The organism is Desulfofundulus thermobenzoicus, assembly GCF_009428905.1.
GTDB classification, from domain to species: Bacteria; Bacillota; Desulfotomaculia; order Desulfotomaculales; family Desulfovirgulaceae; genus Desulfofundulus_A; species Desulfofundulus_A thermobenzoicus.
Map to the genome: position 1 here is coordinate 57,672 of NZ_WHYR01000005.1, position 50,531 is coordinate 108,202.

The 50,531-nt window shown below is 56.2% G+C and carries 49 protein-coding genes (1 of these 49 only partly in view); 19 read left to right on the forward strand and 30 right to left on the reverse strand.

The features are described from left to right. Positions 1–292, reverse strand: partial view of a sporulation protein YqfD gene (gene yqfD / locus GFC01_RS03020; RefSeq protein ID WP_152945161.1) — the 5' end (the start) only. It extends 1,037 nt beyond the left edge of the window; 292 of the gene's 1,329 nt are visible here — the first part of the coding sequence; it begins with the start codon at positions 290–292; its stop codon lies beyond the left edge, outside the window. Positions 293–360: 68 nt separating this feature from the next. Next, complete coding sequence (gene yqfC / locus GFC01_RS03025) at positions 361–645, reverse strand: sporulation protein YqfC (protein WP_341473721.1); 285 nt, start codon at positions 643–645, stop codon at positions 361–363. A 299-nt stretch (positions 646–944) separates the two neighbouring features. Between yqfC and selD the strand changes: the two genes are divergently transcribed. The 7 genes from selD (at position 945) to fbp (ending at position 8,262) form a co-directional block, all read left to right on the forward strand. Continuing rightward, complete coding sequence (gene selD / locus GFC01_RS03030) at positions 945–1,985, forward strand: selenide, water dikinase SelD (RefSeq protein ID WP_152945163.1); 1,041 nt, start codon at positions 945–947, stop codon at positions 1,983–1,985. A 35-nt stretch (positions 1,986–2,020) separates the two neighbouring features. Continuing rightward, positions 2,021–2,644, forward strand: a complete 624-nt coding sequence (yedF, locus tag GFC01_RS03035; RefSeq protein WP_194174776.1) for a sulfurtransferase-like selenium metabolism protein YedF — start codon at positions 2,021–2,023, stop codon at positions 2,642–2,644. Between the two features lie 95 nt (positions 2,645–2,739). After that, positions 2,740–3,003, forward strand: a complete 264-nt coding sequence (locus GFC01_RS03040) for a metal-sensitive transcriptional regulator (protein WP_341473727.1) — start codon at positions 2,740–2,742, stop codon at positions 3,001–3,003. Between the two features lie 364 nt (positions 3,004–3,367). Continuing rightward, on the forward strand, positions 3,368–5,920 hold the full coding sequence (locus GFC01_RS03045; RefSeq protein ID WP_152945165.1) for a heavy metal translocating P-type ATPase: 2,553 nt from the start codon (positions 3,368–3,370) through the stop codon (positions 5,918–5,920). A 67-nt stretch (positions 5,921–5,987) separates the two neighbouring features. Beyond that, entirely contained in the window at positions 5,988–6,188 is a 201-nt protein-coding gene (locus GFC01_RS03050; RefSeq protein WP_152945166.1) for a hypothetical protein, read from the forward strand. 237 nt (positions 6,189–6,425) lie between these two features. Continuing rightward, positions 6,426–6,971, forward strand: a complete 546-nt coding sequence (locus GFC01_RS03055) for a pyruvate kinase alpha/beta domain-containing protein (protein WP_152945167.1) — start codon at positions 6,426–6,428, stop codon at positions 6,969–6,971. 196 nt (positions 6,972–7,167) lie between these two features. Then, positions 7,168–8,262 (forward strand): fructose-1,6-bisphosphate aldolase/phosphatase, encoded by a 1,095-nt coding sequence (fbp, locus tag GFC01_RS03060; RefSeq protein WP_152945168.1) that lies wholly within the window; start codon positions 7,168–7,170, stop codon positions 8,260–8,262. A gap of 211 nt (positions 8,263–8,473) precedes the next feature. On the opposite strand, the gene cobT is transcribed toward fbp, so the two are convergent. The 3 genes from cobT to GFC01_RS03075 form a co-directional block, all read right to left on the reverse strand. Further along, a complete protein-coding gene (gene cobT / locus GFC01_RS03065; RefSeq protein ID WP_152945169.1) occupies positions 8,474–9,541 on the reverse strand; it encodes a nicotinate-nucleotide--dimethylbenzimidazole phosphoribosyltransferase in 1,068 nt (355 codons plus the stop codon). A gap of 168 nt (positions 9,542–9,709) precedes the next feature. Then, on the reverse strand, positions 9,710–10,246 hold the full coding sequence (locus GFC01_RS03070) for a ferredoxin domain-containing protein (RefSeq protein WP_341473722.1): 537 nt from the start codon (positions 10,244–10,246) through the stop codon (positions 9,710–9,712). A 146-nt stretch (positions 10,247–10,392) separates the two neighbouring features. Beyond that, positions 10,393–11,889, reverse strand: coding sequence for a DUF342 domain-containing protein (locus GFC01_RS03075; RefSeq protein WP_152945171.1), 1,497 nt, complete (start codon positions 11,887–11,889; stop codon positions 10,393–10,395). A 296-nt stretch (positions 11,890–12,185) separates the two neighbouring features. Between GFC01_RS03075 and GFC01_RS03080 the strand changes: the two genes are divergently transcribed. Continuing rightward, complete coding sequence (locus tag GFC01_RS03080; protein WP_341473723.1) at positions 12,186–12,491, forward strand: hypothetical protein; 306 nt, start codon at positions 12,186–12,188, stop codon at positions 12,489–12,491. Positions 12,492–12,588: 97 nt separating this feature from the next. Here the strand turns inward: GFC01_RS03080 and GFC01_RS03085 are convergent, their stop codons facing one another. Then, the gene (locus GFC01_RS03085) at positions 12,589–12,879 is read right to left on the reverse strand and encodes a YgaP family membrane protein (RefSeq protein ID WP_152945173.1); all 291 of its coding nucleotides are present in this window, start codon (positions 12,877–12,879) and stop codon (positions 12,589–12,591) included. Between the two features lie 371 nt (positions 12,880–13,250). On the opposite strand from GFC01_RS03085, the gene GFC01_RS03090 reads away from it, so the two are divergent. Further along, on the forward strand, positions 13,251–15,074 hold the full coding sequence (locus tag GFC01_RS03090; RefSeq protein ID WP_152945209.1) for an NADH-dependent [FeFe] hydrogenase, group A6: 1,824 nt from the start codon (positions 13,251–13,253) through the stop codon (positions 15,072–15,074). A gap of 310 nt (positions 15,075–15,384) precedes the next feature. On the opposite strand, the gene GFC01_RS03095 is transcribed toward GFC01_RS03090, so the two are convergent. From GFC01_RS03095 to GFC01_RS03105, 3 genes are read right to left on the reverse strand one after another with little or no spacing between them, the layout of a single operon-like run. Then, positions 15,385–15,930, reverse strand: a complete 546-nt coding sequence (locus tag GFC01_RS03095; RefSeq protein WP_152945174.1) for a pyridoxamine 5'-phosphate oxidase family protein — start codon at positions 15,928–15,930, stop codon at positions 15,385–15,387. Positions 15,931–15,966: 36 nt separating this feature from the next. After that, positions 15,967–16,242, reverse strand: coding sequence for a hypothetical protein (locus GFC01_RS03100; protein ID WP_152945175.1), 276 nt, complete (start codon positions 16,240–16,242; stop codon positions 15,967–15,969). A 15-nt stretch (positions 16,243–16,257) separates the two neighbouring features. Further along, positions 16,258–16,416, reverse strand: coding sequence for a hypothetical protein (locus tag GFC01_RS03105; protein ID WP_152945176.1), 159 nt, complete (start codon positions 16,414–16,416; stop codon positions 16,258–16,260). Positions 16,417–16,656: 240 nt separating this feature from the next. On the opposite strand from GFC01_RS03105, the gene GFC01_RS03110 reads away from it, so the two are divergent. Together GFC01_RS03110 and GFC01_RS03115 are read left to right on the forward strand one after the other, a co-directional pair. Beyond that, positions 16,657–18,771 (forward strand): glycoside hydrolase family 15 protein, encoded by a 2,115-nt coding sequence (locus GFC01_RS03110; protein WP_152945177.1) that lies wholly within the window; start codon positions 16,657–16,659, stop codon positions 18,769–18,771. Positions 18,772–18,865: 94 nt separating this feature from the next. Further along, on the forward strand, positions 18,866–19,543 hold the full coding sequence (locus GFC01_RS03115; RefSeq protein ID WP_152945178.1) for a Crp/Fnr family transcriptional regulator: 678 nt from the start codon (positions 18,866–18,868) through the stop codon (positions 19,541–19,543). A gap of 57 nt (positions 19,544–19,600) precedes the next feature. On the opposite strand, the gene codY is transcribed toward GFC01_RS03115, so the two are convergent. From codY to GFC01_RS03165, 10 genes are all read right to left on the reverse strand, one after another. Further along, a complete protein-coding gene (codY, locus tag GFC01_RS03120; RefSeq protein WP_152945179.1) occupies positions 19,601–20,386 on the reverse strand; it encodes a GTP-sensing pleiotropic transcriptional regulator CodY in 786 nt (261 codons plus the stop codon). A 15-nt stretch (positions 20,387–20,401) separates the two neighbouring features. Continuing rightward, positions 20,402–21,799, reverse strand: coding sequence for an ATP-dependent protease ATPase subunit HslU (gene hslU / locus GFC01_RS03125; RefSeq protein WP_152945180.1), 1,398 nt, complete (start codon positions 21,797–21,799; stop codon positions 20,402–20,404). A 17-nt stretch (positions 21,800–21,816) separates the two neighbouring features. Next, on the reverse strand, positions 21,817–22,347 hold the full coding sequence (gene hslV / locus GFC01_RS03130; RefSeq protein ID WP_152945181.1) for an ATP-dependent protease subunit HslV: 531 nt from the start codon (positions 22,345–22,347) through the stop codon (positions 21,817–21,819). A 79-nt stretch (positions 22,348–22,426) separates the two neighbouring features. Next, entirely contained in the window at positions 22,427–23,329 is a 903-nt protein-coding gene (gene xerC / locus GFC01_RS03135) for a tyrosine recombinase XerC (RefSeq protein ID WP_152945182.1), read from the reverse strand. 191 nt (positions 23,330–23,520) lie between these two features. Then, the gene (gene trmFO, locus GFC01_RS03140; RefSeq protein ID WP_152945183.1) at positions 23,521–24,834 is read right to left on the reverse strand and encodes a methylenetetrahydrofolate--tRNA-(uracil(54)-C(5))-methyltransferase (FADH(2)-oxidizing) TrmFO; all 1,314 of its coding nucleotides are present in this window, start codon (positions 24,832–24,834) and stop codon (positions 23,521–23,523) included. A gap of 87 nt (positions 24,835–24,921) precedes the next feature. Continuing rightward, positions 24,922–27,144: a type I DNA topoisomerase gene (topA, locus tag GFC01_RS03145; RefSeq protein WP_152945184.1), complete on the reverse strand. Its 2,223-nt coding sequence runs from the start codon at positions 27,142–27,144 to the stop codon at positions 24,922–24,924. Positions 27,145–27,253: 109 nt separating this feature from the next. Then, entirely contained in the window at positions 27,254–28,408 is a 1,155-nt protein-coding gene (gene dprA, locus GFC01_RS03150; protein ID WP_341473724.1) for a DNA-processing protein DprA, read from the reverse strand. Positions 28,409–28,570: 162 nt separating this feature from the next. Beyond that, positions 28,571–29,542, reverse strand: coding sequence for a non-homologous end-joining DNA ligase (gene ligD / locus GFC01_RS03155; protein ID WP_423244360.1), 972 nt, complete (start codon positions 29,540–29,542; stop codon positions 28,571–28,573). A gap of 93 nt (positions 29,543–29,635) precedes the next feature. Beyond that, on the reverse strand, positions 29,636–30,610 hold the full coding sequence (locus GFC01_RS03160; protein ID WP_243137179.1) for a S1 family peptidase: 975 nt from the start codon (positions 30,608–30,610) through the stop codon (positions 29,636–29,638). A 657-nt stretch (positions 30,611–31,267) separates the two neighbouring features. Beyond that, complete coding sequence (locus tag GFC01_RS03165) at positions 31,268–31,777, reverse strand: hypothetical protein (protein WP_152945187.1); 510 nt, start codon at positions 31,775–31,777, stop codon at positions 31,268–31,270. Positions 31,778–31,900: 123 nt separating this feature from the next. Between GFC01_RS03165 and GFC01_RS03170 the strand changes: the two genes are divergently transcribed. Both GFC01_RS03170 and GFC01_RS03175 read left to right on the forward strand, forming a co-directional pair. Further along, positions 31,901–32,356, forward strand: coding sequence for an Hsp20/alpha crystallin family protein (locus GFC01_RS03170; protein WP_194174777.1), 456 nt, complete (start codon positions 31,901–31,903; stop codon positions 32,354–32,356). Between the two features lie 15 nt (positions 32,357–32,371). Further along, positions 32,372–32,863, forward strand: coding sequence for a hypothetical protein (locus GFC01_RS03175; RefSeq protein WP_152945189.1), 492 nt, complete (start codon positions 32,372–32,374; stop codon positions 32,861–32,863). Between the two features lie 212 nt (positions 32,864–33,075). Here the strand turns inward: GFC01_RS03175 and ligD (GFC01_RS03180) are convergent, their stop codons facing one another. The 5 genes from ligD (GFC01_RS03180) to GFC01_RS03200 form a co-directional block, all read right to left on the reverse strand. Next, a complete protein-coding gene (gene ligD / locus GFC01_RS03180) occupies positions 33,076–34,053 on the reverse strand; it encodes a non-homologous end-joining DNA ligase (RefSeq protein ID WP_243137181.1) in 978 nt (325 codons plus the stop codon). Between the two features lie 23 nt (positions 34,054–34,076). After that, entirely contained in the window at positions 34,077–34,940 is an 864-nt protein-coding gene (gene ku / locus GFC01_RS03185) for a non-homologous end joining protein Ku (protein WP_152945191.1), read from the reverse strand. Positions 34,941–35,079: 139 nt separating this feature from the next. Beyond that, positions 35,080–35,229: a hypothetical protein gene (locus GFC01_RS03190; RefSeq protein ID WP_152945192.1), complete on the reverse strand. Its 150-nt coding sequence runs from the start codon at positions 35,227–35,229 to the stop codon at positions 35,080–35,082. Positions 35,230–35,323: 94 nt separating this feature from the next. After that, complete coding sequence (cax, locus tag GFC01_RS03195; protein WP_152945193.1) at positions 35,324–36,364, reverse strand: calcium/proton exchanger; 1,041 nt, start codon at positions 36,362–36,364, stop codon at positions 35,324–35,326. Between the two features lie 124 nt (positions 36,365–36,488). Continuing rightward, positions 36,489–37,934, reverse strand: coding sequence for a SpoVR family protein (locus GFC01_RS03200; protein WP_194174778.1), 1,446 nt, complete (start codon positions 37,932–37,934; stop codon positions 36,489–36,491). Between the two features lie 257 nt (positions 37,935–38,191). Here GFC01_RS03200 and GFC01_RS19675 point away from each other — a divergent pair, with 257 nt between their 5' ends. The 4 genes from GFC01_RS19675 (at position 38,192) to GFC01_RS03215 (ending at position 41,475) form a co-directional block, all read left to right on the forward strand. Next, positions 38,192–38,320, forward strand: coding sequence for a hypothetical protein (locus tag GFC01_RS19675; protein WP_279233424.1), 129 nt, complete (start codon positions 38,192–38,194; stop codon positions 38,318–38,320). Between the two features lie 331 nt (positions 38,321–38,651). After that, the gene (locus tag GFC01_RS03205; protein WP_152945194.1) at positions 38,652–38,891 is read left to right on the forward strand and encodes a FeoA family protein; all 240 of its coding nucleotides are present in this window, start codon (positions 38,652–38,654) and stop codon (positions 38,889–38,891) included. Positions 38,892–39,340: 449 nt separating this feature from the next. Next, positions 39,341–40,087, forward strand: a complete 747-nt coding sequence (locus GFC01_RS03210) for a FeoB small GTPase domain-containing protein (protein WP_152945195.1) — start codon at positions 39,341–39,343, stop codon at positions 40,085–40,087. Beyond that, complete coding sequence (locus tag GFC01_RS03215) at positions 40,084–41,475, forward strand: nucleoside recognition domain-containing protein (protein ID WP_341473725.1); 1,392 nt, start codon at positions 40,084–40,086, stop codon at positions 41,473–41,475. The genes GFC01_RS03210 and GFC01_RS03215 overlap by 4 nt, the downstream gene beginning before the upstream one ends. 236 nt (positions 41,476–41,711) lie before the next feature. Here GFC01_RS03215 and GFC01_RS03220 read toward each other — a convergent pair whose 3' ends face one another. Next, positions 41,712–42,161, reverse strand: coding sequence for a metal-dependent transcriptional regulator (locus tag GFC01_RS03220; protein ID WP_152945197.1), 450 nt, complete (start codon positions 42,159–42,161; stop codon positions 41,712–41,714). Between the two features lie 131 nt (positions 42,162–42,292). Next, complete coding sequence (locus tag GFC01_RS03225) at positions 42,293–42,478, reverse strand: cation:proton antiporter regulatory subunit (RefSeq protein ID WP_152945198.1); 186 nt, start codon at positions 42,476–42,478, stop codon at positions 42,293–42,295. A gap of 142 nt (positions 42,479–42,620) precedes the next feature. Between GFC01_RS03225 and GFC01_RS03230 the strand changes: the two genes are divergently transcribed. Then, positions 42,621–44,516 (forward strand): PrkA family serine protein kinase, encoded by a 1,896-nt coding sequence (locus tag GFC01_RS03230; RefSeq protein ID WP_152945199.1) that lies wholly within the window; start codon positions 42,621–42,623, stop codon positions 44,514–44,516. Between the two features lie 12 nt (positions 44,517–44,528). Continuing rightward, a complete protein-coding gene (gene yhbH, locus GFC01_RS03235; protein ID WP_152945200.1) occupies positions 44,529–45,683 on the forward strand; it encodes a sporulation protein YhbH in 1,155 nt (384 codons plus the stop codon). 252 nt (positions 45,684–45,935) lie between these two features. Here yhbH and GFC01_RS03240 read toward each other — a convergent pair whose 3' ends face one another. From GFC01_RS03240 to GFC01_RS03250, 4 genes are all read right to left on the reverse strand, one after another. Further along, positions 45,936–46,673 carry a type 1 glutamine amidotransferase gene (locus GFC01_RS03240; protein WP_152945201.1) on the reverse strand — a complete coding sequence of 246 codons (738 nt, stop codon included), beginning with the start codon at positions 46,671–46,673 and terminating at the stop codon, positions 45,936–45,938. After that, complete coding sequence (locus tag GFC01_RS18700) at positions 46,630–46,920, reverse strand: hypothetical protein (protein ID WP_194174779.1); 291 nt, start codon at positions 46,918–46,920, stop codon at positions 46,630–46,632. The genes GFC01_RS03240 and GFC01_RS18700 overlap by 44 nt, the downstream gene beginning before the upstream one ends. 56 nt (positions 46,921–46,976) lie before the next feature. Next, positions 46,977–47,930: an MBL fold metallo-hydrolase gene (locus GFC01_RS03245; RefSeq protein WP_152945202.1), complete on the reverse strand. Its 954-nt coding sequence runs from the start codon at positions 47,928–47,930 to the stop codon at positions 46,977–46,979. A 189-nt stretch (positions 47,931–48,119) separates the two neighbouring features. Next, positions 48,120–50,165: a bifunctional diguanylate cyclase/phosphohydrolase gene (locus GFC01_RS03250; protein WP_194174780.1), complete on the reverse strand. Its 2,046-nt coding sequence runs from the start codon at positions 50,163–50,165 to the stop codon at positions 48,120–48,122. Positions 50,166–50,531: the final 366 nt, after the last annotated feature.

Below are 50,531 nucleotides of genomic sequence, written 5' to 3' on the forward strand. Positions count from 1 at the left end.
ACAGGGCTCCGGCGGCCAGCACCCGGCGTCTTGTAAGACGCATCCAGAGAAAAGGCAACCCGCTTCGTTGCTGAATACGAAACCGGCAGCCGGTACGTCTGGCCATATGCCTTAACGGCCACACCGCCCCGGGACGCACCCTGGCCCTTAAGGCCCTTTCCCCCAAACGGGTAATATCCCAGAGAAAAATGCCCCGGGTGGCGGCCATATTGATTAATTTCTCCGGAGATTCCCCCATTACGATTATGGTTACATAGCCGGTAAGAAAGTTCATCAATTTAAAGAGAAACATTCCCCTGGCCTCCTTGCCTGGAAAAACCGGAAAATGGAGTGGCGGCGGGACTCCTCGCCTTACCCCTTTCATGGCCTGAAGGTTACGGTCCTGATTATTCCTTCCACACAAATTTCATCGGGAAGTATGTTGCGCAGGATCAGGTGATCACCGGCAATTTCCAGCTCACCGTCCGCGATACCGATGCGCACCATCTCCGGAGTATATTCCAAAATGCCGCGATGGTTTTCGATAAAGGCCTGCAGGTTGCCCATAAGGACGATGCGGGGCAAATCCAATACCACATCACTGGGAATTTCCAGTAGATCCGACATTTGTTGTTTAACCCTTTTTTTGAATTCCCGCCAGGCCACCGACCAATCCCCCCAAACCATGAGATGCTCCTGTCAAAATATATGCAAGGGGGGAGGACAAGATTACCTGGACCGGCCGGAAACGGGAGGGAAGGATGGGCATAAAAAGATCTTCTGTCCCGCACTGGAATTATCAAATCTTCTTATAAGCAAAATAAAGGAGACCATATTTGAAAAATCGAAAAGGATGATATGCTAGAGGGAGGGCCCCGGCTGCTCAAAGGTGGCACCCTCCGCTTACAATACGCACCGGAAGCAATCCTTTGCAGCACGGGATTAAGCGAGGAGGTTTTAACCCCATGGACGAAAGAATACGGCTGACCGCCATGGCCCGGGCGGCGGGATGAGCGGCCAAGGTGGGACCGGCCACCCTGTCGCAGGTACTGCGGCAGTTACCACGTAAAGAAGACCCTCATTTGCTGGTGGGGCTGGAAACGGCCGATGATGCGGCGGTTTACCGTTTGACGGAAGACATGGCTGTAATAGAAACGGTGGATTTTTTCACTCCCGTGGTGGATGATCCCTATCTGTTCGGGCAGGTGGCCGCCGCCAACGCCCTGAGCGATATCTACGCCATGGGCGGCAGGCCCCTTTTGGCCCTGAACATTGCCTGCTTCCCCAACTGCCTGTCCCCGGGTATTCTCGCCCTGATCTTAAAAGGCGGGGCGGACAAGGTAATGGAAGCCGGGGCCGTCATAGCCGGAGGACACACGGTGGAGGACGAAGAGCCCAAATACGGCCTGGCGGTAACCGGACTGGTTCATCCCCAGAGAATTATCACCAATGCCGGAGCCAGGCCGGGGGACGCCCTGGTGCTGACCAAACCCCTGGGCACGGGCATCATTGCTACGGCCGTCAAGGCGGAACTGGCCCCGCCCGGCAGTGCGAAAGCGGCCATAGACTCCATGGTCGCCTTGAACAGGACGGCGGCCGAAGAAATGCTCACCCTGGACGTACATGCCTGTACCGACATCACCGGTTTCGGCCTTCTGGGCCATGCCGCGGAAATGGCCGAAGCCAGCGGGGTAAGCATTATTTTTCACCACGAAACCATGCCCCTGTTGCCCCGGGCGGAAGAACTGGCCGCCATGGGGTTGATTCCCGGCGGGGCATATAACAACCGGGACCACCTGGGAGAGAGGGTGGAATTTGCCTCTTCCATCTCCCCGGCCCGCCGGGCCATACTATTTGACCCCCAAACCTCCGGGGGCCTTTTGATGGCCGTTCCGGCGGAAAAGGCCGCCGCCCTCGTGGAAAAACTCCACTCCCGGGGTGTTAATGCAGCCAGGCTGGTGGGCCAGGTGGTATCCGGGGAAAAATGGCTCATCCGGGTGGAATAAAATTCTGTGAAATATTGTCGAAAGGATGAAGCCGTATGATGCGCAAGGAAGTGGACTGCCGGGGCATGGCCTGCCCCCGGCCGGTACTGGAAACCAAAAAGGCCCTGGAACAAATGACCGGAGGGCAGTTGGTGGTCACAGTGGACAACCCGGTGGCCCGGGAAAATGTGACCATGTTTGCCCGGAACGCCGGGTTCCCGGTGATCGCTGAGGAAAGGGACGGCCTTTTCGTTCTTACCATCACCAAAAGTGAAACGGGGGACCAAACAGCAGCAAAACCGGAATCCTCAAAAGAGGCCTCAGCGGACCGGGAGCAAACCCGTACCCTCACCTACTTTTTTACTTCCAACATCCTGGGACAGGGGTCCCCCGATCTGGGCCTGACCCTGATCAAAAGCCTGTTTAACACGCTGGCTGAGACCAATCCTGCACCGGATAATTTGATTTTTTTAAATTCCGGCGTATTCTTAACCTGTGACAGCTCCCCTGTATTGGAGCAGCTAAAAAAAATGGAAGCCGCGGGCACCCGAATCATTTCCTGCGGCACCTGTCTGGAATATTACAAATTAAAAGAAAAACTCCAGGTGGGCCGGGTAAGCAACATGTATGAAATCAACCAGATCCTGTCCGGCCCAGGAAAGGTGATCACCGTTCCTTAAAGGCTTATCGTCTTGACAATTTTCCCCCGGGCCTGCTATACTTTCTTCATACAATACCCTTGTAGGGTATGGGAGTGTTGAAGCCCTTGACCTATGTGGAACGAAACAAAGAAGATCTCCTGACGCGCCTGAAAAAAATCGAAGGGCAAATCCGCGGCATACAGAAAATGATCGAAGAAGATCGTTACTGCGTGGATATACTGCTGCAAATTAGCGCCACCCGCGGCGCCCTGCAAAAGGTAGCCCTTTCCCTTTTGCGCAGCCACACCCGGGGCTGCGTAGCCCAGGCCATACGCCAGGACCGGGGGGACGAGGCCATTGAAGAGCTAATGCAGGTACTGGACAAATTTACCTCATAAAATAGAATATGCGGCTCTGTACGCCCGCGGGAAAGGAGGGATTTTCATGCTCAGAAAGCATTACATGCTCCGTCCGGTAGCCCATTGTAAAGAAGGTTGCTGAATAAAGTCCCGGGCAAGACGCTAAACTGCCCGCAACAACCTGCAGGTTTTTCGGCCTGCAGGTTTGTTGCACCATAGCTCAACTTATTCAATCGTATCCATGGCCCCGGTGTCAGTATAAACCCTTCTTCTTATTAAAAAACCGCCTCCGGGGAAAGCTAAAAAGGGATTGACTTATCCCCGGCAGGGGGTTATGATCATTACAATCTACCCTACTGGGGTATGGTAGAAAGGGCTGCCACCTACAAGGAGGGGTTTGTCAATGCAACAGGTCAGTATTCCCGTGGAAGGCATGAGCTGCGCCGCCTGTGTGGCCCGGGTGGAACGGGCTTTAAAAAACACCCCCGGCGTTAACGGTGCACTGGTCAACCTGGTTACCGGAAAGGCCAGTGTGGCATATGACCCGGCAAAGGTATCCGTGGAACAGCTGGTGCAAACCATCCGGGAACTGGGCTACCAGGTGCCCACCGGGGAAATACATCTGACGGTGCGGGGCATGAGCTGCGCCGCCTGTGTGGCCCGGGTGGAGCGGGCGGTATCGTCCCTGCCCGGAGTGTTGAAGGTGGCCGTCAGCCTGCCGGCGGAGGCGGCCCGGGTCACCTTTTATCCCGGGGCCGTTACGGCGGCCGAAATTAAAGAAGAGATCCGCAGCCTGGGCTATGAGGTGAGCGAAAAGGTCACCGGCCAGGAAGCCCTGGACCGGGAAAAACAGGCCCGCCAGGCGGAAATCCGCCGCCAGGCCCGGAACATGTGGATTGCCTGGCCCCTGGCCCTGCTGGTAATGCTGGGCATGTTCCGGGATATGTGGATCTTCCCCCACTTTGTGCCGGAATTTATGGGCAACACCCTTTTCCTGTGGGCATTGACCACCCCGGTGGTATTCATTGCCGGCTGGCAGTTTTTTGTGCACAGCTTCAACGGCTTGCGCAAGGGTTCCACCGATATGAACCTGCTCTACGCCACGGGTATCGGCGCCGCCTACATTATCGCCACCATCAATACCCTCTGGCCGGAGGCGGGCTTTGGCGGCAAGGGGGCCACTTTCTTCGAATCGGCGGCCCTGCTCACCGCCTTCATCGTCCTGGGCCGCTACCTGGAGGCCCTGACCCGGGGACGCACCTCCGAGGCCATTCGTAAACTGATCAACCTGCAGCCCCAAAAAGCACGGGTGATCCGGGAAGGCCGGGAGATGGAAATAGCCGCCGATGAAGTGGTGCCCGGGGATGTGGTTCTGGTCCGTCCCGGAGAGAGCATTCCGGTGGACGGGCGGATTATCGAAGGGCACTCGGCGGTGGACGAGTCCATGATCACCGGGGAAAGCATACCGGTGGAGAAAAAACCCGGCAATGAAGTGATCGGGGCCACCATCAATAAAACCGGATCCTTTAAGTTTGAAGCCACCCGGGTGGGCCGGGATACCGCCCTGGCCCAGATCATCCGCCTGGTGGAGGACGCCCAGGCCACCAAAGCCCCGGTGCAAAAGCTGGCCGATTTTGTGGCCGGGCACTTCATCGCCGGGGTACACGTGCTGGCCCTGCTGGTCTTTCTTTTCTGGTTTTTTTATGGCTATAACGCCTTTTTCCGGCCGGACAGCCACTTTATCCTTTCGCCCTACAGCCTGGCCCAGGTGGGGGTGTTCGGCTTCGCCCTGCTTTTAAGCGTAACCACCCTGGTCATTTCCTGCCCCTGCGCCCTGGGCCTGGCCACCCCCAGCGCCATGATGGCCGGCACGGGCAAGGGGGCCGAAAACGGCATTTTATTCAAAGGGGCTGATGCCGTGGAAGCCACCGCGGCCCTGCAGGTAATCCTTTTCGATAAAACCGGCACCATTACCAGGGGTGAACCATCCCTCACCGATGTCCTCCCCGCCCCCGGGTTTGGCCGGGAAGAACTGCTCCGCCTGGCCGCCACGGCCGAAAAAAACTCCGAACACCCCCTGGGTGAAGCCATTATCCGCGGGGCGGCGGCAACAGGCCTCACCCCGGAGGAAATCGAAGAATTCGCAGCCATTCCCGGCCACGGTATCAAGACCCGCATCCGGGGAAGCACGGTGCTGCTGGGCAACCGCCGGCTGATGGAAAGGGAAGGGATCTCCTTTGAAAACCTACGGCAGCAGATCGAGTCCCTGGAAAACGACGGCAAGACGGCTGTGCTGATGGCAGTGAATGGATGTCCGGCGGGAGTGCTGGCTGTGGCGGACACAATAAAGGAAAACGTTACCCAGGCCGTCCACCGGTTGAAAAAAATGGGATTGGAAGTAATCATGATCACCGGGGACAACCGCCGCACCGCCGGTTTTATAGCCCGCCAGGCCGGTATTGACCGGGTGCTGGCGGAGGTGCTGCCCGCGGACAAGGCCGCCGAAGTACGGAAACTGCAGTCCCGGGGCCTGAAGGTGGCCATGGTGGGGGACGGCATAAACGACGCCCCGGCCCTGGCGGCCGCCGACGTGGGCATGGCCATAGGCACGGGCACCGATATCGCCAAGGAAACGGGGGAGGTAATCCTGATCCGGGCCGATTTGCGGGACGTGGTCTCCGCCGTGGAGATAGCCCGGGCCACCATGGGCAAGGTGCGGCAAAACCTGGTCTGGGCCTTTATTTACAACAGCCTGGGCATTCCCATTGCTGCCGGGATATTCTATCCCTTTACGGGCCTGATTGTTAGCCCGGAACTGGCCGCCTTCTTTATGGCCATGAGTTCGGTTTCGGTCACCCTGAACACCCTGCTGTTAAAACGTTTCGTCCCCTCCATGAAGAGGGGACGGAAGGAACCGGAGGGCGACGCGGCACAGCCCGTCCCCAGACCGGTCTAATGTTGGAATGAATGCTATTTGTCTGGAGCCGTATTGCCTATCAACCCGTGAAAGGAGTTCAGAACCCATGATCAATCCAGCCCGCCTGAGCGCCCTGATGTACACCGGCATTTCTCTGGCCGCCGCGCTGTTGTTTCTGCTGGCCACCTACGCCACCGGCAGGACCTACCCCCCGGTGGCCCGTACCGGTGGTGCCCTATGGGTGTTCATTTTGAGCATGATCATTACCATGCCCCTGGTCATCCCCTATGTAAACCGCAGGCGTTGAAAAAACGCCCCGGGTGGCCCCAATGACGTACTTTAAAGTAACCTGTTTTCAGCCCCCGGAAAGTAAAGGGACTGATTGTTCCCCCTGTAGGGCCTTGCCAGATGCAGGTCCTTTGAGCTAAAATAGGTAAAGTAGCCGGGAAAAAATCCAAACCGGCAGGAAACGTCTTTTCCGGATAAAAAGACCATCCATGCAGGGAATATTATAGCCAATTTAACAGGTGAGGGGGATGAAAGCATGTACTGGCCGCAGAAAGGTCCGTCAAACACCGACAAAACCATTGCCCTGGCGGTAAAAAGGGCCGGGGAACTGGGCATCGACCATGTGGTGGTGGCTTCCTGCAGCGGGGAGACGGCTAAGAAGTTGGCCGGCAAAGTCAAAAATCTGGTTTGTGTTACCCACCACGTGGGCTTCACCGCCCCGGGGGAAGACGAGATGCCCGCCACGGTACGGGAGGAACTGGCATCCCGGGGGGTGCGCCTTTTGACCACCACCCATCTCATGGGCGGGTTGGACCGGGCCGTGCGCAACAAGTTCGGGGGCGTTTACCCCGCTGAAATAATCGCCCAGACATTGCGCATTCTGGGCCAGGGGGTAAAAGTATGCGTGGAGATCAGTGTTATGGCCCTGGATGCCGGCCTGATCCCTGCTGGCAAAGAGGTGGTGGCCGTGGCCGGTTCAGGCACCGGGGCCGACACCGCAGCGGTAATCTTACCCGCCCACGCCAACCACTTCTTTGATACGAAGGTTAAGGAGATTATCTGCAAGCCCAGGGAATTTTAAAGGGAACGGCCCGGAAGCCGCTCCCCTTTTTTGGGTAAAGACCGGAAGACAAAGAGAAAACATATTCGTCATTATAAGGTCAAATATGTCATTCTATTTCAAAAAATGGGTTTAAAAATTTCACCGTTAAGAAGGAATTAGAAAGTTCATTATCGAATACGTTACTATGATTATTTTTATTATGGGGAGGATTTGCATGGGTAAGAAGATCACCTTATCAGTCATCAAAGCGGATGTGGGTGGTTTCGTGGGCCACTCCAGCGTTCACCCCGCTTTGTTGGAAAAGGCCCAGGGAATGCTCCAGGGCAGCCCCCTTCTGATAGACTCCTATGTGGCCCATGTGGGTGACGATATCAACCTGATCATGACCCACGAACTGGGCCGGAACAACGGCGAAATCCACCAGCTGGCCTGGGACACCTTTTGTGCCTGCACGGAAGTGGCCAAAAAACTGAAATTATACGGCGCCGGACAGGACTTGCTGGCTGACGCCTTCTCCGGAAACATCAAGGGCATGGGCCCTGGAGTGGCGGAGATGGAGTTTGAAGAGCGCAAGAGCGAGCCGGTGGTGGTTTTCATGGCCGATAAGACCGAGCCGGGAGCCTGGAACCTGCCCCTGTACAAAATATTCGCCGATCCCTTTAACACCGCCGGACTGGTCATCGACCCCAGCATGCACGACGGGTTTTTATTCGAAGTGCGGGACCTGATTGAAAACACCCGGGTCACCTTTTCCGCCCCCGAGGAACTGTACGACATGCTGGTATTCATTGGTGCCCCCGGCCGTTATTGCATCAAACGGGTTTTCCACAAGCAATCGGGAGAAATTGCCGCTGTTTCCAGCACCCAGCGGTTGAACCTGATGGCCGGCCGTTATGTGGGCAAGGACGACCCCGTGTGTATTGTCCGCTGCCAGAGTGGGATGCCGGCCGTGGGAGAAGTGCTGGAACCCTTCGCCCGGCCCCACCTGGTCAGCGGCTGGATGCGGGGTTCCCATAGCGGTCCCCTCATGCCCGTGGGCGTGAACCAGGCCACCCCCACTCGTTTCGACGGTCCGCCCCGGGTGGTAGCCCTGGGCTTCCAATTGTCCGAAGGCAAACTGGTGGGACCGCAGGACTTCTTTGCCGATCCGGCCTTCGACCAGGCCAGGCAGATGGCCAACGAAATTGCCGGCTACATGCGCAGCCTGGGACCCTTTGAGCCGCACCGCCTGCACCTGGATGAAATGGAATATACCACCATGCCCCTGGTGCTGAAAAAATTGAAAGACCGCTTTGAAAAGCTTCGTTAGTTAACCGGCCAAGGAAATGCGCAAACCATCAGAGGCGAAGGGTTCTCGTAACCAGACGGCAACCGGCAGAGAAAAGAGGGGGTAATTCGGCCCCCTCTTAATTTTTTACCCCGTCCCCGTCATGCCCTGAAGCCGGGTATCGCAAGCGCGTGGTTTGCTCTGGATAATCACCATATCCGGGGGTATTTCTAAAAGTGCGGTTTAATGTACTTTAACGCAACAGTTTATCCGTCTCCAGATCCGCTATGCCCGCTTCGCTGAAACTGGCCATCTCGTTGATCACCCGGCAGGCGGCCTCCACCAGGGGCATGGCCAGGGCGGCGCCTGTACCTTCCCCCAGACGCATATTTAAATGCAACATGGGCACCAGCCCCAGGTGCTCCAGCATCAGGCGGTGTCCCTGTTCACCGGACAGGTGGGAAGCAATCATAAAGTTCCTGGAGCGTGGCTGCAGCGCCGCCGCCACCATGGCCGCGGCCGTGGTGATAAAGCCGTCAATCACCACCGGTACCCGCCGGGCGGCCGCTCCCAGGATAACTCCGGTCAATCCGGCAATTTCCAACCCCCCCACCTTTGCCAGGACATCCAGCCCATCGGCCGGGTCGGGCCGGTTGACCTCCAGCGCCCGGGTCACCACCGCCACCTTACGGCGCAGCACCTCATCATTGACCAGCGTCCCCCGCCCCGTCACCTCTTCCGGAGCAAAACCACCCAGGGCGGCGGCAATGGCGCTGCTGGGCGTGGTATTCCCGATGCCCATGTCGCCCAGGCCGACCAGGGTGGCCCCCCGATCGATCTCCCCCCGGACCACCTGGATGCCCACCTCCACCGCCTGCAACGCTTCCTCCCGGGTCATGGCCGGACCCCGGGCGATGTTCCCCGTCCCGGCCCGCACCTTCCGCTGCAGTACACCGGGATAATCCACCGGCACCGCCACACCCACGTCCACCACCACCAGGCGGGTGCCGGCCAGCTTGCCCAGCACGCCGATGCCGGCCACCCCCTGCAGAAAGGCCGGGATCTGCTGGTGGGTTATTTCCTGGGGCGCGGCGCTGACCCCTTCGGCTACCACCCCGTGATCCCCGGCCATGATGATGATCACCCGGTCATTGATCACCGGCCGGGGATTGCCCGTCATACCGGCCAGGCGCACCGCCAATTCCTCCAGGCGGCCCAAACTGCCGGGAGGCTTGATCAGACTATCCAGACGGCTCTGAGCCGCAGCCATGGGTTCGGGAAAGAGCTCCCCAATGGCACCAATTGTGTTTTCCAGCAACATAAAAAACTTTAGCCTCCTCATTTGGCACAATACGTACCCGTCTGTCATTTTCCCTGCCCGCTGGTATCTGCGTACGTTTCCACTAATACCACCCCGGGTTTACCCCCGCCAACAGGCCGGGCACCAGGCGCACCGGCACAGGAAAACCGTAAAATTGGTTCAATGGAATTATTCTTTGGCTGGTTTCACCGGACGGTCAAAATAGATATTCTTACCCGTGGCGGAAATGGGCACGCCTATCACTATGGCTCCCTGGATTAAACCCATCTGACGGGCTACCGTACCCACCCGGTACATAATCCGGTTGTCGGCGTTAAAAAGGCTGGCCGTCTTGACGGCGGACCCCAGGGCAATACCCACGTCCAGCAGGCGCCAGGCACACAGGGGACCGGGGAACTCCGGGCCCTCGTGGCTTTTTAAATCCTCGCAGCGGCTGCAGCCGCAGGCGCCGCAATTTAAACCCAGCGGTTTGTTTTCCGTCAGGGAAATGAGCAATACCGCATCGGAACGGCGAACATTGTCGGCATCCCGGTCAAAATTCCCCTTACCCCGCTCCCGGCCAAACCGTTCCATTTCATCGGCCAGCCTGGTCAGTTCTTCCCCGGCCAGTACCCGGGTGCCCACGTAATCCTGCCCCAGCCCCTTGGGTGCCGTGCGGGCCGACAAAGCCATCAACTGGGCCACCATCAACATGACTTCCTGCAAAACCAATCACCTTCCCACTGGATTTCAACATATATTCTACCCGCCATTAACAAATTTGTCCCCCATGCCCCTTGCCCCCACCTCATTCACTCAGGCCAATGCCATGCCTTTGTCATTAAAGGACGGCTCTAATGAACATCTACTTTTTAACCCCCCGGTATGATGTCCAGCTCCCCCTCTTTGTTTAAACGGGCCCTAAATGAACCCATCTCCTGGGAGAGGACCTGCCGGCGTTGTCCCACCTGCACCACGGCACCGGGAAAGGCCCGCTGCACCCGGATAACACCCGTGGCCCCCACCCGCACCACCGGCGGCACGCCCAGGGTGCTGCCCAGTTCCTGAATATCGGCATTTCCTTCACAGAAAATCTCGCCCCCTTTGAAGGAGCCTTTGATAATCACATCCCGTCCGGCATTAATGGTGGTATTTACACACCCCTGCCTGGTAACATGCACACTGCCGGAGCTTTGAATGGAAGAAGTCATGGCCGAATGAATAAGCACATCGGCCGGGTTGTCCACATTTTGCTGAAGCAGAACGGCAGCCGCCTCCACATCCCTGATCACCTCGCCGAAGCTTTTAACCGTCAGCGGGTTTAACCCCACCAGGCGGTTTAACGAGCGGCCGCAACGGGCAATCTCTTCGGGAACTTCCCCCCTGGCGGTGGCAATCTGCCGCAGGGTATTTTTGACCAGAGGGCGCAGGTTTTTAAACTTGGTATCCATCAGGGTCAATAACACCCGCCCGAAATCCACCCGGGAAAGGTTGTTGCCCTGATACTGTTTCAACTGTTCCAGGGCCTGTTTTAACAGTTCCAGGTTGGACTGGATATCCCGCAGCTGAAAGGAGAGCTTTTTGGCCCCGGGGAAACTGGTACCGGCCCGTAACTTGCTGCCGATCACCCCCCGGTGCACCTGCAGCCGGCCACCGCTGATCACAGTGGCCCGGGTAACCAGCCCGGTAATTTCGATGGAGCCGGTGGCCTGGACCTCCATGGCTTCACAGACATTGCCCGCAATTTTCACGTCCCCTTTAAATCGGATATTACCGCTTTTAATACAAACATCACCGTGATGAACGAGCAGGGGATCCACATGAAAGGTAAAGGTATTGCCCGTTCGCTTGTACCAGGGACGACCGTTGACCAGGGACACCACCCGGGTATTATTTTCCTGCAACTCCACCCCTTTCCCAGCCCTTAACTCGTAAACCCGGGGTGCAGGAGGTGGAATTTCTTCACCGGTTACCGTCCTTCCCGGCAAACCGGGCTGGGGAGGATGTTTAACCGCCAGCAGTGTCCCCTTCTCCACCGAAACAATACTGCTGGTTTCCCGGAAATCAATGCGTTTCCCTTCATCCACCTCCCCCGTCCTGCCCTGTCCGTTGTCAAACATTACCTCCACCCGCTCGTCCTCACCCGGTTGTGGAGGATCACCTTCGGCCACCAGCACCGGTTGCACCTGCGGGGATGCGGCAAAGGAAACCACCACCTCTTCTTTAATGCCATGAATTACTCCTGCCGCCTGCAGCGCATCCTGGATTGAATCCGGATCCAGAACGGTAACCTCCTCATGCGCAGAGAGGTACGCTTTTAGTTTATTGTCGCTGATCGTTACTTTGAGGACCTCTTGATTTTGATCCATTGTTCCCACCCCCCACCGCGCTGCAGGCAATCTCTATTATTAATTTCGGAATTTTTTTGCTCAAAATAAGTAAAAGAGCTGGTTTTTATTCTCATATTTCTTCGTTTTCGGCAGCCTGATTTCCTGCCGGAAACATAACCGAAATTACCTGTTCAGGTAAATCTGCCGTACCCCGGCGCTCCACCGTTCACGACCATTCGGCAGCCATGGGACGAATTTTTCCCTACGGGGAGGAATTTTCCCTTTCCGCTCGAAATAAAACATTAACCAGTAGTCTGGCTTTTCAAGAGGGGGGGGTGACCTTGTACCACCCGGGAGAGATTAAAACACCCGGACTGGAACTGCTTTTGGTTCTGCTGCGTCTTTTCATTTTTGCCGGCACATTGTTCCTGGTGGCCGGTATTGGCATTATAGTCCATTCTCCGGCCGTTGTCACCGGAGTGGTGGCCGGCATCACCGCCTTTACCCTGCTGGTTAGCGGCATCTTTGAAGTGGTGAATTACCGCTGCCCCCATTGCGGATACACCACCCGGACCATCAAAGGTTTCGGTTCCTACCGCTGCCCCCGCTGCCAGCAATGCAGCTACATCACCGGTATGTAAACCAGATGAAAAAACCGAACCGGTCCCCGGTATGGGGACCGGTTCGGTTTTCAGGCCGGGAGATTGGTTGTCCGGATTGGCCGGCAACCTGACAATATCAGGCCGTTTGCCCCAGTGTCCGCGAAAAAGGGGCAGCTTCCCCACCTTCATCCATGGCTTCCCCCGGTATGGGGAAATTTTCCTCCCGCTGTCTTTCCCTCTCCCCGGGCAGCGAACTTATATTCATGAGATCATACCACAAACAGTAACCCAGCATCCCTTCCAGCGCCCAGTAAGCACCCATGGCCTTGACCAGGGGCGGCCGGGCCAGGGCGACCAGGGTCACCCCCCCGATAATACGGGCCAGCCTGTCCACCGGACCGACATTTTGCTTCAAACGCATGTCCATTCACCTCATCCTTAGGGTGTGCCTGCGGAAAACAAACTATGCGGCACGCATTAAAAAACAGCCCCGGATATACACTAAAGGAGAAAACCCGGGAATACTACCGCAAACCGGCCAGGTAAGCGGTCCCGTCACAGCCCGCCGGGTCATTTGAAACGGGCATTTTACCGGCGCAACCCGGGAATCAACCCGGAATGATCCAAATTCCTGCTCCCGGGTATTTGCAACGGCCTCCTGCCGGAAAAACACGGAGGTTTATAAACAGGTTTTTTCATCGTAATTTGGCTGCCGTCCGTACGCCACATATTCTCTTCTTAATCAAGGCTTTTAATTGTTTACAGCGGGTTTTGAGAAGGGGGAATTTAAAAGTGGAAATGGCCACCCCGCTGCCTGCCGGTGAATGCCGGCCGGTCCCCCGGCCGGAGGAAGAAAAGGTCAGCTTCTGGATCAACGACCGGCCGGTAGAAGCGAAGAAAGGGACAAATTTGCTGGAAATATGCCGTGCCCGTGGAATTGACATTCCCAGCCTGTGTTACCTGCCGGGCATACATGAGGCCGGCATCTGCCGGGTCTGCCTGGTGGAAGTGGAAGCGGGGGGCAGGAGGACACTGCAGGCCTCCTGCGTGTACCCGGCTGCGGAGGGCATCAAGGTATATACCCACAGCCCCCGGGCCAGGCGGGCACGGAAAAGGGTGGTGGAACTGCTCCTTTCCGAGCACGAAATGGAATGCCCCACCTGCGTACGCAATTTAAACTGCGAACTGCAGCGGCTGGCCGACGAAATGGGCATCCGCCGGATCAGGGTCACCGGGGAACGGCCCAGATACACCGTGGCCAACAAAAACCCCTTTATTATCCGGAACTATAACAAATGCGTCAAATGCCGCCGCTGCGAGGCCGTCTGCCGGGAAGTGCAGGGAGTGAACGTTCTGGGCCCGCGCAACCGGGGATTTGAAACGGTCATTGCCCCCCCTTTCATGAAGGATCCGGGGGAAGTGGACTGCATAGCCTGCGGCCAGTGTATTCTGGCCTGTCCCACGGGCGCCCTGACGGAAAGGGAATACATTGATGAAGTCTGGCGGGCCATCGAAGATCCCGACCGGTTTGTGGTGGTGCAGACCGCCCCGGCCATCCAGGCCACCCTGGGCGAGGCCTTCGGCCTGGGTACGGGAACGATTGTGCGGGGTAAGCTGGCCGCCGCCCTGCGGCGCCTGGGCTTCGACCGGGTCTTCACCACGGAACTGGCCGCCGACCTGACCGTGGTGGAAGAGGCCCACGAACTGCTGGAACGGCTCAAGGGTCACGGGAAGCTGCCCCTGATCTCTTCCTGCAGCCCGGGGTGGGTTAAATTCTGCGAGCATTTCTACCCCGAATTTCTGGACAACCTGAGCACCTGCAAATCGCCCATGGAAATGTTCGGCGCCCTGGCCAAGACCTATTACGCGGAAAAAGAGGGGCTGGACCCCGCTAAAATGGTGGTGGTGGGCATAATGCCCTGCACGGCCAAAAAATTTGAAGCGGCCCGCCCCGAACTGGTTACCCGGGGCTTCAGGGACGTGGATTACGTCTTAACCACCAGGGAACTGGCCCGGATGATCCGCCAGGCCGGCATCCGCTTTGATCAGCTGCCCGACGAGGAATTCGACCAGCCCCTGGGCCTGTCCACGGGAGCCGGAACCATCTTTGCCGCCACCGGGGGGGTTATGGAGGCGGCCATCCGCACGGCCTACGCCCTGGTGGAGGGTGAGGAACTGCCCACCAGGCTGGAATTCCGGGAGTTCCGGGGTTTAAAAGGCATCAAGGAAGCCCGCCTGAAACTAAAGGACCGTACTTTGCGCCTGGCCGTGGCCAGCGGCACCAGGAACGCCCGCCGCCTGCTGGAACGGATCAAGCGGGGAGAGAAATTTCATTTCATTGAAATCATGGCCTGCCCCGGGGGATGCGTGGGCGGCGGGGGACAACCCATCCTGGGACGCCTCAACCGCCGGGAAGCGGAGGAAGTGGAAAGGCGCCTGGAAAGGGCCCGGGCGCTGTACAAAATCGACCTGAACAAAAACCTGCGCCGGGCCCACGAAAACCCGGCCGTAAAGCAAATCTACCGGGAATTCCTGGGCCATCCCTTAAGTGAAAAGGCAAAGGAGATCCTGCACACCCACTATACACCCCGGGGACGCACTGCGAACCGGTGGTTACACTGATTACAGGTAAACTTAAGGATACTTCATACTTCATAAGGAGCGTTTGCCTAACGCACGAGATAGACGAAGACCTGGTGTTAAGCTCTACAAACTTCATGATGGCATAATGCGGAACCCTTGGTGATCTACCCAACCAGATGGCAGGTATCTTTTTTTCGCGAACCAGCTGGTAGGCTTTATTACGCCATATTCTTAGCACAGGTATTGTTTATTCTCGCGTAAAGTTGTATCTTATATCTAACTGACACCAGTCAACTACTATCAAGCTCCACAACTCCGAAAACGCTGGCTCCGCTTTTTGCCGCTGTAATCACTGTCTGTCAATGGTGATTGGCAGCGCAGCCTGAGAGGCAAGGGCTTGCAACGCAGCCTCCCTGATCTGACCGTCCCCCAGATCCTCCTTGCCGGTCATTTCTTCAATATCGATCCGCACGACCCCGGTTTTGGCCAGGTTGGCTGCGGGAAAATCTCCATATCCGCCATCCGGCTGGTACTTTTCCAGGAGACGCTTCAGGGCGAAAAGCTTTTCGTTCTGCTCCTCTATAATTCTGGCCCTGCCCCTGATGATGACGCTCCGGTAGAGATATTCAGCCTGGCACGGATGCTCCCTGGCCCGCAAGAAGGCGATGGGCAGGTCCACTTCGAAGCATACCCGGTCATCCCTTTGAATATCCTCGATCTTTTCCCCTTCCTTGGCCGTATGGAAATATATTTTTCCATCATAATAGACAAAATTTAAAGGCTTGATCCGCGGGTAACCGTCTCTACCGGTAGTGCCCAATCTGCCCACCGGGCAGGTATTGAGCAATTCAATGATGATGGCTTTGTCTTTGATTTCTTTTTTAATCCGGCGCATGGTCTTTTTTCCTTTCTATAAGTTAGCTTCACCGGATCAACCGATAATGGTCCGGTATATTTTTGCCTGCCGGGCGGCCAGCCGGTTCAGCAAATCCGGCAACGTCAATAATCCGGCAGGATTCTGCAAACCTTCCACGGCCACATAGGCGTCCCAATCCCGCTGATAGGCAAAGGGCCTGTCCCCGCCCACCATTACCCCGGCCCAGGGGTGACTGAAGTGCCTCTTAAACCGGCCTTCCAGGACAGCCATATCCCCTATTTCCTCCGGCTCCATCAGCCAAACTTCTTTCAGGTTGCCCACGGCAACCACTTTGCGACCCACCTCTCAGTCGCACTCATAAAAATAAACTTTTGCTCCGGCCTGCAGGGCAGCCAGCGTTTGGCCGTCCATGGTCCCGAAAACCACAAAGGGATGCTCCGCCGCCCGGCGCAGGGCTTCCAGCAGTAAATTACGATCAATAGCCGCCAGCAATACATCTCCCATGGCACTCACCTTCTCTGATATAACAAATTATATCATGAAAAGCACCGGAAAGTTTCAAAAAAACACAGAAAAAATAATTCGGGGGACACCATACCAAATTATGCTTCCGAAAAATTCGGTGTGGTGTCCCCCTAATTTTAGAATTTTTCTTGCCCCCGGACCGTTTTTGCACTAAACTTATAAGGTAACATATTATAATGACAGTTTATAGAGAAATGCATTTTCCCCCGGAGGTTTTCCATGCGCCGCAAATTATTACCCCTCATGCCCGGAGCAGTAATCGGCAACGGTCGTATGCTGGCCACCATCAAGGGTAACGGAGAACTTTACCGCCTGTTCTGGCCCCACATCGACCAGGTCCAGCATCTGGGCCAGCTAATAGCCGGCATCAGGGAAACCGGGCCTTCTCCCGGTATGGTGCAGTGGCTGCATGACGCCGCCTGGAATGGTGAGCAGCGTTATCTGGACGAAAATGCCCTGGTGTTTACCACCAGGCGGCGGGACGACCTGGCCCTTGCGGTGGAGCAGGCCGATTTTATTTTACCGGAAGACGACGTGCTGGTGCGCCATTATCAGGTGCAAAACCTGGCCGGCCATGCCCGCAACATGCAAATGGTGGTATACTGCACCTTTCTCATCGACGAATCGGCTCTGTACGATACTATGTATATCCATTTTCCGCAACAGGCGCTGATCCAGTTCCGCCGCAATATTTTCCTGGCCTTGAACGCCCCCGGCTATCCCCTGGCCGGCTATCATACCGGCCGCCGGGACACCCCCGGTGACCCCCTGGCGGCAGCCAGCCGGGGAGAATTCTTCGGCAACTCTTCCACCCTGCGGGCCGGGGCGGGAGCCGTGGCCTGGAATCTGGGGGAGATTGCCCCGGGGGAAAGCCGCCAGTTCACCCTGTATCTGGCCGCCGCGTCCGGTGAAAGAGACGTGCTGCAGATACTCTCCCGGATGGCGGGGGAAACGGCCAACCACTGGCAGAAAATAACGGTGGAGTTCTGGGAGCAATGGTTGGGCCGGCCGTCTGTAACGGCAGGTATCCAGAACGAAAACCCGGATAACCGCAGCGAAAAAGGAGAACACCGGGCGGAGGTGCCGGCGGGAAATGATGGCGAGGAACCGGACCACATCCCCCGCCCGCAGGCCAACATCGAGATAGTACCGTCAGATAAAGATGACGAAGAACGGGCCTGCCGGCGCTCCCTGATGGTTTTGAAGCTGCTGTCCAACCGGGACACGGGAGGCAATATCGCCGCCCCGGAGTTCGACCCCTTCTACATGGCCTGCGGCGGTTACGGCTACTGCTGGCCCCGGGACGGCATGTACACCGCCCTGGCCCTGGATCAGGCAGGCTATCATCAAGAGGCCCGGGACTTCTACCTTTTTGCCGCCCGGGTACAGAATGCCGACGGCAGCTGGCAGCAACGCTATTTTACCAATGGTTCCTGGGCACCCACCTGGGGACAGCAAATTGACCAGGTGGGAGCGGTGCTGTGGGGCTATCACCATCATTTTGCTTTAACCGGTGATCGGGACTTTTTAGCGGAAATCTGGCCTTCGGCCGACCTGGGCGCCGGCTACCTCGTGGACCACCTCTCCGAAAAAAACGGTCTGCCCCAGCCGGGTCTGGACCTGTGGGAGGACAATTTTGCCCAGAGCACCTATGCCGCCGCAGCCGTTTACGGGGGTCTTGTGGGCGCCTCCCTCCTGGCTGAAATAAAGGGTGAAGCAGAAAAGGCGGACCGCTGGCGCCGGGCGGCCTCAGGGATTAAAGAATCCATAATCGCCCACCTCTGGAACCCGGACCGGCAGTGCTTTTACCGGGCCATCAACCGCCAGGTGGGGTGCTATGACTATCAGTGCGCCCTGGACAGGGGAGACTATGCCTGGACGGGAAAGGAGCCTTCCGGACTTTACGAAACCTTCTGGGTGGAAAAGGACACCCGCATTGATGCTGCCGTTCTGGGACTGGTGTTTCCCTTTACAGTTTTAAAACCGGACGATCCCCGGATGAACGCCGCCATCGGGACACTTGAACAGGTTCTGGGCAATAAACAGGTCGGCGGATTACACCGTTACGAGGGAGATAACTATGCCGGGGGAAATCCCTGGGTGCTTACCACCCTCTGGCTGGGCATTGTCCGCGCCCTGCGGGGGGAACGGGAGGCGGCCCGTGCCCTTTACCGCTGGGCGCTGGACAACGCCAGCCCCACCGGCCTGCTCCCCGAGCAGGTGAACAAAGAGCGAGGCGGACCCGCCTGGGTTTTACCCCTGGGCTGGTCCCATGCCATGTATATCCTCCTTCATCTGACCCTGGAGGGAAACCTCACGGGCTTACCAATTTGACCGGCTAATCTCCAGGAAACCGGCCTAAGCCAGTTCTACTTTATCCCACATCTAACCTCTCACCTCTCACATCATTATATTAGGAGGGACTCCTTTGCCCGGTGAAACCGAACAATTAAGACACATATATCTTTTCGCCGGCCTATCCGACAGCCAGCTGCAGGAAATTGCCCGGGTGATGCTGGACCGGAAATATCGCAAGGGGCATATTATCTTTATGGAGGGTGAACCCGGGGAGGCCGTTTACCTGCTTAAGACGGGGCGGGTAAAAATATTCAAGCAGGATGAAGAGGGGCGGGAGCAAATCCTGCACTATATCAACCCCGGTGAAGTCTTTGCCGAAGTGGTCCTGTTTGACGGCGGGGATTACCCCGCCTGCGCGGAGGTGGTGGAAGACGCCCAGGTGGGGATGATCCGCAACCGGGACATGGACGATTTACTCTTGAAAAATCCTTCCATTGCCCTGGCCCTGCTCAAAATAATGGCCCGGCGTTTACGGGTATCACAGCGGCAGATTATGGAGCTGGCGCTAAAGGACACCACCCGCCGCCTGGCCAGTGTGCTTCTGGAACTGGCCCGGGAACACGGTTCACCGGCGGAAGGTGGCCTGCGCATTGAAATGAATCTGACCAACCAGGAACTGGCCAGCATGATTGGCACCTCCCGGGAGACCGCCAACCGTATTTTAAGTGAATTCCGCCGGGACAAAGCCATAGCCGTCACCCGCCAGGGAATTGTTATATTCAAAGACCGGCTGAAGACCTGGCTTTAACCAGTTCCCCTAAAAAATTAAACCACAACCTCCACGGTTGTGGTTTCCACTGCACCCTTAGTGCTGCTTGAGCCTTTCCAGCTCTTCCAGCAGCCGGTCGTTCAACACCCGGATATAGGTGCCCTTCATGCCCAGGGATTTGGACTCAATGACCCCGGCGCTTTCAAACTTGCGCAGGGCATTGACAATGACGGACCTGGTGATGCCCACCCGGTCGGCGATTTTACTGGCCACCAGCAGGCCTTCCTCCCCGTCCAGCTCTTCAAAGATGTGCTGCACCGCATCCAGTTCGGAATAGGAGAGGGTACCCAGGGCAATTTGCACGGCCGCCCGCTTGCGGGCTTCTTCCTCCATCCGTCCGGCCCGGGCCCTTAATATTTCCATACCCACCACGGTAGCTCCGTACTCGGCCAGGATTAAATCCTCATCGTTAAAATTCTCTCCGAATTTAGCCAGAATCAGCGTACCCAGGCGGGAACCGGCCCCCACAATGGGCACTACCGTGGTAACCTTGTTATTAAACCGGCAACGCTGCTCGTGGTTGAATACACAGGCATTAACCGTCTGACAGAAGTTGGCGTGGGTTTCGTTAATGTGCATAAGATATTCATTATACTTTTGGGGAAAGCCCTCGGGGGATTCCACATAGTCGCGCATGATATCACAGCTGAATCCCTTCAAATAGGCGTAGCCCAGGGCTTTGCCCCGCCGATCGATGATGTAGACGCTGCTGCCGATGTTGTCACTTAAGATGGCGGCCATCTCTTTATAATCCACCGGGTAACCGGCCGATTTCTGCAACAGCTTGTTTATGGAACGAGTCTTTTCCAGTAGAGTGCGCATGCCAACGCTCCTTTCTTATAAGATGTAGCGGCTCAAGTCTTCGTTCTTTACAATGTCGCTTAGCTTCTGCTGGACATAATCCCGGTCGATATAGAACTGCTGACCCTTTAACTCCGGTCCATTAAAGGAGAGATCCTCCAGCACCTTCTCCATAATGGTGTGGAGCCGACGGGCACCTATGTTTTCAGTCTGCTCATTTACAGTATAAGCTATTTTAGCGATTTCGACAAGAGAATCTTGTGAAAATTTTATTTCAAGCCCTTCTGTTGATAGCAAAGCAATATACTGTTTGGTTAAAGCGTTTTCCGGTTCGGTGAGGATCTGCAAAAAATCGGCCTCACTGAGACTGGACAGTTCCACCCGGATGGGAAAACGCCCCTGCAATTCGGGAATCAGATCCGAAGGTTTGGACATGTGAAAGGCGCCGGCGGCAATAAACAAAATATGATCCGTTTTAACGGGACCGTATTTGGTCATCACCGTGGAACCCTCCACAATAGGCAGAATATCCCGCTGCACTCCGCCCCGGGATACATCCGGCCCCGATCCGCCCTCCCGGCCGGCAATTTTATCGATTTCATCCAGGAAGATAATGCCGTGCTCTTCCGCCCGCCGTACGGCTTCGGAGGTTACTTCATCCATATCGATCAGTTTTTGGGCTTCCTGCTGGGTAAGGATTTTGCGGGCCTCGGACACGGTTACCTTGCGCCTGCGCTTCTTCTTGGGGAAAATGCCCCCCAGCATATCCTGGATGTTTATCCCCAGTTCCTCCACCCCCGAGCCCGTAAAAACCTCCAGCATGGGCGGGGTGTTATCTTCCACTTCTATTTCCAGGTATTCATTCTCCAGTTCACCCCGGGCCAGCTTTTCCCGCAGGCTATCCCGTTCAAACCGCACCCGGCTGATCCGGCTTTCCACCTGCTCCGGCTGTTCGGTCTGTCTGGTCGCCCCGCCAAAGAGCAATTCCAGGGGGTTGCGTGCAGGCGCCTCCTGCCGGGGCATGGGGGCCAGCAACTCAATGATGCGCTCCTCGGCCATTTTTTGCGCTTTGTCCATTACCCCTGCCATTTTTTCCTGGCGCACCATGCGAATGGAGGTCTCCACCAGATCCCGGACCATGCTCTCCACGTCCCGGCCCACATAACCCACCTCGGTGAACTTGGTGGCTTCCACCTTGATAAAAGGCGCCTGTACCAGCCGGGCCAGGCGACGGGCGATTTCCGTCTTGCCCACCCCGGTGGGGCCAATCATTAATATGTTTTTGGGCATAATCTCGTCCTGCAGCTCTTTGGGCAGGAGGCTGCGGCGGTAACGGTTGCGCAGGGCGATGGCCACGGCCCGTTTGGCCTTTTCCTGTCCGATAACGTATTTATCCAGTTCCGCCACTATCTGTTGCGGAGTAAGATTTTCCATTGCCTTTCCCTCCAGGATTATAATTCGGCCACCGTAACCCGGTCATTGGTATATACGCAGATCCCGGCGGCAATCAAAAGGGCTTCCCGGGCAATTTCCCCCGCCGCAAGCTGCGTGTGCCTGGCCAGGGCCCGGGCCGCAGCCAGGGCATAAGGCCCGCCGGAACCAATGGCGGCGATGCCGTCGTCCGGTTCAATCACTTCCCCGCCCCCGGAAAGGACCAGCAGGCTGTGCCGGTCGGCCACTATGAGCAGGGCTTCCAGCCGGCGTAAAAATTTATCCATGCGCCATTCTTTGGCCAGTTCCACTGCCGCCCGCTGCAGCTGGCCATTGTAGGCTTCCAGCTTTCCTTCAAACTTTTCAAAAAGGGTAAAGGCGTCGGCCACGGAACCGGCGAAACCGGCCAGCACCCGGTCGTTGTGGAGGCGGCGTATTTTTTTGGCCTCATGCTTTAATATAGTATTCTGGCCGAAGGTCACCTGACCGTCGCCGGCCAGGGCTACCCGGCCGTCCTTGCGCACGGCCACTATGGTGGTGGAATGAAACATAAAAATCTCCCTTCATTCATTATGAAACATTCAACAGGTTATTGTATACTATTCCACTCTAAAGTGCAACCCGCACCCTTTAAGCCCGGGGATGGGCCCGGCGGTATACCTCCTTCAATTTTTCCCTGGTCACGTGGGTGTAAATCTGGGTGGTGGACAGCCGCACGTGTCCCAGCAATTCCTGCACCGCCCGCAAATCGGCACCGTTGTCCAGCAGGTGGGTGGCGAAGGAATGGCGCAGCATGTGGGGGCTCACCCGGCAGTGGAGGGAAAGCTGGCTGACGTATTTGTCAATTATCTTGCGAACGCCCCGGGCCGAAAGTCGCCCCCCCCGGTAATTGAGAAAAACCGCCCCGCCCGGTTTACCGCCGGCCAGGGCCGGCCGTCCGGCTGAAAGATACTTTTCCAGCGCCCTTACGGCAAAGGTTCCCAGGGGAGCCACCCGTTCCCTGGCTCCCTTGCCGGCCACCCGCAGGGATCCGCCGGACAGGTCCAGGTCGTCCAGGTTCAGGCCCACCAGTTCACCCACCCGTATGCCGCTGGCGTACAGGGTTTCCAGCAACGCCCGGTCCCGCAGGGCCAGGGGCGTATTACCCCGGGGAGCCTCCACCAGCGCCCGGCACTGGTCTGTAAAAAGAAAACGGGGCAGCCTTTTTTCCGCCCTGGGGGAGGAAATGCCTTGCAGGGGGTTCACCGGCACCACTTCCTCCCGGGACAGATAGCGGAAAAAGGAACGCCAGACGGCCAGGCGGCGGGCCCGGGTGGCCCGGGAAAGCCCCCGGCCCTGTAAATCCGCCAGGTAGGCCCGGAACAAAGAACGGTCGATGTCGCCGGGCCGGATCTGGTTGTCGGGCCTGCCCAGCTTCCGGGCAAAGAAGTCCAGCCCGTCGAAAAGATCCCGCTGGTAGTTGTCCAGGGTATGGGGCGAGGCGTTTTTTTCCAGCTGGAGGTAATAAATGAAGCTGTCCACATGGGAGTACATAAAAAGCACCTCGTACCTTTAGAGATTTGATCCTGAAATACATGGTTCCAGAATCGTACTTTCAAAGATATTTTAACCCCTGGAAAAACCTATCATTGTTTCCCGCAAAATTATTATGGCCGAAAAGGGAAGCCATCCACCGGCAAATGTTTAAATGGCCGGCTAACCCATCCCAGCAGCCAGAGGACGTTTCAAATCCCCGCTTCCCGCCGCCATTCTTCCAGAAGCCGCAGTGCCCTTTGGGACAGGGCCAGATTGCGCGCCTTCCGGTCCTTAATTTCTTTTTCCAGGGGCGGAAAGAGGCCAAAAGTGACGTTCATGGGCTGGAAATGTGCCGGGTCGGCGTGGGTGATGTAGTGAGCCAGGGCCCCGTGGGCCGTTTCCCGGGGAAAAACCACGGGCGGCAGGCCCCGGAAAAGTCTGGCGGCGTTGACCCCGGCCATGAGCCCGGCCGCGGCAGATTCCACATACCCCTCCACCCCGGTCATCTGCCCGGCCAGAAACAGGCCCGGACGTTTCCTGCATTCAAGGGTGGGGTGGAGCAAAACCGGCGCATTGATATATGTATTACGGTGCATAACCCCGAATCGAACGAATTCCGCCTTCTCCAACCCCGGGATCATGCGGAAGACCCTTTTCTGCTCATCCCACTTCAGGTGGGTCTGGAACCCCACCAGATTGTAAAGGGTGCCGGCGGCGTTGTCCTGGCGCAGCTGAACCACCGCATAGGGCCGGCGTCCGGTACGGGGATCAATAAGACCCACCGGTTTTAGCGGCCCATAACGCATGGTATCCCTGCCCCGCCGGGCCAGCACTTCAATGGGCATACAACCTTCGAAGTTTACCTCTTCTTCAAATTCCTTGCGGGGGGCCCGTTCGGCCCTGGCCAGGGCTTCCTGAAACCGTTCGTATTCCTCCCGGTTCATGGGACAATTGAGATATTCCCCTTCCCCTTTGTGGTAACGGGAGGAACGGAAAACCTTATTCATATCGATGGACTCCAGGGTGACTATGGGGGCCACGGCATCATAAAAATACAGGTACTCCACTCCGGTTAGCTGCCTTAAAGACCGGGCCATGGCTGAAGAAGTAAGGGGGCCGGTGGCCAGCACCACTATTTCTTCCGCAGGGACGTCCGTTACTTCTTCCCGGTGCACCTGCACCAGGGGATGACCTTCCAGGACACCGGTCACCGCCCGGGCAAAACCCTCCCGGTCCACGGCCAGGGCACCGCCGGCCGGTACCCGGTGCTCACCGGCACATTGCATGATCAAAGAGCCCAGACGGCGCATTTCTTCCTTTAAAAGACCAACCGCATTTTCCAGGGCGGCCGCCCGCAGGGAATTGCTACAAACCAATTCGGCAAAATAGCCGGTGTGGTGGGCCGGGGTCATTTTACGGGGCCTCATTTCAAAGAGATCCACGGGCACCCCCTGCCGCACCAGTTGCCAGGCCGCTTCCGCCCCGGCCAGCCCGGCGCCCACCACCGTTACCTTTTGGTCCATGGATACACTACCTGCCTTAACGCTAAGAAAATGCTGTCGCAAAACCATCCGGGGGCAGTCGTCCCTTAAGGGACTACTGCCGCCCCTTTACAATCCCGTTTGTTCCGTTTCCGCCACCCGGCGGCTGCGCCTCCGTCCCTCCCGGGCCACCAGGGGCAGGGTTTTCGCCGGCAGGTCCGCTCCGGAAGCCACTCCCTCCCGGGAGGCTTCATCGCCGGCACCGCCGTTATCGGCCTGTTTTAAGCGATAACGGCATTCTTCGTTAATACACTGCAGTTCCGCCTTATTGCCCCGCCCTTTCTTGATTACCATCATCTGCCCGCACCGGGGACATTTTTCCCGTGCAGGCTCGTCCCATAGCACAAAGTCGCAGTCGGGGTAGTGGCTGCAACCGTAAAATTTGCGCCCCTTCTTGCTGCGCCGGACCACCAGATCGCCCCCGCAACGGGGACAGGGCACCCCCGTGGGCTCCAGCAGGGGCCTGGTATTGCGGCATTCGGGAAAACCCGGACAGGCCAGGAACTTTCCATACCGGCCCATTTTGATGACCATATGGCGGCCGCACTGTTCGCAAACCTCACCGGTCACTTCATCGGCCACACTAACCTTGCCGATTTCCTCCTCGGCCCGGGACAGGGTATCCTGGAAAGGACCGTAAAAGTCCCGTACCACCTGTACCCAGTCCATTTCGCCCTCCTCCACCCGGTCCAGGCTTCCTTCCATCTGGGCGGTAAACTCCACATCTATGATATCGGGAAAATGTTTCTTCAATAAGTCCACCACCACCATGCCCAGCTCCGTGGGGTGGAGGTGCTTTTTTTCCCGCACCACATAACCGCGCTTGATAATGGTTTCCAGAATGGGCGCATAGGTGCTGGGCCGCCCGATTCCCTTCTCCTCCAGCGCCCGCACCAGGGTGGCGTCGGTATAACGGGGCGGCGGCTGGGTAAAATGCTGCTTGGGAGTAAGGGATTTTACCGCCAGCCCTTCGCCCTCGGCCAGTTCGGGGAGCAATCCCTCTTCTTCCCTGGTTTCCTCATCCCGGGATTCCTCGTACACCTGGAGAAAACCGGGAAACCGGATCACCGATCCGGTGGCCCGGAAAATATAACGTCCGCCCAGGATATCGACGCTGGTGGTATCAATAACAGCCGGGCTCATCTGGCTGGCCACAAAACGGGACCAGATTAGTTTGTAGAGCTTGTATTGATCACCTGTTAAATAAGGCCTGACCGCTTCCGGCTCCCGGCCCACCGACGTGGGGCGGATGGCTTCGTGGGCATCCTGGGCCCGCCCCCTGGCCGCCACCTGCCTGGCCTTTTCCGGCACGTACTCGGCGCCAAACTTTTGCCGGACATAGGCCCGGGCCTCGTCCTGGGCACTGGCCGCCACCCGGGTGGAGTCGGTGCGGATATAGGTAACCAGCCCCACCGGCCCCTCCTTGCCCAGTTCCAGTCCTTCATACAGCTGCTGGGCCACCATCATGGTCTTGCGGGCGGTAAAATTTAACTTGCGGTAGGCTTCCTGCTGCAAGCTGCTGGTGGTGAAGGGCGGCGCCGGCAGGCGGGATTTTTCCCGGCGGGTAATTTTTTGCACATGGTACGAGACCCCCTTCAACTCTTTAAGGATCTCTTCCATCTGCTCCTGGCTTTTTACATCGGCCTTTCTGTCCCCGATTTTGAATAATTTGGCCTCAAAGGGATCCTTCCCCCGGGCGGCAAACACACCCGTCAAGGTCCAGTATTCCTCGGGCACAAAGGAAAGGATCTCTTCCTCCCGGTCGCAGATGAGCCGCACGGCCACCGACTGCACCCGCCCCGCGGACAGGCCCTTTTTTACCTTGCGCCATAAAAGGGGACTTAAATTATAGCCCACCAGGCGGTCCAGAATGCGCCGCGCCTGCTGGGCATTCACCCGGTTGTGATCAATGGGCCGTGGGGACTTTATGGCATTCTGCACCGCCTGTTTGGTAATTTCATTGAATTCAATGCGACATGGCGCATCCTCATCAATTTCCAGCACATTCTGCAAATGCCAGGCAATGGCTTCCCCTTCCCGGTCGGGGTCGGAAGCCAGCAACACCCGGTCGGCTTTTTTTACCGCTGTTCGCAGCTCTTTGATAATGTCCCCTTTACCCCTGATGGTGATATATTTGGGGGTAAAGCCATGTTCCACATCCACCCCGAACTGGCTCTTGGGCAGATCCCGCACATGACCCATGGAGGCCTTGACGGTGAATTTTTTCCCCAGAAACCTGCCTATACTCCTGGCCTTGGCCGGAGATTCCACAATAACCAGTGTTTTGGACAAAAAGCCCCACCTTCTTTTGCAAAGGTTTAATCATATATTAACCGCACCGGTGGTTTTTAAAAAGTCTATGTAAACAGAAGGCAATTAGAACCTGCGGCAACCTGCCCCTTCAGTGCCGGCGGGCATAGAGACGGCCCGGGAACTGTCTGACCAGGCCCTTCACTTCCAGAAACATCAGGGCCGCCAGCACCTCCTGGGCACAAAGACCCGTGCCTTCAATGATCACATCCACCCCTTTGGGTTCCAGGGAAAGCTCCCGGTAAACCGCCTCCTCCCCGCCCGTCAACCGGGGTGTGACCGGGGCGGCAAAGGATTGCTCCGGAAAAAGGCAGGTAATACCCAGTTCCTCCAGGATATCGGACACGTCCTCCACCAGGCGCGCTCCCTGCTTGATTAACCGGTTGGGACCACAGCTCAGGGGGTTGGTGACCGGGCCGGGAACGGCCATTACCTCCCGCCCCTGCTCCAGGGCCAGGTCGGCCGTAATCAAAGCGCCGCTCCTTTCGGCCGCCTCCACCACAATGGTGGCCCGGCACAACCCGCTGATAATCCGGTTGCGCACGGGAAAATGCCAGGGCTCGGGAAAGGAGCCGGGTGGAAACTCGCTGATCACGGCACCGGTCATGGAAATATCTTCCATCAGGCGGGCATTTTCCCGGGGATATACCACATCCACGCCGCAGCCCAGTACGGCCAACGTCCTGCCGCCGGCCTCCAGTGCTCCCCGGTGGGCGGCGCTGTCAATCCCCCGGGCCATACCGCTGACCACGGTCACCCCCGCCTTAGCCAGCCCCCGGGCCATTTTTTCGGCCACGGCCAGACCATAGGGCGTAGGCCGGCGGGAACCCACCAAGGCCACGGCGTGATCGTCCCCGGGCCGCAGATGACCTCGCACAAAAAGGCCCGGCGGTGGATCGAATATGGTCCGCAATGCCCGGGGGTAATCCTCTTCTTCAAAAGTAATATAACTAATCTGCCATTCCGCCAGCCGCGCCATTTCCCCGGCCAGGTCCAGACCGGCCCGGCGGCGAACCAGATTTGCCGCCGCCCGGGGTTCAAAACCGCCCCGGGAAGAAAGGGCCTGTTCCGAAGCCATCCAGGCCGCCCGGGGAGAACCGAAACGTTCCACCAGATTCCAAATGCGGCTGGCACTGCCGGGCAACAGGTACTGCCAGCCCATCCAGTAAACCTTTTCCTCCACCATGTTCACCTCAACCTGCAAAAGGCATTCGGGAAGGGGGGTAAAAACTCCTGCCGGAAGCAAAATCTTTTTTCCTTAATCTGCTGTTTTTTCCTGCCGGTAAAATAGTGGCTGCCGGTCGCCAGACGCCGGTCGCTGATTAAGTTGGGAAACTCATTACTACAGCAGGGCACAGCGTTGTCCTTAAGCGATAAGACTTGCGGAGCGCCCAGCAACGGCACCTGTCTAGAAGACCACATCCGATCCTGCACCGGCTTCCCGACCATGACTGTATACTACCGGTTCGTCTTTTAACATGGCATCCATCAAACCACCCATACTCTGCTTTAATACCAGCAGGTCACTGAAAAGATCCCCGTATTCCTCCATGCGTTTGAATATGGTGTTTATGTTAAACCGGACCGGATCCACATCCAGCGTCTCCACCTCCTTCCAGAGAAGGGGGGCGGAGAGAGTCGCCCCGGGCAGGGGGCGCAGGCTATAGGGAAAGACCATGGTTTTCCCACGGCCGTTCTGCAAATAATCCAGATAAACCTTACCTTTTCTTTTGGATATGGCCCGCTCCAGGGTGGTCCGGCCCGGGTGTGCCCGCTGCACCAGCAGGGCAATATATTTCATGGCCCTGGTAACCTCCTGGAAGGAGTATTCCGGCTGAATGGGAATAAACAGGTGTACGCCGCTGGCCCCCGATGTTTTCACCCAGGAGCGGAGATCAAAGGCGGCCAGTGCCCGGCGCACCAGCAGGGCCACCTGCAGCACATCCTGGAAGGTGGCCCCTTCCGCCGGGTCCAGATCCATCACCGCCATATCGGGACAATCGATATGGTCCACAGTGGACAACCAGGAGTGTACCTCTATGCAGCCCAGATTGGCCAGCCAGAGCAAGGTGGCCAGATCGTTGCAAACGACGTAATTAATCACCTTCCGGGAATGGCGCACGGGAAAGGTTTCAATCCAGTCCGGGGCATAGTCGGGACACTCTTTCTGGTAAAAGGATTCACCGTTAATACCGTCGGGATAGCGTTTCATCACCAAAGGGCGGTTATAAATGTGGGGCAACAATACCGGGGCTATGTCAGTGTAGTACTTAATCAGGTGGGCCTTGGTTAATCCCCCGGGCCAGAAAATCTTTTCCAGGTTGGTCAGAACTATGGTACGGTTGGCGACTGAAACGGGCCTGCTGCTCAAACCGGGCACCTCCTCGGGTTTTATTATACACCGGCAATGTTAAAATTAAGTAAGGGCCACATGCTCCCATGTGGCCCTTACCCATTTATGCTAACTGATTCTTTACTTCGGTGGTTCAAAACGGACTTCCAGACTTTGCAGGACATGCCTGATATCATTAAACAGGGTGGATTGGTCGGAGCCAGCAAAGAGTAATCCCACCGCCCTATTCTGTTCGTCCACCACCAGAGAACCACTGTCACCGGGCTCACTCATACCTGTGGTCAAAACCTGATCTTCAAAAACAGCCCAGGTACTATCATCCAAATCCACACGCATACTGGTATGCAACGCTTTTACAGTCCCCGTGGTTACCCCTGTAGTACGGCCGCTTTTCCTCACCTTCGCCCCCAGGCGGGGTTCCGCCACGCCGGTCACCCGGCCGATACCCATTATTTCCGGCGATACCATTTGGGGATCCACCGGTTCAGCCAGGGCGCAGTCCACCAGGTTGACCGTCCGCCTGCGGTTATATAGGCGCACGTAATAATTGGGACGGTACACCGTCAGAAAATTATTTAAAAAATCTTCGAATGCAGCGGCAACAGGACATTGCTGGGCGCTGCCGGAAGTATAAACCGGAACAAAACGGGCCAGCCTGGCGATTACATCTTTTGGGGCATGCCCGTTGTCCCGGGCTCCCGGCTGCAGGATTGAATCGCCAATTCTACTTCTACCGTCCATCCCATCGGTCTGGTTGGCCAGGATGTGATTGTTGGACAAAATCATGGCCCGGCCGCTTCTCTGATCGTAAACCAGAGCACCAAAGGTGCCGGCCGTTACCTGATAATGGCCAATACTCACCCCTGGCACGGCCGGCCTAACCCTGGCCTGCCTTTCCGACTGAAAACGAACGCTGCCCACTTCGATTACATCGGTACTATACTGACCGATCTTATCCGGAATACGATGGGCTTCCAGCAGATGAGGAGCCGACACTTTCTTTCTTACAAAAACAAGCAAAGCCAGCTGATCAGTTCTCCGCCCTTTCCTTTCCTTGTAACCGATACCGACACCGTTGACATTGGGCAGTTGCATTAAAGTCCACCGGGAATTATCCGCAATTGCACGCAATTCCTGCATAAACACCACACCATTCTTCAATGAAATTTATAGCAAGGAGCAGTTTGCTCTACTTACCATAATATTACTTAACATATAATTTAGTTACATATAAACCAGTATTTGGGTTTGGCTTGCAAAAGAATCACCCCCTCCGAAAACGAAGGGGGGTGATTCCATCTGGTTAATCTACGGTGTTCAATTTAACTTAGTTAGCCGCGTTCCAGCCCCACCAACCGGATCCGAACACCAGCAGAATGAGAATCAGGAAGATGATGAAGGGGCCATCAAACCAATGTTGAGTTCTCACAAAGACTCCTCCTTTCTTCCTCAATAGTTGTTACTGGTCGGCGCCCGCTGCATTCCAGCCCCACCAGCCGGTTCCAAATACCAGCAGGATCAGGATCAGAAAGATGATAAAGGGACCATCAAAAAATGCTCCGTAGGTTTTCACTCGAAATACCTCCTTTTCAGCGTCCTACATTTACTGATTGGTAGCACCGGCCGCGTTCCAACCCCACCAACCGGAACCAAAAACAAGCAGAATCAGAACCAGGAAGAGAATAAAGGAACCATCAAAAAATGTGCCACCATAGGGTCTCACTGAAATACCTCCTTTCCAGCGTTTTTTATTTACTGATTGGTAGCACCGGCCGCGTTCCAACCCCACCAGCCGGTTCCAAATACCAGCAGAATCAGGATCAGGAAGATGATGAAGGGGCCATCAAACCATTGCTGGGTCCTCATTGCCTTACCTCCTTTACTTATTCTACCAATAATGTATGAAAAGGCTTGAAAAGGTGTTACAGCATGTCGGAAATTCTCAGGATACTCTCCGTTTTTGACCAAATAAAAAAGCCTCCCTGTGGAAGGCTTTTGCTGGCGGGCAATCGCTGTTCTCCCTGGAGCTGATTGTAAAAAGCTGGCACCGGGCCGACGAAAACAAAATATGATTTCCCCCGGAAAGGGATGGGTTTTTAAAAGAAGGCTGGTCCATAAAATCTCGTCATCCACATAATTGGCCGCGCCGGAAAACATGGTTCCCTCTCCATAGCTGGAGCCGGTGCCTTCATTGCGTTTGGCCGTGCTGTTCCACCCGGCCCAAAAATCCTGTCCCACATTTAAGGGCCGAACCGTTTTCAATGGCATTTATTTTCAGCAGAAATATATTTATAACTAGGGACACTCCGTCACTCCTTTCTCCTTTTTAGCAATATATGACCGGAGGGACGAAATTAATCCGGGATTATGAGGAGGATGCGGCCCATGTTCGACCAGGAAAAATTCCAGCGCTGGAGCAAAATGGCCCGTAAATTCCACGGACAGGATTTCTGGTCCAGCATTTTTAATAATTCGCAGGCCAAGGAAATGATGAACAGTTTTTCCGAATTGCTGGGCGAGGAAAAGTCTTTTCCCCGGGTGGACGTGTATCAGACTTCCCATGAATTTTATGTCCTGATGGAACTGCCGGGAGTGCGTAAAGAGGACGTGCTGCTCCAGGTGGTAGGGGACCGCCTGGAGATAAAGGGCACCGTACACAACCCCTATCATGGCTATCAGGTCCATTTTAAGGAAAGATTTACCGGCACTTTCCAGCGAACCGTTCAATTGCCAGATTATGTGGACCATAATCAGTATTCGGCCAAATTTGTCAACGGATTGCTGGAGATACGCCTGCCCCGGGCAGGTGAGACACCGGCCAAAACCCTGAATATTGATTGAAAAGGCGGAAGGGCCATGTTCGGGTTTTTCTCCTGGCGGCAAAGGAAAAGCAAACTGGATGAATTGATCCGGCAGGTTGCGGATCTGGAACGGGAAATCCAGTCTTTAAAGGAGTGCTGCCGGGAACTGGCCCGGGCCTCCTACTCTCCGGTGGTGGTGGAAAAGCTGTGTGTGGAGCGGGTGTGTGTGGACCGGCTGGATTTCACCAATAACCTGGGCGCCCTGGGGATCAGGGAATTGAGCGGCAACCTGAACATCGGCGCCAACTACGGCATTTCCCGGAAAGAAGGGAAACCCCAACCGCCCCCGGGCACCGGACCGGAATCCCGGCGGCACCAGGAAGGGGAACCATCGTCCCGGCAACAAGCAAAAGGGCAGGCACCCTTATCGTCTCCCAATCCGCCACCGATGCAATCTACCGGATGCAAAGGTCGCGGACAATCTGATTCTGAAGGCTCATCACAGAGAAAGCAAAAAGCGATGAAGATATCCTTTGAACGAAAATGACCGATCCACAAATATGGGTCGCTTGTGACAAGCCCATACCGGTAGTAATGTATGCGAAACCCGCTCCGGTGCCCATTATCCAGGATAAACAACCCGGTGCCGGGAAAAGTCAGGCCAGCTTCCGGGTTTTAATCTACCCATGCTGCCTCTATTGGGCCGGACCTTTTCCGAAAATTGTGTCATCCATGCTTATGATTACTGACCACCGGCGATTAATAACCACTTTTGGTCCAGTCCGGTGACAGGTAACGGCATTCCCGGGGAGATTTGTCCGGGCGCAATCCCCGGTAACTGGGATGCCGCAGGATGCCATCGGCAGTCAGGGTAAGATACTCCACGGCACAGACCAGCACCGGCTCCACCCCCATGGTCCGTCCGGCCTCCACCGGCGGCAGGGCCAGGGGCGGACGCGGGATATGCAGGCCGGGTAATAACCGGAGCAGGTTCTCCTCTTCTTCCCGGTTAAATCCCGTGCCCACTTTGCCCTGGTAAACCAGCTCCCCGTCACGGTAGCCGCCCAGCACCAGGGCGCCCAGGCGCCGCCGCCCCTTCCCCGGCTGATAGCCGCAGATCACCAGCTCCGCTTCTTTTGTATGGCGGAACTTGCACCAGTAACGGGAACGCTGGCCGGGCAGATAAGGGCTGTCCAGATGTTTGGCCATGGCCCCTTCCAGACCCCGGGCGGCACAGGCGGCGGCAAAGGCTATGCCCTCCTGAATAATAAAGTCCGAGATAAGCACATGCCCCCCCGGTTTCAACATTTCCCCCAGGATTTCCTTCCGCCGGTGCAGTGGTTCATGTAACAGGGACCGGCCGCCGGCATAAAGAACATCAAAGGCCATAAAAATGGCCGGGTAACGGCGGGCCATGCCCCGGATCTTCACCGGATCCTCCAGCCGCCCCCGGGACTGGAGGGCGGCAAAGGAAGGGCATCCGTCCTGAAAGATCACTATCTCCCCGTCAATAATGGCCGGCCGGTTATTGACGCCGCTGTGCAGTCCACCCAGTTCCGGAAAGGTGGCGGTAAAGTCTTTGAGGTTGCGGGAGCGCAATACCGTACCCCCGTCCAGGTAGGCCAGGGCACGGTAGCCGTCCCATTTCACCTCGTAAAGAAACCGGGTGCTGTCGAACGGCCGGCTGGAAACAGCCAGCATGGGCCTCAAAAGGGGTAACGGGGATCCCGCCTGCAAAAAAGACCCTCCATCCATACTTCCTAACTCACCGCCTTTTTCCGCCCCCGCCGGCGGGGGGTGTTCGCCCCTTTTTCTACGGCTTCCCCGTCACCACCGGCCGCTTCCCGTCCCCGTTCCTGCTGTGCCTTTTCAATACTGGCCCTTAAAGCCTCCATCAGGTCCACCACCCTGGCTGCCTGCGGCCTGGCGGGCCCGGTCACCTGTTCACCGGCCACCCGGGCCTGGATCAATTCCATCAGTGCCTGTCTATATTCATCGGTGTATTTCTCCGGATTAAATGACGCCGAAAGACTGTTGATTAGATCTATGGCCATTTGCAGTTCCTTTTCCTGCACATCCACCCGGTAACGGGCTTCCTCAATGGCCCCGGCATCCCGCACCTCGTCGGGGTAAAACATGGTGCTCATGGTCAGCACCCCCCGGGTCGCCCGCAAAACGGCCAGGCCGGACTTGCTGCGGATGGTCACCCTGGCCACGGCCACCTTATTCGTTTCTTCCATGGCCCGTCTTAAAAGCTCGTAAACCTTTTCCCCGCCGTCACCCGGCGCCAGGTAATAAGCCTTATCGTAGTAAATGGGATCTATTTCCGCCAGGTTGACAAAATCCAGAATTTCAATATTGTGCCCCTGACCCGGGGACAGGGCGGCCATGTCCTCATCCCGCAAAACCACATAACGCCCCTTTTCATATTCATATCCCCGCACCAGTTCCTCCAGGGGCACCTCTTTTTCACAGTAGGGACAGTAACGCCGGTACTGAATGGGATTCCTGCACTTTTCATGCAGGTAATTAAACCGCACGTCCTTTCTTTCCGTAGCAGCATACATTTTCACCGGCACGAAAACCAGTCCGAAGCTGACCGCCCCTTTCCAGATGGGACGCAACAAGGTCACCCCCTAACGGCAGCGGTGGAATGGCGGGTTGTCCGGACGGAACGTTTTTTGCGCACCCTTCTTCCCGGCCGGCCATTGCTGGAAGCATTTTCAGACGGACCACCCATTTGTTCCCGACCGCCAGCCGGCATCATGCCTGCGGTGGCACCGGTTTTATTACCGGCTTGCTGCCCCCCGCCCCCGGACCCTGGCCACCATCGTTTTCCGTCATCAGTTCAAAGGGCTGGCCCTGGGGTGGCTGGAAGGTTATGATCCGGGGAAATTTCTCCCCAAAAGACAAAGCCACCCCTCCGCTGCCATAAAGTCCTCACAGCTAGGATGGCCTTAAAGCAAGTAAAATATGAAATTAAGTTGGTTTTGACGCCCGCCCCGACTTAAACTAAGTAAAAGGCCACAGCCATTATGATAAAGGTAAAAAGTAAGAGCAGTCCCTCCAGATAATTGGTGTCCCCGTCCCTGATCACATAATTAACCATCAATACCGCCAGAATGATGGCTGTCAGCTCCAGGGGGTCGAAGATCAGGTTCATGGGCCGCCCGAAAAGATAGCTGATCAGCACCAAAAGGGGGGTAACCAGCAGGGCAATCTGGGTACTGCTGCCAATGGCTATCTCCAGGCTCAGGTCCATGCGCTGCTTTAACGCCATGAGCACTGCCGTACTGTGTTCAGCGGCATTACCAATAATGGGGATCAGGATCACTCCGATAAAGGCTTCGCTGACACCCAGGGACTGGACCACCGGCCGCAGGGAAACCACCAGAAAGTCACTCATCAAAGCCACCAGCACCACCGACCCCAGGAGCACTCCCAGGGACAGGGACAGTCTCCACTCGGCCTTTTCCAAAAGGCTGTGGGAGGTGTGAAACAGGTGTTTGTGGGTGTGAAAGGAAAAATAGAGGCTGATCAGATAGGCCGCCAGCAGGATGAGGGCGGCCACCAGGGAAAGGGTCTGGGACTCATCGGCACTCAGCCCCCCGGCGTGGGAAAAGACGGCCGGGATCACCAGGGAGGTTATAACCATAAACAACAGAGAAGTATTCAGCTGGGCCACACAGGAATTAAAGTTTAAAGTTTTATGTTTTAAACCTCCCAGAAAGGCCGAAAAACCCAGCACCAGCAGGATATTGCCCAGAATGCTGCCGGCCAGGCTGGCCTTCACCACCGAAAAGAACCCCTCCCTTAAGGCGAAAATGGTGATGATCAGCTCCGTGGCATTGCCAAAGGTGGCGTTTAAAAAACCGCCCACCCGGGGACCGGCATGAATGGCCAGCTCTTCGGTGCTCTTGCCCATCAACCCGGCCAGGGGAATGATGGCCAGGGAGGAAAAAAGAAACACCAGCACCGGGCTGCCGTGGATGAACTCGAAATACACGGCCAGGGGAACGGCCAGCAAAAGGATATAGAGAAAATTCATGGGTTTCCTTCACCCCAAAAAAAATACCCGGTAATATTTTTTCACATCACCTGCCGGGCGGTCAAGGGATAGTTTTCCATTTTTACGGTAACAGCTAACCCAAATGTCAGGCGATTTTTTCTTTTTACAAAAACTTCTTGCTGCCCTTTTCCCCGTTGTAGGAGAATAGCACCTTTTTGTTGTCTACGACCGTTTCCAGATGCACCGGCCTTCCCCACAGGCGGTAGACATGGGGCAGTGTCCTCTCCAGATAAAATACATCCAGCTCCATACCTTCGTAAAAATGTTTTAAATACAGCTCCCCCCGCTTGCTGAAATCCCCGTCCTCCACCATAATGCAGGGAAAACCGCCATTGGTCAGGCTGGAAACTATGCCGTCCCGCACTTTTTCCCATTCTTTATCGGTTATTTTCCAGTCGTAACCGGTTTTTTTATACAGGTACAGGTCCATTTCCTCGATCAGTTCCCTGGTCAGGTAATTGCGCAGGAAGGAAATATCGTTTTCCAGCTCCCGCACCTCGAAGATCTTCTGCCTGCCTTCACCCCCGTGGCGGCCGTATTTTTCCCTTTCCTCCCCGGCGGGCTCATTCCACCGCTTTTCAATGTCTTCAAAGATTTTCAAACCCAGGTGATAGGGGTTCAGGCGCATCCGGGAGGGCATTATTACCCCGGCATGCATTTTGGCGAATTCCAGTGCCTCCGCCTCGGTGAGATCCATTTCCCGTATGATGCGCAGGTGCCAGTAGGTAGCCCAGCCCTCATTCATGATCTTGGTTTCCAGCTGGGGCCAGAAGTAAAGCATCTCCTGGCGGATCACCGAAATGATGTCCCGCTGCCAGTCATCCAGATCCCGGGCATGTTCCATGATAAAGAGCAGCAGGTCCTTTTCCGGCTCCGGGGGAAATTTTTTGGGCTTTTCACAGTGCCCGCCACATTTGGGCCGGTCCAGTTCCCACAGGTCGTCATAGGGGGTTTCTTTACGGGTATGTTTCCCGCATCCCTTTTCAGGCCCACAGGTGCAGGCCATTTCCTCCTTCCCCTGTTTCTTTCTTTCCCGCCCGGCCTTAATGAAGTGGTGGGGGTCCACATGTTCCTGGATGGAAATGACCGCATCCAGAAAGGCTTCCACCTTGTCCCGCCCGTATCGCAGTTCGTAGCCCCGGAAACGTTCGGCGGCACTGGCCATGGACTCCACCATATGGCGGGGGGTATGGCTGAAGTGAACATTATTTTTAAAAAAATCGCAGTGGGCCAGCACATGGGCAACCACCATCTTGTTCTGGACCAGGGAGTTGCCCTCCAGGAGAAAGGCATAGCAGGGATCGGAATTGATCACCATTTCATAGATGCGGCTCAGGTTGTAATCATACTGGGTCTTCATCTTGTGATAGGCTTTGCCGAAAGTCCAGTGGGAGAAACGGGTGGGCATACCATAGGCGCCGAAAGTATAAATGATGTCCGCGGGGCAGATCTCAAAATACATGTCGTAAAAGTCCAGACCGAATTCCCTGGCCTTTCCGGTAATCTTTTCCACAGCCTCCTCCAGCAGGCGCAGTTCGTCTTTGGTCAAGGCAAACACCCCCATATTTTCTAAAGCAAGCCGGTAAACCATTGAAAAGAACCATTCCTTTTGAGAACGACCGCCCTTCTATAGATTTATGTACCATGAGGGAGGGTGTTGTCTTTTTCACCAGTCACAATTCAAAATCTCTACTACCGGAGTACCCCCGAAATCATATTCGCCCCTTGCCAGGGCATTATTTTTTTGTTAAAATCCAGTTAGAGAACATTGTATACAAGTATACAAGATGCGGGGGTTGGATAGTTATGCCCTACCTGGTTACCTGGATTGAAGGCGAAGAGGTAGTTTACCGTTTCGTGGACGAAAGGGAACTGGCAAAGATCTGGGAAACGGAAAAGAACTTTATTGTAACCAAACTGGACGCTGCTGCTTAAAATCACATTCCATAAACGGCACCGGATAACCCATGGGGAACGCACCAGGCGTTCCCTTTTTATTTCCACGACCATCAAAAAGAAGGGCGTACCCCGACATCCCGGTTTCGCATTGGCTTTTTTTCATCCTCATATAAACGTCACCAAAATTCTCGCCAGCCCGTATTATATAAACGTCGGAATACCGGAACACCGCCAGACAGTTAGTTTTGACTAACTTTGTTAGCGGCTGCTAATCTTTCGCAGGCTGTTTTCCGGGAGTGTCTACGGGAACGTCTGTTCTCTGGATTAACAATCCGACCGACGACTTTTTTTGGGGGGGAGTCCGTCCATGAAGGAGAAAATGCCCTTATCCGAACTGCCCGTGGGGCTGTGGGGACGGGTGGTTTCCCTGCAAAAAGGGGATGTGTCCGGATACCGCCTGCTGGATCTGGGCCTGGTTCCCGGAACGGCAGTACAGGCCGTTCACCGCAGTCCGGTGGGCGACCCCACGGCCTATCACATCCGGGGGGCACTCATCGCCCTGCGCCGGGAGGAAGCGGGCCGGGTACTGGTAAAACCCCTGGCTTAAAAAATAATAGTCATCGTAAGTTTTCACTGAAACCGGTGGTTATTACAAAGGCACGGCGTTGTCCTTAAGCGATAAGACATTGCGAAGCGCAGGTAACAGCACCCGGCGAGCTGAGGTTGCCGGCTCGGCTCCCGAGGACGCCAACGAAAATCGTCTTTAGAAACGAGACAGAATCACATCGGGAAAAAACGGCAGGAAAGCATGATAACAGTAACGATGGCAATCCGAAAGACGAGCCAGAGCCAGCCACATTGCTTCGCTGTGGTGCGCATCTTACGCGAAAGCCAAGGAGTGAGCGGGACAACGCCGTGCCTGCACCGGTTTTACTGAATAGTTACTATTCATCAAACCATTCATATAAACGACAGAGCATGGCATTTTCAGGACGGAACGGACACCCGGCACCGGCCCTAAAAATATTTTGATACTTTTCCCGTGAGGTGTTTTTCATGTCTTTACCGGATGATCTGCGTTCCCGGTTCAATGTCCCGGTCAATCCCGGCACGGCCATTATAGCCCTGGCCGGCAACCCCAATACGGGCAAGAGTACCCTTTTCAACGCCCTTACCGGCTTGAAACAGCATACGGGCAACTGGCCGGGGAAAACGGTACTCCAGGCCCGGGGATCATTCCATTACGCCGGCAAAGAGTATGTTCTGGTGGATCTGCCGGGAACATACTCCCTGCTGGCCAATTCCCCCGAAGAACGGGTGGCCCGGGACTTTTTGTGTTTTGCCCGTCCCGACGCCACGGTGGTGGTTGTGGATGCCACCTGCCTGGAAAGGAACCTGAACCTGGTACTGCAGGTTCTGGAAATTACCGGCCGGGTAATTGTCTGCGCAAACATGATGGATGAGGCCCGCCGGAAGAAGATTTATATCGACCTGGACGCCCTCCGGGAGGAACTGGGCGTGCCGGTGGTGGCCACGGAAGCCCGCAATGGGACCGGCCTGACGGCTCTAAAGGAGATGATCCATGCCCTGGTGGGCGGCCGCATAAGCACCAGTCCGCGCCGCTTGACCTATGATCCCGCAATCGAAGCGGCGGTGGCCGGACTGGAAGAGAAACTGCCGGCAGCAATCAGGGAGCAGATTAGCGGCCGCTGGGTGGCTTTGCGGGTTCTCGACCAGGACCGGTTTATTATGGAAAGAATAAGGGCCTTTTATCACCTGCCGGAGTGGGGGTGTTTTTCGTGAAGGTTACAAATGCTGTCCCGTCTGAGGGCAAACCTGCGGGTTTTCAATATAACGGCCATGCGGAAATCCGGGAGCGGATAGTGCAGGCCATCTACCGGGAAGCCGAATCCATTGCCGCCCGGGTGGTCCACAGGAGGGGTCCTGTTACAAACTGGGAACACAAAGTAGACGATATTCTCACCTCCCGCTGGCTGGGTTTTCCCATTATGTTTTTTCTCCTGGGGCTGGCCTTCTGGGTGACCCTGGTGGGGGCCAATTACCCTTCGGAGCTTTTGGCCCGGGTCCTGTTCCGGGGTGAGAACCGGCTGTCTGAACTCTTTATCTGGCTGGGGGCACCGGACTGGCTGCGCGGCCTGGTGGTCACGGGCGCTTACCGCACCGTGGCCTGGGTGGTGTCGGTAATGCTGCCTCCCATGGCCATCTTTTTCCCCGCCTTTACCCTGCTGGAGGACCTGGGCTACCTGCCCCGGGTGGCCTTTAACCTGGACCGCCTGTTTAAACTGGCCGGCGGCCACGGCAAACAGGCATTGACCATGAGCATGGGCTTCGGGTGCAACGCCGCCGGGGTTACTGCCTGCCGGATCATTGAATCGCCCCGGGAGAGGCTGATTGCCATTTTGACCAATAACTTTGTTCCCTGCAACGGCCGTTTCCCCACCCTCATTGCCCTGGCTTCTATTTTCATGGGGAGCGCCACGGCTGCAGGTCCCGGTTTCCTGGCCGCCTCCTTTACCGTGGCCGGGCTTGTCCTGACGGGCATAACGGTAACCCTGGCCGTTTCCTGGCTGCTGTCCCGCACCCTGTTAAAGGGCGTTCCCACCGGTTTTATCCTGGAACTGCCACCTATACGCCCGCCCCAGATCGGCAGGGTGCTGATCCGTTCCGTCCTCGACCGCACCATCTTTGTGCTGGGCCGGGCGGTAACGATGGCCGCCCCGGCGGGAGGACTGATCTGGGTTCTGGCCAATACAAAGATAGCCGGGGAGAGCATTATCACCCGCGGGGCAAACCTCCTGGGACCGGTTGGCCAGGCCCTGGGTCTGGACGGGTTCATCCTGCTGGCCTTCATCCTGGGCCTGCCGGCCAATGAAATTGTTTTGCCCATCCTCCTCATGGCCTACCTGTCCGCCGGAGCCATGGTGGAGGTGGAAAGCCCGGCCGGCCTGAAAACCATCCTGGTGGAAGGGCACGGCTGGACCTGGCTCACTGCCCTGTGCACCATGCTTTTTTCCCTGCTGCACTTTCCCTGCGGCACCACGCTGTTTACCATCCAGCGGGAAACGAAAAGCCTGAAATGGATGTTCTGGGCGGCCGCCATCCCCCTGGCCGTGGCCTGCCTGGTCTGCCTCACCGTGGCGCAAACGTTACGGGCGATGGGCCTGGCATGATTTACCGCCAGCCGCCGGCCGAAACCCGGTCCCGGATCCGCTATCATCCAACCCGACTGGCAAAGAACAAAATAACCGGGCTGCACGGGAGCAAAAGCCCGGTTTTTATCTGCCGTTATGGATAACAGTTCCGTGTCCGGCCGCTACCAACCCGTTTTCTCTGGTGTGTCAGAGAACCGTCCCCTGACACACCCTAGAGAACCGTCCCCTGACACACCCTGACACACCTGACACACTTACTCCTCGTAGCCGTACTCCAGTCCCCCGCCCCTTTGTTCCCTGCCCTCACAATAACGCCTGAATTTCTCGTAACACTCCGGATGATCATACATAAAGCTGACCAGACATTCGATGGCCCGAATGGTGGGCATGGTCAGGTAATGTTCCATGGCCTCGGCTTCGGCGGCAATGTCACAGTCGGAGCCCAGGACCTGTAAAAAACGTTGCAGCACCCGGTTTCTTTCCACCAGAAAACGTCCCAGTCTGCGCCCCCTGGGGGTAAGGACCACTTCTTTGTATTTTTTATAGGTAAGGTAGTTCTCATTGCTCAGCCTGCGCAGGGCGTTGGTCACCGAAGGAAGGGAAACATTCAAACAGGCCGCAATATCGCTTACCCGCACCACATCATGGGACAGGGAAAAACGGTATATTTCCTCCAGATAGTCCTCCAAACTGGGCGAAAGCATGATCCCCCGGCACCTCCTTACCCGGGAACCCGGCGCCGTTTCTCCTGCGGTTGTCCCGGATGAACAAAGGCGAAAAGAAAAACCCCGGTGTTTCCTTTAACCTATGCCCGCCGGTGCCCGGTTGTGCCAGTTTAACCTTCTGACCGCCGGCACAGCTGCTCTTCCAGCAGGGCCAGTTTGTCCGATGGCCCGAAAAGAATGAGCAGGTCACCGGGCAGAAATCTTTCCCCGGGGTCCGGGGTGATGATGGTCTTCCCGTTGCGGACAATGGCCATCAGCTGGGTGCTGTAATCTTCCCGCAGGCGGGAGTGACGCAATAATCGAATCTATTTGTCGATTCCGGTCTGTTTTCCGGATTCTTCTTCCAGTCCGGGACGCATATAATGTACTATTCAAAACATAATCCCGATACATCCCGCCCTGCAGGCAGTCGATATTCCGCGGCAAAGGAGTGAGATCATGGACTTCTTGAAGCGTCTGGAAGAACACCGGTCCCTGGAAAAGCAGCTGGCCTGGGAAGGCACTTTCCAAGAGTACCTGCAAATCGTCAGGGAAAAACCCTGGGTGTGCCAGCTGGCCCATGCCCGCATTTACAACATGATAAAGGACGCCGGGGTGGAGGAAATAGACGGGGTGAAACGTTACAAATTTTTTTCCAGCGAACTCTTTGGCCTGGATAAGACCCTGGAAAAGCTGGTGGAGGAATATTTCCATCCGGCGGCCCGGCGCCTGGACGTGCGCAAGCGTATCCTGCTCTTAATGGGACCGGTGAGCGGCGGCAAATCCACCCTGGTGGCCATGCTGAAAAGGGGCCTGGAGCGGTACAGCCGCACCGACCGGGGAGCCCTCTACGCCATCAAGGGCTGCCCCATGCACGAGGAGCCACTGCATTTAATCCCCAGGGAACTGCGGGAGGATTTTGAAAAGGAATATGGCGTCTATGTGGAGGGAGAACTGTGCCCATCCTGCCGGCTGATGCTGGAAACGGAATACGGCGGAAAAATCGAAAACGTACCTGTGGAGAGGATTTTCCTCTCGGAGGAACACCGGGTGGGAATCGGTACTTTTACCCCTTCCGATCCCAAGTCCCAGGACATTGCCGACCTGACGGGCAGCGTGGACTTCTCCACCATTGCCGAATACGGCTCGGAATCGGACCCCCGGGCCTACCGCTTTGACGGCGAACTGAATATTGCCAACCGGGGGCTGATGGAATTCCAGGAAATGTTAAAATGTGATGAAAAGTTCCTGTGGAACCTTTTGAGCCTTTCCCAGGAGGGCAACTTCAAGGCCGGCCGCTTTGCGTTAATCTACGCCGATGAAATGATAGTGGCCCATACGAACGAAAACGAATACAAGGCCTTTATCAGCAACAAAAAAAACGAAGCCCTGCAGTCCCGCATCATTGTGATGAAAATACCCTATAACCTGCGGGTAACCGAGGAAATCAAGATCTATGAGAAGTTGATCCGCCAGAGCGACCTGCGGGACATTCATATAGCCCCCCATGCTTTAAGGGTGGCCAGTATCTTTTCCGTCCTCTCCCGTCTGAAGGAAAGCAAGAAGCAGGGCATGGATGTGGTTAAGAAAATGAAACTCTATGACGGTGAGGATGTGGAGGGCTTCAAGCAAAAGGACGTCACCGAACTGCAAAATGAAGCGATTGACGAGGGAATGAGCGGCGTGGATCCCCGCTATGTGATTAACCGCCTGTCCTCCGCCCTCATCCGCACTTCCACCAAATGCATCAACGCCCTGGATGTGCTGCGGGCGTTAAAGGACGGGCTGGACCAGCACCCCTCCATTACCAAGGAGGAAAAGGACCGCCTGCTGAATTTCATCTCCATCGCCCGCAAGGAATACGATGAAATGGCCAAAAAGGAAGTGCAGAAAGCCTTTGTCTATTCCTATGAAGAGTCGGCCCGGGTATTGTTCGACAACTATCTGGACAATGTGGAAGCCTACTGCAACGGCACCAAGCTGAAGGATCCCATCACCGACGAGGAGCTGGATCCTGACGAGAAGCTGATGCGCTCCATTGAGGAACAGATTGGCGTCTCTGAAAACGCCAAGAAGAGCTTCCGGGAGGAAATTCTCATCCGCCTGTCCAGTTACGCCCGCAAGGGCAAGAAGTTCGACTACACTTCCCACGAAAGACTGCGGGAAGCGGTGGAAAAGAAACTGTTCGCCGACTTGAAGGACGTGGTCAAGATCACCACTTCCACCAAGACTCCCGATGCCGAACAGCTCAAGCGCATCAACGAGGTCAGCGCCAAGCTCATTTCCGAGTATGGTTACTGTGCCATCTGCGCCAACGAACTGCTCAAATATGTGGGTAGCCTTTTGAACCGCTAGGGGGGAGGGCCAATGTCCGGTAAATATGTGGTCTCCCGGGAAGACTGGTCGCTGCACCGCAAAGGGGAGATCGACCGGCAGCGGCACAGGGAAAAGGTTCGGGAAGCCATCAAGAAAAACCTGGCCGATGTGGTCAGTGAAGAAAGCATCATCATGTCCGACGGCAACAAGGTGGTCAAGATACCCATCCGCTCCCTGGATGAATATCACTTCCGTTTTGACCACGGCAAGCGCAAACACGCCGGGCAGGGCGACGGGAAAAGCAAGGTGGGCGATGTACTGGGCAGCGATCCCCAGCAGGGCGGCGGTAAGGGCAAAGGAGCCGGCGAGGAGCCGGGGGTGGATTACTATGAAGCAGACATTACCATTGACGAACTGGCCGAGCTGATCTTTGAAGATCTGGGCCTGCCCAATCTGGAACAAAAGAAAAAACCCGAGCTGGCCTCGGAAGCGGTGGAATTCAAGGACGTGCGCAAAAAGGGCATTTCCAGCAACATCGACCGCAAACGCACCATCTACGAGGCCATGAAACGCAACGCCCTGCAGGGCAAACCGGGACTGCACACCATCACCAGAGACGACCTGCGTTACCGCACCTGGGACGTTACCTACCGGTATGAATCCAATGCCGTGGTCCTGGCCATGATGGACACCTCCGGTTCCATGGGGCCCTTTGAAAAATATATCGCCCGCAGCTTCTTTTTCTGGATGGTGCGTTTTTTGCGAACCAAATACCGGAACGTGCACATCGTCTTCCTGGCCCACCATGTGGAGGCCAAAGAGACCACAGAAGAGGAGTTTTTCACCAAGGGGGCCAGCGGCGGCACCCGCTGTTCCTCAGTCTATAAACTGGCCCTGGAGATCATTGAAAAGCGCTATTCACCCCAGGATTACAATATTTATGCCTTTCATTTCTCCGACGGCGACAACCTGGCCTCGGACAATGACAATTGCGTTAAGCTGGTCAACCAGCTCCTGGAAGTCTGCAACCTGGTGGGCTACGGAGAAATTGAAGGTCCCTACTACTATACCAGCACGCTGCGCTCGGCTTACAAACGGATTAACAACCCCAAGTTCACCACCGTAACCATTAAAGACAAAAGCGGCGTCTACCCGGCACTGAAAAAATTTTTCAGCAGCGCGCCGGAACAGGTGCAACCGCAATAAAACAGACAATGGGCAGGCAGCCGCCAGCCGGTCACATTGCTTCAACGTGGTTTGCCGGCGGGGGACACCGGGGTGAAGGGAACGGTGCTCACCACGCCCGTTTGACTGAAATACTCCGGCGGGAAAACCATAAAAATACCGGTCGCTTCAGGCAACCGGTATTTTTACTGGATCATCCGCTTCCGGCGGCGCAAATCAGACCCATCAATCAACTTTTTACCCGCCACACTGGTATCCCGCCGGAAAAGCTTTTTACCTCAACAGCCGCCTGAGCATCACTTCACCGGCCGCCGTTTCCAGGCGGTCATCCAGCGGCGCCAGATCCGCCGGCAGCCCCCGGCGGTTTAAAGCCAGGGCAATAAGGTGGTCGGTCAGACGGGGGTTCTTGGGCAGCAGGGGACCGTGCAGGTAGGAACAGAAAACATTTTTATGACGGGCGCCTTCCGTACCGTCCCGACCGTTGTTGCCGTAACCGGCCAGCACCCGCCCCAGGGGGGCAATTTGCCCCAGAAAAGTTTGCCCGGCGTGGTTTTCAAAGCCGGTCACCCGCACCTTCTCCCCGCCTATAGCCACCTCCACGGCTACATTGCCGGTCAGTCTTTTCCGGCCGGCCTCCGTATAAAAGTCCAGCAGGCCCAGGCCGGGAATCACCCGGCCTTCCAGCGTGCGGTAATAACGGCCCAGAAGCTGGTACCCACCGCAAATGGCCAGGACCACCAGGCCATCCTCCACCGCTTCCCCCAGCTGCTCCCGCCTCTTTTCCAGATCGGCGGCCATCAGACCTTGTTCCCGGTCGGATCCCCCGCCCAGGAAAAGAAAATCCATTTCGCGGAAGTCAACGGCGTCCCCCAGGTTAATGCGGTGCACCTCCACTGCAATGCCGCGCCACTGGCAGCGGCGCACAAAGGCCAGAACATTGCCCCGGTCCCCGTATAAATTTAAAAGGTCAGGATACAGATGGCAGATTTTCAAGACCGTCCCTCCGGGCATGGCTCCCCCCAATCCCCTCCGCAGACCACAGGGCAGTATAAGTGGTCAGAAGATAAGCGATGCTCCCGTTACCGGCCAGCACATCCCGTACTGCACGGTGCATCTTTTCCTGCACATGGATTTCGCCAACGGAAAGCCGGCGCATTTCAGCCTCACGGCCATTTCCGCACCCCTGTTGCCCGGTGCAGAATACCCGGTTCACCCGGTGGTGCTGTTCTCCCGGCTCACCCGGCCATCGCCCGGGCATCCCTTTCCGTTACATGAAACAGGTCCCGGCAACAAAAAGGTGCCGGGGAATATTCATCATGCAACACAGTAATAGGCAATCCCATCCTCTTTATCCAGTTTTACCCTTCCCCGGTCCACCAATACATCCAGATGGGCCAGAACTTCCGAAAGGCCCATAAAAATATTGAACCCCTCCAGATCGGGATACATCATCCGGGAGATTTCAAAGGCGGTGCGCCGGCCGTTTTTCTGCACAAGATCCAGCAGTGCCTCAAACCGTAGCCGGTGGTGTTCCCGTACCATGATCACCACCCGCCGGAAGTCATCTATTACTTCGCCATGCCCCGGCCAGACCCTCTTGATGTCCATCATTTCAAGCCTATCCAATCCCTGCAGGTAATGGCCCAGGCTGGGCGCACGGCGTTCCGGGCACAGGGGATCGGGCTCCAGGAAGGGGTTGGGAGTGATATGGGGTAATAAAAAGTCCCCGGAAAGAAAGTTTTTATCTTGCACATCGTAAAAACACAGGTGACCGGTGGCATGTCCCGGAAAATGGAATGCTTTAAAGATACCCCTCTCAAAGGAAAGTTCATAACCATCATCCACGGATATGGCACTGCCTTCCGGAAGCCAGGGCCAGGGCAGCCTGTCTTTGTCCCCGAGCACCTTGTCGACAATCTCGAGGGGCATACCGGCCTCCCGGACAAAGGGCAGGCTTACCCCCACAAAGTCGTAAGCAGGGTTTAACTTCTGTAAATCATAGGGGTGGATATAGATTTTTGCCCCTGTCAGAGTATATACCCAGCGAGCAAGACCACTATGGTCGGAATGAAAGTGAGTTAACAGCACCCGCTCAATCCTATCCAGCGGAACGCCCAGCCTTTTCAGCTCCCCCTGCAGCACTTCCCTGGCCTGCGGGGTATCGGGGCCGGGGTCCACCAGCGTATAGGGCCGGGAGGCCAGGAAGTAGGCATTGACCGGTCCCACCCGGTACGGGGTGGGCACCACGATTTTATGTACCGGTATCAAGGATCAACTCCCCCTCGAACAGTTATAGCCCCGGCCCTTTCCCAAAAGGAACAGGCCGGGGTCGGGTAATTAATATGCTTAACTAAAGTATATCATCGCCGGAGGGAAAAAACAACACAAGCTAGATTTTCATGCTTTATGGGGGGAACGAAAGTTCCCATGGGTAACTCCTTCTCTCGCATAAACCCGCTACTCTGTAGCCGGTTTTGCGTAAATAGAATCCACTATGCCTTTTTCTACCGTGCGTAAAAAATAATGGATTATTTCCGGATCAAACTGTTTCCCCGCACAGCGTTGCAGTTCGTCGAGCGCCGCCTGCCGCGAAAAACCGCGGCGGTATGGGCGGTCCACCGTCATGGCGTCAAAGGAGTCGCTGACACCGATAATCCGGGCAAACAGCGGCGTTTCTCTGCCTTTCAAGCCGGCCGGGTATCCCGTGCCGTCCCACCGTTCGTGATGATGCCGCACGGCTTCAATAACCGGGCGGGCAATGGAAAATGCGCTCAGAAACTCGGCCCCGAACTGGGGATGCCTTTTAATTTCCTCCCATTCCTGCGGGTTCAGCGGTGTTATCTTGGTGAGAATTTCCGGTGGAACGCAAACTTTGCCGATGTCGTGAAGCACGGATGCAATGCGCAAATAACGCTGTTCGCCCGCATTGAAATCCATTTCGCTGCCGATTGCTTGAGAAAGCTTTGCCACCCGTTCGGAATGGTAGTAGGTATAGGAATCGCGCGTCTGCAGGAGAAGCAGGTTGCTCCTTACAGCCACCAGCAACGGCTCGCGCTGGTCGTCCGGTATGGCGTGGGCGAACTCGGAAAGGGCGCTGTGATAGAATTCCGTCCGGTTACGGGCGCCGAGCTTGGCGGCGTAAAGGGCCTCATCTGCCGCCTTGATTAGTTTATCGGCGGAACCAATCCCGGCAGTGAGTGTGGCCACTCCGATGGAGGCTGTGAGCCTGTGTTCAGGCAGATTATTCCTTCCCGGGAAGGGATGGTCCGCTATCTGCCGGCGCAGGCGCTCGGCGATCTGGTAGGCCGCCGCGCCGTCGGTATCGGGCAGAATCACGACAAATTCGTCGCCTCCATACCTGGCCACCTGATCACCGGCTCGCACGCTCTTTGCCAAAACCCCGGCAAATTCCCGCAGCAATTCATCGCCGGCGGGATGGCCCAGCGTATCGTTGTAGACCTTGAAATGGTCCAGGTCAATCATCAGCAGGGAGAGCGGCCGGCCTTCTTTTATTGCTGCTTCCGTTTGTGCCGACAAAGATTCGATGAAAGCGCCGTAGTTGAGCAGCCCGGTGAGGGCATCGTGGCTGGCGAGTTCCCGCAGGGCGGCTTTTTCCCGTTCAGCCCTTTGTCGTGCTTCCCACTGGGCGGTGATATCCCTCAATACGGCCATACCGCTCTGCACCCGGCCCCGGCGGTCAATTGTCAGGATCACGTCAACCAAAAAGCACCGGCATTCCCCGCCTTCCAATCGCCATAACACTTCCCGTTCTTTCACTTCTTCCCCGTTTCCAATGCATCGCGCCAGCAGCCGCCCGGTCGGCCCTATTGACTCCAGGGGAAGACCTGTCAGCCCGTTGGCGGAACTCCCAATCAACTTTGCAAATGCCTGGTTGACCAGCACCACTCTGTTGCGTTGATCGCCTACCAGAACGGCGTTGCGAGTGCTCTTTACCACCAGGCTGGTAACATTCGTTTGTCGGAAAAGCCAGAAGAGCAACGCGCCCAGCACCATACCGCTCAGCAATGTTGCGCCGCCAGTGGTGGCAGCGACCAGAATCCGTACGCGGCGCATATCCTGCTGGAACAATAGATTGTCTTCCTGCAGACGCTGGGACTGAAAGAGGTTATTTTCAACAACAAGTTGTTGCAAAGATTGAAAGGCCACCGCCCGTTGGGAGGGCTGGCAAGAAGCAAATCGTTCCACAGCGGCAACCAGGTTTCGGGCCAGTGCCTGCCCGCGCGGGGTATGGGTAAGCGTCTCCAGCCGGTTTGCGCTGTCACGCATTGTCTGCAGTTCCTGAGGCTCCAGATCATGGCCCCGCTCCGCCGTCAGTTTAAACATCTGAGCACACAGAGCCATCTTTTCGCTACGTTCGTTCAACTGGTTTTCCAGCAGCAATTGGCTGTGAAAAACCACCAGCATTTGGATAACCCACAGCCCGATCCATATGCTCAGTGCCGCCATTACCAACTTTGCCAGCTGCTGATCTCTGCGCAGCATCCATAATTCACCCCTCCATAAAAAGAGCGCCCTGTATCGCCTCCACATTTTAAAGCAATCAAGGTCAGTCAAAAGAGGGAGGGCTAAAATGTCCCCGATCGCTTTAAACTGGACTGAATAAAAACAAAGTGATAGAGGCAATGTTGCATAATACCACAAAACCCGATTAATCGGAGTATGGTTATTGTCCTGACTGGAGCAACCTGGCAACTAAAGGAAGGAAAAGGTAGGGAAAGGAAAATAAGGAGGGGAACGCAGGTGAAAAGCAATTAGCCGGTATAGGGACAGGGAAAATAACAGAAGGATAACTGGAGGGTAATTGATTCTATGTAATATATTGTATGATATAGAACTATTACCCCTGTC

What these genes read in the sequence shown, in the direction of transcription:
- yedF (WP_194174776.1), top strand. Translation starts at nt 2,021, where the DNA reads ATGATGCGCAAGGAAGTGGACTGCCGGGGCATGGCCTGCCCCCGGCCG.
- GFC01_RS03045 (WP_152945165.1), top strand. Translation starts at nt 3,368, where the DNA reads ATGCAACAGGTCAGTATTCCCGTGGAAGGCATGAGCTGCGCCGCCTGT.
- GFC01_RS03050 (WP_152945166.1), top strand. Translation starts at nt 5,988, where the DNA reads ATGATCAATCCAGCCCGCCTGAGCGCCCTGATGTACACCGGCATTTCT.
- GFC01_RS03055 (WP_152945167.1), top strand. Translation starts at nt 6,426, where the DNA reads ATGTACTGGCCGCAGAAAGGTCCGTCAAACACCGACAAAACCATTGCC.
- fbp (WP_152945168.1), top strand. Translation starts at nt 7,168, where the DNA reads ATGGGTAAGAAGATCACCTTATCAGTCATCAAAGCGGATGTGGGTGGT.
- cobT (WP_152945169.1), bottom strand. Translation starts at nt 9,541, where the DNA reads ATGTTGCTGGAAAACACAATTGGTGCCATTGGGGAGCTCTTTCCCGAA.
- GFC01_RS03075 (WP_152945171.1), bottom strand. Translation starts at nt 11,889, where the DNA reads ATGGATCAAAATCAAGAGGTCCTCAAAGTAACGATCAGCGACAATAAA.
- GFC01_RS03085 (WP_152945173.1), bottom strand. Translation starts at nt 12,879, where the DNA reads ATGGACATGCGTTTGAAGCAAAATGTCGGTCCGGTGGACAGGCTGGCC.
- GFC01_RS03090 (WP_152945209.1), top strand. Translation starts at nt 13,251, where the DNA reads ATGGCCACCCCGCTGCCTGCCGGTGAATGCCGGCCGGTCCCCCGGCCG.
- GFC01_RS03095 (WP_152945174.1), bottom strand. Translation starts at nt 15,930, where the DNA reads ATGCGCCGGATTAAAAAAGAAATCAAAGACAAAGCCATCATCATTGAA.
- GFC01_RS03105 (WP_152945176.1), bottom strand. Translation starts at nt 16,416, where the DNA reads ATGGGAGATGTATTGCTGGCGGCTATTGATCGTAATTTACTGCTGGAA.
- GFC01_RS03110 (WP_152945177.1), top strand. Translation starts at nt 16,657, where the DNA reads ATGCGCCGCAAATTATTACCCCTCATGCCCGGAGCAGTAATCGGCAAC.
- codY (WP_152945179.1), bottom strand. Translation starts at nt 20,386, where the DNA reads ATGCGCACTCTACTGGAAAAGACTCGTTCCATAAACAAGCTGTTGCAG.
- hslU (WP_152945180.1), bottom strand. Translation starts at nt 21,799, where the DNA reads ATGGAAAATCTTACTCCGCAACAGATAGTGGCGGAACTGGATAAATAC.
- hslV (WP_152945181.1), bottom strand. Translation starts at nt 22,347, where the DNA reads ATGTTTCATTCCACCACCATAGTGGCCGTGCGCAAGGACGGCCGGGTA.
- xerC (WP_152945182.1), bottom strand. Translation starts at nt 23,329, where the DNA reads ATGTACTCCCATGTGGACAGCTTCATTTATTACCTCCAGCTGGAAAAA.
- trmFO (WP_152945183.1), bottom strand. Translation starts at nt 24,834, where the DNA reads ATGGACCAAAAGGTAACGGTGGTGGGCGCCGGGCTGGCCGGGGCGGAA.
- GFC01_RS03160 (WP_243137179.1), bottom strand. Translation starts at nt 30,610, where the DNA reads ATGCAACTGCCCAATGTCAACGGTGTCGGTATCGGTTACAAGGAAAGG.
- GFC01_RS03170 (WP_194174777.1), top strand. Translation starts at nt 31,901, where the DNA reads ATGTTCGACCAGGAAAAATTCCAGCGCTGGAGCAAAATGGCCCGTAAA.
- GFC01_RS03175 (WP_152945189.1), top strand. Translation starts at nt 32,372, where the DNA reads ATGTTCGGGTTTTTCTCCTGGCGGCAAAGGAAAAGCAAACTGGATGAA.
- cax (WP_152945193.1), bottom strand. Translation starts at nt 36,364, where the DNA reads ATGAATTTTCTCTATATCCTTTTGCTGGCCGTTCCCCTGGCCGTGTAT.
- GFC01_RS19675 (WP_279233424.1), top strand. Translation starts at nt 38,192, where the DNA reads ATGCCCTACCTGGTTACCTGGATTGAAGGCGAAGAGGTAGTTTACCGT.
- GFC01_RS03205 (WP_152945194.1), top strand. Translation starts at nt 38,652, where the DNA reads ATGAAGGAGAAAATGCCCTTATCCGAACTGCCCGTGGGGCTGTGGGGA.
- GFC01_RS03210 (WP_152945195.1), top strand. Translation starts at nt 39,341, where the DNA reads ATGTCTTTACCGGATGATCTGCGTTCCCGGTTCAATGTCCCGGTCAAT.
- GFC01_RS03220 (WP_152945197.1), bottom strand. Translation starts at nt 42,161, where the DNA reads ATGCTTTCGCCCAGTTTGGAGGACTATCTGGAGGAAATATACCGTTTT.
- GFC01_RS03230 (WP_152945199.1), top strand. Translation starts at nt 42,621, where the DNA reads ATGGACTTCTTGAAGCGTCTGGAAGAACACCGGTCCCTGGAAAAGCAG.
- yhbH (WP_152945200.1), top strand. Translation starts at nt 44,529, where the DNA reads ATGTCCGGTAAATATGTGGTCTCCCGGGAAGACTGGTCGCTGCACCGC.
- GFC01_RS03240 (WP_152945201.1), bottom strand. Translation starts at nt 46,673, where the DNA reads ATGCCCGGAGGGACGGTCTTGAAAATCTGCCATCTGTATCCTGACCTT.
- GFC01_RS18700 (WP_194174779.1), bottom strand. Translation starts at nt 46,920, where the DNA reads ATGCCCGGGCGATGGCCGGGTGAGCCGGGAGAACAGCACCACCGGGTG.
- GFC01_RS03250 (WP_194174780.1), bottom strand. Translation starts at nt 50,165, where the DNA reads ATGCTGCGCAGAGATCAGCAGCTGGCAAAGTTGGTAATGGCGGCACTG.